The organism is Caballeronia sp. AZ7_KS35, from assembly GCF_023631045.1.
GTDB lineage: Bacteria > Pseudomonadota > Gammaproteobacteria > Burkholderiales > Burkholderiaceae > Caballeronia > Caballeronia zhejiangensis.
The window spans coordinates 56,701-113,340 of record NZ_JALQDV010000040.1 but is presented as its reverse complement, the minus strand read 5'-3'; the positions used below and the strand labels follow the sequence as shown (position 1 = coordinate 113,340).

General features: G+C 64.0%; 53 protein-coding genes. 22 read left to right on the top strand and 31 right to left on the bottom strand.

The genetic code is table 11. From position 1 onward, the window contains the following. The first annotated feature begins 328 nt into the window (after positions 1-328). Positions 329-1,312 (top strand): glycosyltransferase family 2 protein, encoded by a 984-nt coding sequence (locus NCT05_RS25660; RefSeq protein ID WP_250503491.1) that lies wholly within the window; start codon positions 329-331, stop codon positions 1,310-1,312. A gap of 45 nt (positions 1,313-1,357) precedes the next feature. On the opposite strand, the gene NCT05_RS25655 is transcribed toward NCT05_RS25660, so the two are convergent. Beyond that, on the bottom strand, positions 1,358-2,518 hold the full coding sequence (locus tag NCT05_RS25655; RefSeq protein WP_250503490.1) for a CaiB/BaiF CoA transferase family protein: 1,161 nt from the start codon (positions 2,516-2,518) through the stop codon (positions 1,358-1,360). Between the two features lie 124 nt (positions 2,519-2,642). On the opposite strand from NCT05_RS25655, the gene NCT05_RS25650 reads away from it, so the two are divergent. Beyond that, on the top strand, positions 2,643-3,896 hold the full coding sequence (locus tag NCT05_RS25650) for an aconitase X (RefSeq protein WP_250503489.1): 1,254 nt from the start codon (positions 2,643-2,645) through the stop codon (positions 3,894-3,896). Beyond that, complete coding sequence (locus NCT05_RS25645) at positions 3,883-4,323, top strand: aconitase X swivel domain-containing protein (protein ID WP_250503487.1); 441 nt, start codon at positions 3,883-3,885, stop codon at positions 4,321-4,323. The genes NCT05_RS25650 and NCT05_RS25645 overlap by 14 nt, the downstream gene beginning before the upstream one ends. On the opposite strand, the gene NCT05_RS25640 is transcribed toward NCT05_RS25645, so the two are convergent. From NCT05_RS25640 to NCT05_RS25595, 10 genes are all read right to left on the bottom strand, one after another. Continuing rightward, on the bottom strand, positions 4,304-5,005 hold the full coding sequence (locus NCT05_RS25640) for a GntR family transcriptional regulator (RefSeq protein WP_250503483.1): 702 nt from the start codon (positions 5,003-5,005) through the stop codon (positions 4,304-4,306). The two genes, NCT05_RS25645 and NCT05_RS25640, sit on opposite strands and share 20 nt — an antisense overlap. 46 nt (positions 5,006-5,051) lie before the next feature. Then, a complete protein-coding gene (locus NCT05_RS25635; protein WP_250503481.1) occupies positions 5,052-6,287 on the bottom strand; it encodes a metal-dependent hydrolase family protein in 1,236 nt (411 codons plus the stop codon). Between the two features lie 12 nt (positions 6,288-6,299). Beyond that, positions 6,300-7,298: a 4-hydroxyproline epimerase gene (locus tag NCT05_RS25630; RefSeq protein ID WP_008347309.1), complete on the bottom strand. Its 999-nt coding sequence runs from the start codon at positions 7,296-7,298 to the stop codon at positions 6,300-6,302. Continuing rightward, entirely contained in the window at positions 7,295-8,197 is a 903-nt protein-coding gene (locus tag NCT05_RS25625) for a dihydrodipicolinate synthase family protein (protein WP_008347307.1), read from the bottom strand. Before NCT05_RS25625 ends, NCT05_RS25630 begins: the two co-directional genes overlap by 4 nt. Positions 8,198-8,212: 15 nt before the next feature. Continuing rightward, entirely contained in the window at positions 8,213-9,439 is a 1,227-nt protein-coding gene (locus tag NCT05_RS25620) for an NAD(P)/FAD-dependent oxidoreductase (RefSeq protein ID WP_175982044.1), read from the bottom strand. A gap of 4 nt (positions 9,440-9,443) precedes the next feature. Then, positions 9,444-10,523, bottom strand: a complete 1,080-nt coding sequence (locus tag NCT05_RS25615; RefSeq protein WP_250441160.1) for a proline racemase family protein — start codon at positions 10,521-10,523, stop codon at positions 9,444-9,446. 2 nt (positions 10,524-10,525) lie between these two features. After that, positions 10,526-11,836, bottom strand: a complete 1,311-nt coding sequence (locus NCT05_RS25610) for an MFS transporter (RefSeq protein ID WP_008347300.1) — start codon at positions 11,834-11,836, stop codon at positions 10,526-10,528. A 129-nt stretch (positions 11,837-11,965) separates the two neighbouring features. Continuing rightward, entirely contained in the window at positions 11,966-12,601 is a 636-nt protein-coding gene (locus NCT05_RS25605; protein WP_250503476.1) for a M12 family metallopeptidase, read from the bottom strand. Positions 12,602-12,801: 200 nt separating this feature from the next. Continuing rightward, positions 12,802-14,178 carry a sensor histidine kinase gene (locus NCT05_RS25600; protein WP_250503475.1) on the bottom strand — a complete coding sequence of 459 codons (1,377 nt, stop codon included), beginning with the start codon at positions 14,176-14,178 and terminating at the stop codon, positions 12,802-12,804. After that, positions 14,168-14,845: a response regulator transcription factor gene (locus tag NCT05_RS25595; protein ID WP_008347294.1), complete on the bottom strand. Its 678-nt coding sequence runs from the start codon at positions 14,843-14,845 to the stop codon at positions 14,168-14,170. The genes NCT05_RS25600 and NCT05_RS25595 overlap by 11 nt, the downstream gene beginning before the upstream one ends. A 167-nt stretch (positions 14,846-15,012) precedes the next feature. Here NCT05_RS25595 and NCT05_RS25590 point away from each other — a divergent pair, with 167 nt between their 5' ends. Genes NCT05_RS25590 through NCT05_RS25580 form a run of 3 tightly spaced genes read left to right on the top strand, consistent with a single transcriptional unit; the run spans position 15,013 to position 17,712 of the window. Then, on the top strand, positions 15,013-16,029 hold the full coding sequence (locus NCT05_RS25590; RefSeq protein ID WP_008347292.1) for an ABC transporter substrate-binding protein: 1,017 nt from the start codon (positions 15,013-15,015) through the stop codon (positions 16,027-16,029). A gap of 10 nt (positions 16,030-16,039) precedes the next feature. Continuing rightward, positions 16,040-16,828 (top strand): ABC transporter ATP-binding protein, encoded by a 789-nt coding sequence (locus NCT05_RS25585; RefSeq protein ID WP_008347290.1) that lies wholly within the window; start codon positions 16,040-16,042, stop codon positions 16,826-16,828. Between the two features lie 23 nt (positions 16,829-16,851). Beyond that, complete coding sequence (locus tag NCT05_RS25580) at positions 16,852-17,712, top strand: ABC transporter permease (RefSeq protein WP_008347288.1); 861 nt, start codon at positions 16,852-16,854, stop codon at positions 17,710-17,712. Between the two features lie 66 nt (positions 17,713-17,778). Here the strand turns inward: NCT05_RS25580 and NCT05_RS25575 are convergent, their stop codons facing one another. From NCT05_RS25575 to NCT05_RS25565, 3 genes are all read right to left on the bottom strand, one after another. Then, positions 17,779-18,102 (bottom strand): outer membrane protein assembly factor BamE, encoded by a 324-nt coding sequence (locus tag NCT05_RS25575; protein ID WP_250503473.1) that lies wholly within the window; start codon positions 18,100-18,102, stop codon positions 17,779-17,781. Between the two features lie 64 nt (positions 18,103-18,166). Then, positions 18,167-18,922, bottom strand: coding sequence for a phosphatase PAP2 family protein (locus NCT05_RS25570; RefSeq protein ID WP_008347285.1), 756 nt, complete (start codon positions 18,920-18,922; stop codon positions 18,167-18,169). A gap of 52 nt (positions 18,923-18,974) precedes the next feature. Then, a complete protein-coding gene (locus NCT05_RS25565) occupies positions 18,975-19,652 on the bottom strand; it encodes a 4'-phosphopantetheinyl transferase family protein (protein WP_239294990.1) in 678 nt (225 codons plus the stop codon). 248 nt (positions 19,653-19,900) lie between these two features. Here NCT05_RS25565 and fae point away from each other — a divergent pair, with 248 nt between their 5' ends. From fae to NCT05_RS25535, 6 genes are all read left to right on the top strand, one after another. Next, the gene (gene fae, locus NCT05_RS25560) at positions 19,901-20,410 is read left to right on the top strand and encodes a formaldehyde-activating enzyme (RefSeq protein ID WP_008347281.1); all 510 of its coding nucleotides are present in this window, start codon (positions 19,901-19,903) and stop codon (positions 20,408-20,410) included. A gap of 13 nt (positions 20,411-20,423) precedes the next feature. Further along, positions 20,424-21,461: an aldo/keto reductase gene (locus NCT05_RS25555; protein ID WP_250503471.1), complete on the top strand. Its 1,038-nt coding sequence runs from the start codon at positions 20,424-20,426 to the stop codon at positions 21,459-21,461. Next, positions 21,458-22,897 carry an NAD-dependent succinate-semialdehyde dehydrogenase gene (locus NCT05_RS25550; protein ID WP_250503469.1) on the top strand — a complete coding sequence of 480 codons (1,440 nt, stop codon included), beginning with the start codon at positions 21,458-21,460 and terminating at the stop codon, positions 22,895-22,897. The genes NCT05_RS25555 and NCT05_RS25550 overlap by 4 nt, the downstream gene beginning before the upstream one ends. A gap of 106 nt (positions 22,898-23,003) precedes the next feature. Beyond that, positions 23,004-24,374 (top strand): MFS transporter, encoded by a 1,371-nt coding sequence (locus tag NCT05_RS25545; protein ID WP_008347276.1) that lies wholly within the window; start codon positions 23,004-23,006, stop codon positions 24,372-24,374. 389 nt (positions 24,375-24,763) lie between these two features. After that, complete coding sequence (locus tag NCT05_RS25540; protein ID WP_284507571.1) at positions 24,764-25,021, top strand: BPSL0067 family protein; 258 nt, start codon at positions 24,764-24,766, stop codon at positions 25,019-25,021. After that, entirely contained in the window at positions 25,008-25,358 is a 351-nt protein-coding gene (locus NCT05_RS25535; protein WP_250503464.1) for an STY0301 family protein, read from the top strand. Before NCT05_RS25540 ends, NCT05_RS25535 begins: the two co-directional genes overlap by 14 nt. A gap of 22 nt (positions 25,359-25,380) precedes the next feature. On the opposite strand, the gene NCT05_RS25530 is transcribed toward NCT05_RS25535, so the two are convergent. From NCT05_RS25530 to aldA, 6 genes are all read right to left on the bottom strand, one after another. Continuing rightward, a complete protein-coding gene (locus NCT05_RS25530) occupies positions 25,381-26,262 on the bottom strand; it encodes a LysR substrate-binding domain-containing protein (protein WP_175982054.1) in 882 nt (293 codons plus the stop codon). 11 nt (positions 26,263-26,273) lie between these two features. Next, positions 26,274-27,194: a LysR substrate-binding domain-containing protein gene (locus tag NCT05_RS25525; RefSeq protein ID WP_033535896.1), complete on the bottom strand. Its 921-nt coding sequence runs from the start codon at positions 27,192-27,194 to the stop codon at positions 26,274-26,276. Between the two features lie 158 nt (positions 27,195-27,352). After that, complete coding sequence (locus NCT05_RS25520; RefSeq protein WP_250503462.1) at positions 27,353-29,011, bottom strand: GMC family oxidoreductase; 1,659 nt, start codon at positions 29,009-29,011, stop codon at positions 27,353-27,355. A 17-nt stretch (positions 29,012-29,028) separates the two neighbouring features. Beyond that, positions 29,029-30,246 (bottom strand): mandelate racemase/muconate lactonizing enzyme family protein, encoded by a 1,218-nt coding sequence (locus NCT05_RS25515; RefSeq protein WP_008347267.1) that lies wholly within the window; start codon positions 30,244-30,246, stop codon positions 29,029-29,031. Further along, the gene (locus NCT05_RS25510; protein ID WP_250503461.1) at positions 30,243-31,547 is read right to left on the bottom strand and encodes an MFS transporter; all 1,305 of its coding nucleotides are present in this window, start codon (positions 31,545-31,547) and stop codon (positions 30,243-30,245) included. Before NCT05_RS25510 ends, NCT05_RS25515 begins: the two co-directional genes overlap by 4 nt. A gap of 115 nt (positions 31,548-31,662) precedes the next feature. Continuing rightward, positions 31,663-33,087 carry an aldehyde dehydrogenase gene (gene aldA / locus NCT05_RS25505; RefSeq protein ID WP_250503460.1) on the bottom strand — a complete coding sequence of 475 codons (1,425 nt, stop codon included), beginning with the start codon at positions 33,085-33,087 and terminating at the stop codon, positions 31,663-31,665. Between the two features lie 280 nt (positions 33,088-33,367). Here aldA and NCT05_RS25500 point away from each other — a divergent pair, with 280 nt between their 5' ends. From NCT05_RS25500 to NCT05_RS25480, 5 genes are all read left to right on the top strand, one after another. After that, complete coding sequence (locus NCT05_RS25500; protein ID WP_175982058.1) at positions 33,368-34,513, top strand: porin; 1,146 nt, start codon at positions 33,368-33,370, stop codon at positions 34,511-34,513. A gap of 185 nt (positions 34,514-34,698) precedes the next feature. Next, a complete protein-coding gene (locus NCT05_RS25495) occupies positions 34,699-35,361 on the top strand; it encodes a response regulator transcription factor (protein WP_250458076.1) in 663 nt (220 codons plus the stop codon). Next, entirely contained in the window at positions 35,358-36,641 is a 1,284-nt protein-coding gene (locus tag NCT05_RS25490) for an ATP-binding protein (RefSeq protein WP_250503458.1), read from the top strand. The genes NCT05_RS25495 and NCT05_RS25490 overlap by 4 nt, the downstream gene beginning before the upstream one ends. A gap of 125 nt (positions 36,642-36,766) precedes the next feature. Further along, entirely contained in the window at positions 36,767-37,135 is a 369-nt protein-coding gene (locus tag NCT05_RS25485; RefSeq protein ID WP_250503457.1) for a hypothetical protein, read from the top strand. Positions 37,136-37,395: 260 nt separating this feature from the next. Beyond that, entirely contained in the window at positions 37,396-39,759 is a 2,364-nt protein-coding gene (locus tag NCT05_RS25480; RefSeq protein ID WP_250441173.1) for a beta strand repeat-containing protein, read from the top strand. Between the two features lie 20 nt (positions 39,760-39,779). On the opposite strand, the gene NCT05_RS25475 is transcribed toward NCT05_RS25480, so the two are convergent. Then, positions 39,780-41,555: a ShlB/FhaC/HecB family hemolysin secretion/activation protein gene (locus NCT05_RS25475; protein ID WP_250503456.1), complete on the bottom strand. Its 1,776-nt coding sequence runs from the start codon at positions 41,553-41,555 to the stop codon at positions 39,780-39,782. Positions 41,556-41,836: 281 nt separating this feature from the next. Here NCT05_RS25475 and NCT05_RS25470 point away from each other — a divergent pair, with 281 nt between their 5' ends. After that, a complete protein-coding gene (locus NCT05_RS25470; RefSeq protein WP_008347252.1) occupies positions 41,837-44,227 on the top strand; it encodes an ATP-binding protein in 2,391 nt (796 codons plus the stop codon). A 64-nt stretch (positions 44,228-44,291) separates the two neighbouring features. On the opposite strand, the gene NCT05_RS25465 is transcribed toward NCT05_RS25470, so the two are convergent. Further along, a complete protein-coding gene (locus tag NCT05_RS25465) occupies positions 44,292-45,449 on the bottom strand; it encodes a porin (RefSeq protein ID WP_008347250.1) in 1,158 nt (385 codons plus the stop codon). 839 nt (positions 45,450-46,288) lie between these two features. Here NCT05_RS25465 and NCT05_RS25460 point away from each other — a divergent pair. Further along, complete coding sequence (locus tag NCT05_RS25460) at positions 46,289-46,600, top strand: hypothetical protein (RefSeq protein WP_075583514.1); 312 nt, start codon at positions 46,289-46,291, stop codon at positions 46,598-46,600. A 25-nt stretch (positions 46,601-46,625) separates the two neighbouring features. Here NCT05_RS25460 and NCT05_RS25455 read toward each other — a convergent pair whose 3' ends face one another. From NCT05_RS25455 to NCT05_RS25435, 5 genes are all read right to left on the bottom strand, one after another. Next, the gene (locus NCT05_RS25455; RefSeq protein WP_008347246.1) at positions 46,626-46,886 is read right to left on the bottom strand and encodes a hypothetical protein; all 261 of its coding nucleotides are present in this window, start codon (positions 46,884-46,886) and stop codon (positions 46,626-46,628) included. A gap of 68 nt (positions 46,887-46,954) precedes the next feature. After that, on the bottom strand, positions 46,955-47,344 hold the full coding sequence (locus tag NCT05_RS25450; protein WP_008347245.1) for a hypothetical protein: 390 nt from the start codon (positions 47,342-47,344) through the stop codon (positions 46,955-46,957). A 134-nt stretch (positions 47,345-47,478) separates the two neighbouring features. Next, entirely contained in the window at positions 47,479-48,918 is a 1,440-nt protein-coding gene (locus NCT05_RS25445) for an MFS transporter (RefSeq protein WP_250503454.1), read from the bottom strand. Between the two features lie 59 nt (positions 48,919-48,977). Next, the gene (locus NCT05_RS25440) at positions 48,978-50,126 is read right to left on the bottom strand and encodes a CaiB/BaiF CoA transferase family protein (RefSeq protein WP_008347241.1); all 1,149 of its coding nucleotides are present in this window, start codon (positions 50,124-50,126) and stop codon (positions 48,978-48,980) included. Positions 50,127-50,133: 7 nt separating this feature from the next. Then, positions 50,134-51,075 (bottom strand): hydroxymethylglutaryl-CoA lyase, encoded by a 942-nt coding sequence (locus NCT05_RS25435; protein WP_250503453.1) that lies wholly within the window; start codon positions 51,073-51,075, stop codon positions 50,134-50,136. Between the two features lie 118 nt (positions 51,076-51,193). Between NCT05_RS25435 and NCT05_RS25430 the strand changes: the two genes are divergently transcribed. After that, on the top strand, positions 51,194-52,096 hold the full coding sequence (locus tag NCT05_RS25430; RefSeq protein WP_175982065.1) for a LysR family transcriptional regulator: 903 nt from the start codon (positions 51,194-51,196) through the stop codon (positions 52,094-52,096). Here NCT05_RS25430 and NCT05_RS25425 read toward each other — a convergent pair. Together NCT05_RS25425 and NCT05_RS25420 are read right to left on the bottom strand one after the other, a co-directional pair. Continuing rightward, a complete protein-coding gene (locus NCT05_RS25425; protein ID WP_008347234.1) occupies positions 52,093-52,431 on the bottom strand; it encodes a cupin domain-containing protein in 339 nt (112 codons plus the stop codon). The two genes, NCT05_RS25430 and NCT05_RS25425, sit on opposite strands and share 4 nt — an antisense overlap. A gap of 67 nt (positions 52,432-52,498) precedes the next feature. Next, the gene (locus NCT05_RS25420) at positions 52,499-52,774 is read right to left on the bottom strand and encodes a hypothetical protein (protein WP_250503452.1); all 276 of its coding nucleotides are present in this window, start codon (positions 52,772-52,774) and stop codon (positions 52,499-52,501) included. Between the two features lie 138 nt (positions 52,775-52,912). On the opposite strand from NCT05_RS25420, the gene NCT05_RS25415 reads away from it, so the two are divergent. After that, complete coding sequence (locus NCT05_RS25415) at positions 52,913-53,968, top strand: DMT family transporter (protein WP_175982066.1); 1,056 nt, start codon at positions 52,913-52,915, stop codon at positions 53,966-53,968. Here NCT05_RS25415 and NCT05_RS25410 read toward each other — a convergent pair. Further along, the gene (locus NCT05_RS25410) at positions 53,965-55,353 is read right to left on the bottom strand and encodes an FAD-binding oxidoreductase (protein ID WP_250436985.1); all 1,389 of its coding nucleotides are present in this window, start codon (positions 55,351-55,353) and stop codon (positions 53,965-53,967) included. The genes NCT05_RS25415 and NCT05_RS25410 overlap by 4 nt on opposite strands. 97 nt (positions 55,354-55,450) lie before the next feature. Here NCT05_RS25410 and NCT05_RS25405 point away from each other — a divergent pair, with 97 nt between their 5' ends. Then, positions 55,451-55,729, top strand: coding sequence for a hypothetical protein (locus tag NCT05_RS25405; RefSeq protein ID WP_250503451.1), 279 nt, complete (start codon positions 55,451-55,453; stop codon positions 55,727-55,729). A gap of 1 nt (position 55,730) precedes the next feature. Here the strand turns inward: NCT05_RS25405 and NCT05_RS25400 are convergent, their stop codons facing one another. Beyond that, positions 55,731-56,603 (bottom strand): LysR family transcriptional regulator, encoded by an 873-nt coding sequence (locus NCT05_RS25400; protein ID WP_250503450.1) that lies wholly within the window; start codon positions 56,601-56,603, stop codon positions 55,731-55,733. Positions 56,604-56,640 lie beyond the last annotated feature (37 nt).

The window sequence follows — 56,640 nt, the reverse complement described above, 5'->3', positions numbered from 1 at the left end:
ATCGATTTTCCTTGGAGTGGCTGCTTCTCTTTGGCACGTTCGGATAGAGCCGAACGTGCCTTTTTGCTTTTTATCGCCATGGGAACGCGATAAGTTTTCGAAGTCCATAATTGACCGCCTTCGCGTCAGCCCGGTCATTAATTCGTGAATAGCAGGAGAACTGAAGTATTAAGTTCTTGTTGAAACAAGATAGCAGGGAAAATCTGCTGAATTGAACCATGCACCGGTTTGGCAATAGTCAATGACCCTGATGCGTGCATGCGATGCACCAAGTAGAATCCCTAAGCCGTTCTACTGAAAAAGGTCTCGAAGCTGGGACTGACAATACATGCAAGCACCGCCAAAAATCAGTGTCCTGCTGCCCGTGTACAAAGTCGAGCCGTACATTGAAGAATGCCTCGACTCGCTATTGTCAGAAACCTCCACCGACTTTGAGATTATTGCCGTCGACGACAGCAGTCCTGATCGATCCGGCGAAATGACTTCACGCATTCTGGAAAAGCAAAACAGAATATCGTGGAAACTCATCAAGAATCTCAAGAACAAAGGACTGGCCGAAACCCGCAAAATCGCCGCAATGGCGGCGCGTGGCGAATACGTTTTGTGCGTCGACAGTGACGATCACATTCATCACGACACCATTCGCCGTGTGATCCAGGAAGCCGACAAGCACAATGCAGACGTCGTGGTCTTCGCCGCCGAGAATCTGACGCCGGATGGCAAGGTCAATTACCGCATCGAGACGGGCGACGCCGTTATCAGCGGCGTGCAGGCGGTCGAGAAAATCCTCGATTTGTCCTTGCAGGCGTATTGCTGCAACAAACTCGTGCGCCGTTCGATTTTTCTCGCCGTGGAACATCCGACCGGACTGATTTACGAGGATATCGTCGTCTCGGTCCAGACGCTCGGGAAGTCGAAAATCGTGCGGCTGATGCCCGATACCTTGTACGCGTATATGTATCGGGAGGCGGGAATTTCGACGCGCTTCAATCCGAAGATCGTGGATCTCTTTGCGATTGTCGATCGCGTGGAGAGACTCACGGCGTCGATGCCTATACCGAATTACCGGCGTCTGCTGTTCCGGTTGAAGTACATCTATGCGTATCGCACAATTGCGTTTCAGGCGGCGATGAAGGCGCCGACTTACGGTTCCGCGAAGCCGATTCTACGCAGCGTGTCAGAAAAGTTGCGCATGGCGCATTTGCTCGGCATGTATTCGGACAGTCGGCCGAAGCTGTCGATCGTCATGGCGATGCTGAAGATTCATCCGTGGATTTTCTATTGCTTCGTCCGGCGATTCGGACAAAGGTAATCCTGCCACAGCGGCCGCGCTCCACGCGGCCGCTCGTCCCGCCGATCAATCTTCCGCGTTGAATCCCAATCCGCTCGCGCGCAAACGCGTCAGTTCCGCGTCGTTCAACCCCCAATCCCGAAGTGCATCGCGCCCGCCTTCGCCGCGTTGCGGCGCGGGGCGCGAGATCGCGGATGGCGTCGCGGAAAAGCGCGGCGCGGGCGCGGGCTGTACGACGCCATCGAACTCGACGAAGCTTCCGCGCGCCCGATGATGCGCGTGCGCCGGCGCTTCCGAGAAGCCGAGCACGGGCGCGACGCACGCATCGCTGCCATCGAACACGCGGCACCATTCGTCGCGCGTGCGCTCGGCAAAAGCCGCCGTGAACCGCGCCTTCAGCACGGGCCATCCGGCGCGATCGTGCTGCGCTGGCAAACCCGCATCGGCGAGCCCGAGCTTCTGCAGCAGTTCCGCATAGAAGCGCGCCTCCACTGCACCGACCGACATGTAATGCCCGTCGCGGGTGCGATAGCTGTCGTACCACGGCGTGCCGCCATCGAGCAGATTGCTTTCGCGCGTCTCGCGCCAGTTGCCCGATGCGATCAAGCCCCAGACGGTCGTGCCGAGTTGCGCGGCGCCTTCGATCATCGCGGCATCGACGACCTGACCCGCGCCGCCGCGCTGCACGTTGAGAAGCGCCGCCACGACGCCGAGCGCGAGCAGCATGCCGCCGCCGCCATAATCGCCGACGAGGTTGAGCGGCGGCACCGGCGCTTCGCCCGCGCGGCCGATTCCCGACAGCACGCCCGACAACGCGACGTAGTTCAGATCGTGCCCGGCGCTTTGCGCGAGCGGCCCCGTCTGTCCCCAACCGGTCATGCGTCCGTAGACGAGCTTCGAATTGCGCGCGAGCGCGGCGTCCGGGCCGAGGCCGAGACGCTCCATCGTGCCCGGACGGAATCCTTCGATGACGACATCCGCCTTCGACATCAGTTCGAGCGCGGCCTCGGCCGATTCGCGCTTTTTCAGATCGAGCGTGACCGAGCGCCGGCCGCGCCCTGTCAGATTCTTGTGCTTGCCGCTGACCTTCGGACCGAGATCGCCGGGCGCGACGGCCCGATCGATACGCAGCACGTCCGCGCCCATATCGGCGAGCAACATGCAGCCGAACGGCGCAGGACCGATCGCCTCGAATTCCAGAACCTTTATCCCGCTCAATACGCCCATGACTGCCCGCCTCCGCGTTTAGAAGTTTTGCAATCTTGCCAGTAGGCCAGACGCGCGAACGCGCCGCGCCACCCGCTTCGGGTAGACTGCGCTGACATCCCTCCGCGCTGCGTCAGCGAATCCGATGCTCACACTTTCCCCACGCGACACCGCCATGCTCAACGGCGATTTCGGCGATGGCCTCGCGCTCGCGATGCGTATCGTCGCGGCGACGGCGCGCGTCATGGATGCCGATGCGCTCATCGATATCTCGGGCGCGCATATCGACGGCTGTCTGTATCACGGCGCGGCGAGTCTCGATTTCGTCGAGCGCTTCGTCGCGAGCGGCGCGAAGGTCGCCGTGCCGACCACGCTCAATGTCGGCTCGCTCGATCTCATTCACCCGGAACTCTTTCGCGGCGACGCCGGTATCGCGAGCGCTGGCAAGCGGCTCATGCAGGCGCATCTAGAACTCGGATGCGAAGCCAGCTTCACCTGCGCGCCGTATCAATTGAAGCATCGTCCGAAGCTGGGCGATCAGATCGCGTGGGCCGAATCGAATGCGATCGTTTTCGCGAACTCCGTGCTCGGCGCGCGCACGAGCCGTTACGGCGATTTCCTCGATCTCGCCGCCGCCATCACCGCGCGCGTGCCGGATGCGGGCCTGCATGTGACGGCGAATCGCGCGGCGCGCATCGTGATCGCCGCGCCCGATCTGCGCGCGTCGCCGCATCGCGATGCCGATTTCGCCGCGCTCGGCTTTCTGCTCGGCGGCATTGCCGGCGCGACGGTCGCCGCGATCACCGGCCTGCCCGGCGACACCACCGAAGACGAACTCAAAGCGCTCGGCGCGGCGGCGGCATCGAGCGGATCGGTGGGGCTGTTCCATGCGGTCGGCATCACGCCGGAAGCCGCGACGCTCGATGCCGCGCTTCAGGGCCGCGCGCCCGAACGCACGATTGCCGTCAGCGCAGCCGATCTTCACGACGTGCGCGCGGGTTGGTCGCACGCGAAACCCGGCGATGCGCTCGCCGCGGTGAGCCTCGGCACGCCGCACTTTTCCGTCGATGAATTTCGCACGCTTGCCGCGCTCATGGGGCGTCACGACGGCGCGCCGCGCTGCGATATCTACGTGAACACGAGCCGCTTCGTGCTGTGGCAACTCGAGGAAGAAGGCATTGCGCAGAAGCTCGCGGCACGCGGCGTGCAGATCGTCGTCGATACCTGCACGTACATCACGCCGGTGATGAAGCAGGTGAGCGGCCTCGTGATGACCAACTCGGGCAAATGGGCGCATTACGCGCCGGCGAATATCGGCGTGACGGTCGCGTTCGGGAGCATGAGCGAATGCGTGCGATCGGCGTTCGAAGGAAAGGTGTGCATCGATGAACACGTTTGAGGCCGTCACGCTCGTTCCGGGCCACGCGCGCGCGTCGGGAATCGCGTTGCCGCCGCTCAGCTTCTGGGGCGGTTACGACGCTGAGCGCGGCCTGATCGTCGATGCGACGCATCCCGGTCACGGCCAAAGTCTCGCGTCGCGCATTCTCGTGATGCCGCGTGCGCGCGGATCGAGTTCGAGCAGCAGCGTGCTCGCCGAAGCGTTGCGCAACGGCACCGGGCCCGCGGGCATCGTGCTCGCGGAGCGCGATCTGATTCTGTCGATCGGCGCGATCGTCGCGAACGAACTCTATGCGTCGAACGTGCCCGTCGTGATGGTCGATGAAACCGCGTTCGCGCACATCGCCGCCGCCGGCGATGCTCACATCGAAGTCGATGCGCGCGATGCGGCGAGCGTGCGGCTCGTCCTCAACCCTGACGCGACATGATCGTCTCCACGACCGAGATGATCTGCTGCGCCGCCGTCTTGACGTGCTGTTCCAGCAGCTTCGCGCCGAGCTTCGCATCGCGCTTCTTGCATGCGTCTATCAGGTTCATGTGTTCTTCGTGCGACTGCTCGCGGATCGGCACCTGCACCACCTGAAAGCGGAAATAGCGGTCGCTGCGATCGTGCAGCACGCGCAGCATCTGCAATGTGATGTCGCGCCGCGCCGGCAGATAAAGCGTCTCGTGCAGACGCCAGTTCAACTGGCCCCAGACGCCCGAATCGGCGGTATCCATTTCGGCGACGAGCTTTTCGGCTTTCGCGATCTCGGCATCGGTGATATGCGGGATCGCCTGCGAAAACAGCCACGGCTCCAGCCGAATGCGGATTTCGAACGTCTCCTGCACTTCTTCGATCGACAGCTCCGCGACATACGCGCCCTTGTGCGGCACCTTCGTCAGCAACCCTTCTCCGGTAAGCCGCGTGATCGCTTCGCGGATCGGCACGCGGCTCACGCCGAGTTCATCGGCGAGCGCTTCCTGGCGCAGCACTTCGCCCGGCGCGAGATCGCCCGACAGAATGCGTTGCCGGATCGCGGTCGTGACGAGTTCGACCGTCGTCGTGCGCACGATCCTGTGCGTGAAGTCGCTCTCTTTTCGAAGGGATTTGGCGGCGACCGGAGACATGTTTTATCGGCTTAGGCGTGAAGGTGCGGCATCGTAACACGCGTGTTCACAGCAACTTCTCGCGTACCCACGCACCGTTTTTCATCACGCCCGCGATGCGCTCGCCCTGCCCTGTCAGCACGCGAATATCCTTCAGCGGATCGCCATCGACGACGAGCAAATCCGCGTACGCGCCCGCCGCGACGACGCCGAGCTTGCCCTTCATGTTGACGATCTCCGCGCCGATGGCCGTCGCCTGACGAATCGCCTCGAAGGCGCCGACGATATTCGCGCGTATCGACAACTCATCGCTTTGATACTGATGCATGTCGCCGAGCAGATCGCTCCCGAGGCCGATCTTCACGCCGCGTTCGTGCAGCATCGCGAGCGCTTCGAGACCGCGCTTGCGCACCGATTCATTCTTGTCGAGCGTGTCTTGCGCGAGGCCCATTTGCGCGCCGACCTTTGACATCGCGTCATAGGTGACGAGCGTCGGCACCGCGTAGGCGCCGTGTTCGGCCATCACGCGCGCGGCATCTTCATCGATCAGATTGCCGTGCTCGATCGTGCGCACGCCGAGCTTCACGACACGCGCAATCGCCTTCGCGGTGTACGCATGCGCCATCACATACGTCTGATGCGATTCCGCTTCTTCGACGGCGGCCTTCACTTCGTCGACGGAGAATTGCAGATTGCCGATGGGATCGGTCGGCGAAGCCACGCCGCCCGACGCCATGATCTTGATGTGATTCGCACCCGCGCGCATCTCCTCGCGCACGGCCTTGCGCATTTCGTCGACGCCGTCGACCACGCGCCCGATCGCGCCCATGTTGCGATTGCAGCCGCACGGGTCCGGATCGGCGTTGTCGAAGCGCTCGCGAAAATCGCCGTGGCCGCCCGTCTGCGAAAGCGCCTTGCCCGCGACGAACAAGCGCGGCCCCGCGATTACGCCGTCTTCGATCGCGCGCGACAGCGCATAGTCCGCCCCGCCCGCATCGCGCACGGTCGTGAAGCCGCGATCGAGCATGCCCGCGAGGATCGGCACGGCGCGCAGCACGGCGAACGTGTTCGGCAGACGGCTGTTGTTGCCGAGATGCGCGGCCGATGCAATGACATGCACATGGCAATCGATCATGCCGGGCATCACCGTCTTGCCGCCGACATCGATCACTTGCGCGCCGCTCGCCTCGACCGGTTCGCGCGTGACTTCGCGGATCGCATCGCCGTCGATGACGATGGAATAGCGGCCGTCGTCGCGTTCGTGGTCGGCGTCGAGCACGCGGGCGTTCTTCAGAATCAGCATGCGTTTTCTCCGTTATTTCAGCAGGAATCCGTGCGCGAGCGGATCGCGGTCATCGACGAAAATCGTGTTGTGGCCCGTCACGCGCGCCCATCCTTCGATGGCCGGCACGATCGCATCGTATTCGCCGACGCGCGCCGCTTCCATCGGCACGCCTTCGAACAAGGTGCCGATGATGCTTTCATGCACGAAGCGCTCGCCGATCTTCAACTGCCCTTTCGCGACACGCTGCGCCATGCGCGCCGACGTGCCCGTGCCGCACGGCGAGCGGTCGATGGCTTTGTCGCCGTAGAACACCGCGTTGCGCGCGCTCGCGCCTTCCACCGTCGGCTCGCCCGTCCACATGACGTGACTGAGGCCGCGTATCGCATCGTTTTCCGGATGCACGAACGCGTACTTTTCGTTCGCCTTCTGACGCAGGATCGGACTCAGACGCTGAATGTCCGATGGCTTCAGCGCGTGCAGCCCTTCGTAGTCGCGCTGCGGCTCGACGATCGCGTAGAAGTTGCCGCCATACGCGACATCGAAACGAATCTCGCCCAGGCCCTCGACGTCGACGGACAAGTCTTGCGAATGCAGAAACGAAGGCACGTTGACGAGCTGCACCGAATCGACATGCTCGCCGTTCATCCTGTAACGCGCGATCACGAGACCGGCGGGCGTGTCGAGCCGCAGCACGCCCGGCTCGCGCGGCCGCACGAGTCCGTTTTCGATGGCCGTCGTCACCGTGCCGATGGTGCCGTGCCCGCACATCGGCAGGCATCCGCTCACTTCGATGAAGAGAATCGCGAGATCGCAGTCGGCGCGCGTCGGCGGATAGAGAATGCTGCCGGACATCACTTCGTGGCCGCGCGGCTCGAACATGAGCGCGGTGCGTATCCAGTCGAACTCGCGCAGGAAGTGCGCGCGCCGTTCGATCATGTTCGCGCCTTCGAGCGGCGGCGCGCCGCCCGCGACGACGCGCACCGGATTGCCGCATGTGTGTCCGTCGATGCAGAAGAACGTCGATTTCATTGCGCGAGCGCCCGCACGTTGGCGATCGCCTTCTCGACGATCTCGATGGTCCGTTGCCGTTCCGCGCCTTCGAGCAAGAGGCGCGGCGCTTTCACGTACTCCGGATAACCCGCCGTGATGTTCTCCGCGAGCTTGATGTACTGCACGAGCTTGACGTGCGTGTCGAGATGGAACAAGTCGATCAACGCGCGATAGAGCGCGCGCGCCTTGTCGTATTCGCCGTTGACCGCGTAATTCAGCAGATCGACGGATTCCTTCGGCATCGCGTTGGCCATGCCGGAAACCCAGCCCTTCACGCCGAGCGCGACGGATTCCACGATCAGATCGTCGACGCCGCAGAACACGACGAAGCGGTCGCCGAAGCGCGCGTAGAGATCGGTGACGCGCGTCGTGTCGTAGGTCTCTTCCTTGATCGCGACGACGTTGGGTTCATCCGCGAGTTGCGCGAGCAAGTCCGGCCGCATGTCGACGCCATAGCCGCGCGGATTGTTGTAGATCATGAGCCCGAGCTTCGTCGAGCGCGCAATCGACCGATAGTATTCGACGGTCTCGCGATCGTCCGATCGATACGTGAGGCCCGGAAACACCATCAGCCCTTGCACGCCGATGGCTTCCGCGTCTTTCGCGAACTGCATCGCGTTGGCCGTGTTCAGTTCCGCCAGTCCCGAGATCACAGGCACGCGCCCGTTCACGGTTTCGACCGCGATCTTCAGCACCGTGCGCTTTTCCTCGGGCGTGAGCTGCGCGTTCTCGCCGACCATGCCCATCATCACGACGCCGCCGACACCGTTGTCGATCAGACGGTTCAGGCCGTTCACGATAGCGTCACGATCGAGCGAGCCGTCCTGCTTGAGCTTCGTCGTCACGGCGGGGAATACGCCTTTCCAGTTCACTTGCATGTTTGCTCCTCCAATTTAGAAACGTGCGATCGAGTAAGGCGTGAGCGGCACGCGCGGCGTGCGTCCCGCGAGTACATCGGCGACGAGCGCGGCGGTCGTCGCCGATTGCGTGAGGCCGAGATGACCGTGCCCGAATGCATGGACGACCGATGGCATGCGCGGCGATGCGCCGATCACCGGCAGCGAGTCGGGCGTCGCGGGGCGATGGCCCATCCATTTCACGGCGTCCGTATCGTCGATGCCTTCGATGAAGCGCTTGCCCAGTTCGAGCAACGCGTCGCTGCGACGATAGTTCGGCGGCGCGTCGATGCCCGCGAACTCCGCCGCGCCGCCGATGCGCAAGCCAATATCGAGCGGCGTCGCCACGAACTTGCGCTCCGCGAAGATCACTTCGCGCGTCAGTGCGACGCCGTGCTTTGGCAGCGTCGCGTTGTAGCCGCGTTCGCTTTCGAGCAACACGCTATCGCCGATCGACCTCGCGAGCGCCGCCGACCATGCGCCCGCCGCGATCACGATGCGTCGTCCGTTGACGCGCGTGCCGTCGTCTAGCACGACGGATTCCGGCGCGTCGATGGCGCGCGCGATGCCCGTCACGAAGCGCGCGCCGAGCGCACGCACGCGCTCGCGCAATAGCGTGACGATGCGGCGCGGATCGCCGATATGCGACCAGTCGTCGAGGAACACGCCATGCCTGAAGACCGGCGCGAGCGACGGCTCGCATTCGCGCACTTGCTGCGCGCTCAACGCGTGCCAGCGCGCGCCGAGTTCGCGCTTGAAGGACCATTCGGGCTGATCGGCGGCGAAGGCTGCATCGGTTTCATAGACCGTGAGCGCGCCCCGCCGATACAGCATCGCGCTTGCGCCGATATCGTCGAACATCGGCAGGATGTCGTCGTAGACGCGGTTGTTGAGCAGCGAAAGCGCATGCGAGATCGCCCGAAAGCGCGCCGGCTCGCTCGCGCGGCGAAACGCCATGAACCACGGCAGCGCCTTCGGCACATGCTTCCAGTCGAGCGCGAGCGGCCCGAGCGGGTCCATCAGCCATTTCGCGGCCTTCGTGAACATGCCGTGCACGGCGATCGGCGTGCTCTCCGTCACCGCGATGCCGCCCGCATTGCCGTGCGATGCGCGATCGCCTTCGAAATCGCGATCGACGAGCGTCACGCGCGCGCCCTCGCGCAACGCGGCCCACGCGCACGCGAGTCCTACGATGCCCGCGCCGATCACGATGACGTCCGTCATGTCTTCACTCGCCACGTTGCGAACTCACGCGCGATTTGATGAGCTTGTCGTCGACGGCTTCGCACCATGTGTCGGCGAGCGTGAAGCCGGTCTGGAAGCGATCGGTCGGATCGACGCCGACCTGCGAGATCGCCGTGATCCACGCCTGTCCCGCGACGACGGGCACGACGGCGGGAACATCGCCCAGACGCGTCGTGGACTCGATGCGGCTTTCGAACACCGATCCGATAATCGACTCGTGCAGAAACGTCTCGCCGACATCGATCAGCCCTTTCGCGTGCATGACCGCGAGCCGCGCGGACGTGCCCGTGCCGCACGGCGAACGATCGCAGCGTCCCGGCGACACGATCACCGTGTTGCGCGATTTCAGCACGCCGTTCTCGCGCGAAATCGGGCCGACGAACTCGGTCATCGTGATGCCCTTGATGAGCGGATTGAGCGGATGCGGCGAAGGCAACTGCGCCGCCGCCGCGGCCTTGATGACTTGCCCCAGCTCGCACAGTTCGCGCGCTTCATCGGGCGTGATGCGAAAGCCGAGTTTCTCCGCATCGACGATCACATACGTCATGCCGCCATAGCCGACATCGACGGTCAAACTGCCGATGCCTTCGACCTCGATCGTCTTGTCGAGATGATTCGCGAACGCGGGCTGGTTCGTGAACTCGACCTTCGTGACCTTGCCGTTCGCGCACGAGCAGCGCAGATGGATGAGGCCCGCGGGCGCTTCGAGCACGAGTTCGGTGACGGGCTCGGTCATCGCCAAGATGCCGGTTTCGAGCAGCACGGTCGCGACGCACATCGTGTTCGAGCCGGACATCGCCGGATATTCGGTCGATTCCGCGATCACGTAGCCCATCTGCGCGCGCGGATCGGTCGCGGGCAAGATGAAGTTGACGGTCTGATTCGCCGAGCCGCGCGGCTCGAATATGCAGATGCGCCGCAAGTCGTCGCGCGCTTCTTCGAGGTGCATCATCTTGTCGAACATCGTGGCGCCGGGCACGTCGAAGACGCCGCCGGTCACGACATTGCCGACTTCACCTTCGGCGTGGCAGTTCACTACGGTGAGCGTGCGATTCCAGCGCATGTTTATTGCAGCGGCGCGTGCGCCGTCTCCTTGATGGTGGCGACCGTGATCGTCGAAAGCAACGCCGCGAGCATCACGAAATACGCGGGCGAAAGCGGCGAGCCGGTTGCCTTGATGAGCGCGATGGAGATCATCGGCGCGAAACCGCCGAACACCGCGTTGGCGATGCCGTAGCCGATCGACATCCACGTCGTGCGGATTTTCGTCGGGAAAAGTTCGGAGAGCACGGCCGGCCCCACACCCGAAAATATGCCGATGACGACGCCGCCCAGCACCTGCACCGCGCCGACGATCGCCGCCGACTTGTACGTGAGCATCAAGTGAAAGATCGGATACGGCAGCACGAGAAACGCGATGCAGCCGATCGCATAGATCGGCTTGCGGCCGAAGCGATCCGACGCCGCGCCCCAGAACGGAATCGACGCGGTCATCGCGATGAGGCCCGCCGTGTTGAGCCACAGCGCCGTCGACGGATGCATGCCGACGTATTTCGTCGTGAACGACGGCAGATAGTTGAGCAGCACGTAGAGCGAGACCGTCCACACGATCACGAGCCCGCACGCCTGCAGACCGAGCAGCGCGGGCGCGCGGCCTTTAGTCTTCGGCGCTTCGTCGCTTGCGCTTTGGTAGGCGGGCGTCTCCTCGCTGCGCTTTCTGATGATCCAGCCGATCGGCCCGATCACGATCGCACCGATGATGAACGGCACGCGCCAGCCCCAATCGAGCATCGCTTGAGGCGAGAGCAGCGTCGTCATGAGCGCGGCCGCGCCCGAGCCGAGCAGCATGCCGCCGAGGGTGCTGCATTGCTGGAAGCTGCCGTAGAAGCCGCGCTTGTTCGGCGGCGCCCATTCGACGAGAAACGCGACCGCGTTGCCCAGCTCGCCGCCGACGGAAATGCCTTGCAGCATGCGCGCCGCGACGAGCAGGATCGGCGCCCATATGCCGATGGCCGCATACGACGGCAGCAGCGCCATGAAGAGCGTCGCGGCGGCCATGAGCGGCATGACGAAGGTGAGCGTCCACTTGCGGCCTTTCTTGTCGCCGAGCCAGCCGAAGATGATCGCGCCGAGCGGACGCGCCGCGAAGCCCAGGCCGAATGCGCCGAATGTGCCGAGCATGGCGGCGAAGTCGTCGCCGGTGGGGAACATCACTTTGGCGATGACGGTCGCGAGGAACGCGTACGTGCCGAAATCGAACCATTCGAGGATATTGCCGACGACGGCGGCGGTGACTGCACGGCTGGTTTTCGATGAGACCCGCGGGCTGTCGCTCGCGGCATAGGGGTTCGCAACGGCATTGGCTCGGTCGGTCATGGGGGCTCCGTCGGCAGCGTTGGGTGCGGCGTGGGGGTGATTGTGCGCCCATGTCAAAATTGAATCAAGGATTTTGGATCCAAAATCAAAGCCCGCAAACCGCCGGATTTTCTGACGACCCGTCGGCTTTCAGCGCGCCGTCTGCGCCGCGACGGTCTGCGTGACGGCCGGCGCCCCATAAAACATCTGCGCCATCGCGATATCCGTCGCGCTCAACTGTCCGTTACCGTTCCATTGCGGATTGCAGTAATTCATGATCGACGCCAGATCCCACGCGCCGATCATCGTGTCGCCGTAAGTGCCTTGCGCGGGCTCCTTGCATGTCGTCGATGGCGTGTCCGGCCGATTCTGCTCATGCGCGAATCCCAGCGCATGACCGAACTCGTGCGCGGCGATGGCGCGAACACAATACTCCTCGCGTCCGATGCAACTCGTACTCCAGTTTCTGAACGTGAAGTTGAAGACCATGCCGCCGGCGACATTGTTGATCTGCGTTCCCAGACCTTGCGTATGCGGTCCCGTCTTGGCGCTGTCCTCGACCGATATCCGAATGCCGTAATAGTTCGGCGCGTTGGTGCATTGCTGCCATCCCGCGAATACGACGCCCGAATGCGCCTCCCAGCTTTGATGAACCGCGAGCTGACTCCAACTGCGTTGATTGGCGTACATGGCGAAATCGGCGTTGCTCAGATCCCAGCACACGTTGATCGGAAACTGCTTCCAGATGACCGTCGATAATGCGAAACCCTTGTTCGTCCCATTCATCTGGGAATCTTTCGCGGATGAATTCACGGCATCCGATGCGCCGTCGCCTCCGCCGCATGCGCCAAGCAGCATTGCTAACAATAATGCGAATAGGCACGCGCCGATTCGTCTCATCTTCTTCTCCGCTGCGATAGTTTCGCTGCAAACGAGAAGTATATTTTCAAAGCAGCGGTGAAATTCGTTTGGTCATTCCATAGCATTTACGAAAGATGCGCGAAGCGCACCGTCACGACCACCCCACGATCCGGATGCTCGCGCTGCGCCAGCACGATCTGCCCGCGATGCGCCTGCACGATCTCCTTCGCAATCGCGAGTCCGAGGCCGGTTCCTTCCGTATCCGCCGATGCGCGATAAAACGGCTCGAACACGCGACTGCGCGCTTCGGCGGGAATACCGGGGCCATCGTCGATGACGGTGAGCGTCACGCGTTGCGCATCGCGCATGACGGCAACGGTCACGTGCCCGCCCGGCTGCGTATAGCGAATCGCATTCTCGACGACGTTGTACACGAGCGCCGACAACAATCCTTCATGGCCGATGATCCACGCCAATTCAACCAGCTCCGCGCCGAGATCGATCTCGCGCTTCTGCGCGAACATCGCCAGATCCTCGATCACGTCCTGCGCGATGGCGGCAAGATCCACCTTCTGCCGCGCGAGTTGCGCGTAGTCCGCGGCTTCGGCCTGCGCGAGCAGCAACAGCTTGTTGGTGAGACCGACCATCGAACGATTGCTTCGCTGCATCGCCGCGAGCGTTTCATTCAGCGACGGCTCCATCGCGCGATGCTGCCGCGCGAACTGCAATTGCGTCTCCAGCAGCGTGAGCGGCGTGCGCAACTGATGCGCCGCATCCGCGATGAAACGCCGCTGCGCCGCGACCTGAAGCCCGAGCCGCGCGATGCACTGATTGATCGCATCGACGATCGGCCGCAACTCCGTATGCAAGCGCTCCACGCGCAGCGGCTCGAGCTGCATCGGATCGCGGTCCATCACTTCTTTCTTCACCTTCAGAAGCGGCCGCAGCTCGAACGTCAGTCCGATGCAGGCGAGCGCCACGGCCAGCAACACCATCTCGATCTGCCGCACGAGCTGCGGACGCCATAGCTCGCGCACCATCGCATCGCGCGAAGCCTGCGTCTTGCCGACCGAAACGAGCACGCGGCGAATCGCGCCGTTGTCGTACATCTGGCGCACGAAGCCGACGGCGCGTATCGGCTTGCCGTGGAGATCGGCGTCGTAGTAATCGGGCGCGTCGTGGCCGGCGGCGTCGCGCGTCGGGAAATCGGGCACGCCAGCGAGCAGACGGCCATCGTCGACGCTCACGTTGTAGAACACCTGATCGCCCTGCGGCGACGCGAACACTTCGAGCGCGGCCGGCGGAATATCGACGAGCAAGCGTCCGTCCGACCATTCGACCTCGCCCGCGATCATCCGCGCCGATGCAAGCAGCGTGTTCTCCTGCACGAGATCGGCGGTGTGGCGCGCGTTGTCGTAGGCGGCTTTGCCTGTCACGAACACGTAGATCGCGAGCGGCACGAGCAGCCACCATAGAAGACGGACGCGCAGGCTATTGGTCATCGTCCTTTTTGCGCAGCAGATAGCCGAGACCACGCAGCGTGACGATCGCCGCCGAACTGCCATCGAGCTTCTTGCGCAGCCGCGACACGTAGATTTCGAGCGCGTCTTCGCTCGGGCTGTCTTCGTGCGTGAAGATCGTATCGAGCAGCGACGCCTTCGACACCGTCTTGCCGAGACGCAGGATCAGCGCTTCGAGCACGCTGCGTTCGCGCGGCGTCACGTTGAGCGGCGCGCCTTTGAGCGTGAACTGGCGCGTGTCGATATCGAACACGAGATCGCCGCACGACACCTCGTTCGCCGTCGATGAACTGCGCCGCCGGATCATCACCTTCACGCGCGCGACGAGCTCTCGCACTTCGAAAGGCTTCACCAGGTAATCGTCCGCGCCCGCGCCGAGCAACTCCACCTTCTCGTCGATGGAACCGCTCGCCGTGAGGATCATCACCGGCGTTGCGTCGCCGCGTTGACGCATGCGGCGCAGCACGTTCTTGCCGGAAAGACGCGGAAGGTTCAGGTCGAGCAGCACGACGTCGTAAAGATTTGCGCGCAGGAGCTGATCGGCGGATTCGCCATCCTGCACGGTTTCGAGCGTGAACGACTCCTGTTCCAGCATCTTCGCGAGCCAGAGCGAAAGCGTCGGATTGTCTTCGATCAACAGCAGTTTCATGGTGGCGCGATTGTATTGGCTTCGACGAACGATGAAGCATCGGGTTAACACCCATGATTTCGCATCGGCGCAGAAAGCTGGCAGAAGGTTTCGCGTTCCTATAATCGCCGCACAACTGAAAAAGCGGGCCATTCCCAACTTCACGGCCCACATTAAGGAGACTCCTGATGCGTACTCTGCGCCAGATCGCTGCTGTGTCCGGTATCGCTTTCGCCCTCGCCGCCGCTTCCGTATCCGCTCACGCCGAAAAGATTTCGATCATGGTCGGCGGCGCAACCAAGATCATCTATCTGCCCGCGAAGCTCACCGAGCAACTCGGCTATTTCAAGGACGAAGGGCTCGACGTCGAGATCCTGTCGCAACCCGCGGGCGTCGATGCCGAGAACGAATTGCTGGCCGGCGCGGTGCAAGGCGTCGTCGGCTTCTACGATCACACCATCGATCTGCAAAGCAAGGGCAAGGAAGTCCAGGCGCTCGTGATCTTCGGTCAGGTGCCGGGCGAAGTCGAATTGGTCTCGACGAAGCAGGCCGACAAGATCAAGAGCATGGCCGACGTGAAAGGCAAGACGCTCGGCGTGACCGGCCTCGGCTCGTCGACGAGCTTTCTGACGCAATATCTCGCGCAGCGCGCGGGCGTCACGTCGAAGGAATACACGCTGCTGCCGGTGGGCGCGGACGCGAGCTTCATCGCAGCGATCAAGCAGGAGCGCATCGATGCGGGCATGACGACCGAGCCGACCGTCTCGCAGTTGCTCAAGACCGGCGAGGCGAAGGTGCTCGTCGACATGCGCACGCTCGAAGGCACGCGCGCCGCGCTCGGCGGCACGTATCCGGCGTCGAGCTTCTACGTGCAGCGCGCGTGGGCCGAGGCGCACAAGCCCGAAGCCGCGAAGCTCGCGCGCGCGTTTGCGAAGACGCTGAATTTCATCGCGACGCATAGCGCCGAAGAAATCACCGAGAAGATGCCGAAGGACTATTACGCGAAGAACAAGGACCTGTACGTGGGCGCGCTGAAAGCCTCGCTGCCGATGTTCACGAAGGACGGCAAGATGCCCGCCGACGGTCCCGAAACCGTTCTGAAGGTGCTCGCCGCGTTCAATCCGTCGGTGAAGGGCAAGCATATCGATCTCGCGCGCACGTATTCGAACGAGTACGTGTCGGGCACGGCGACCGCGTCGAAGTGAGGCTTTCACGATGAATCAATCGAATCAACCCGCGATCGAACTGCGCCACGTATCGTGCCGCTTCATCTCGCCGGACGGCAAGGCGACGGTCGCGCTGCGCGATTTCAGCATGTCGGTCGCGAAAGGCGAATTCGTCGCGATCGTCGGGCCGACCGGCTGCGGCAAATCCACGACGCTCAGCATGATTACCGGTCTGCTCAAGCCGACGACGGGCGAAGTGCGCGTGATGGGCCAGCCGGTCGATGGAATCGATCCCCGCATCGGCTTCGTCTTTCAGGCCGATGCCGTGTTTCCTTGGCGCTCGGTGCTCGACAACGTCGCAGCCGGCCCGCTGTATCGCGGCCGCTCGAAGTCCGCCGCTTACGACGAAGCGCAGTCGTGGCTGCGCCGCGTCGGTCTCGACAAGTTCGGCAAGCACTATCCGCATCAGTTGTCGGGCGGCATGCGAAAGCGCGTCGCGCTCGCGCAGACGTTCATCAACAAGCCCGAAATCCTGTTGATGGACGAGCCGTTCTCCGCGCTCGACATGCAGACGCGCACGCTGATGCAGGACGAATTGCTGCAGCTCTGGTCGGCGAATGCGGGCTCGGTCGTGTTCGTCACGCACGATCTCGAAGAAGCGATCGCGCTCGCGGACCGCGTGTTCGTGCTGACGGCGCGCCCCGCGACGCTCAAGAAGGTCTACGAGATCGACCTGCCGCGTCCGCGCATCACGTCGGAGATTCGCTATCACCCGCGCTTCATCGAAATTTCGCGCGATATCTGGCACGACCTGCGCGAAGAAGTGCAGATCGGTTGAACCCGCCTCAAAGGAACATCACTATGTCCACGCCTCAACAAACGATGCCCTCGGGCATCGATCCCGGCACGCTCGCGCAAGTCGAACGCGAAGCGCAAAAGCGCATCAGGCAGCGCAATGCGCTCGTCATCGGGCTGCGTATCGCGGTGCTCGTGTTCGTGCTCGGCGGCTGGGAACTCTCGGCGCGCCTGCACTGGATCGATCCGTTCTTCTTCTCGATGCCGTCCGCGATCTTCGATCAGATCGTCGAATGGTTCGTCGACGGCACGTCGCAAGGACCGCTGCTCACGCAAGTCTGGGTGACGCTCGAAGAGACGATTCTCGGCTTTCTGATCGGTTCGGCCGGCGGCATTTTCTGCGGCATCGTGTTGGGCCGCAACAAGCTGCTGTCGGATGTGTTCAGCATCTACATCAAGATCGCCAATTCGATTCCACGCGTCGTGCTCGGCTCGGTGTTCGTGATAGCGCTGGGTCTCGGCATGGCGTCGAAGGTCGCGCTCGCCGTCGTGATGGTGTTTTTCGTCGTGTTCGCGAACGCGTTCCAGGGCGTGCGCGAAGCCGACCGTTACATGATCGCGAACGCGCAGATTCTCGGCGCATCGCGACGCCAGGTGACGACCTCGGTCGTGATTCCGTCGGCGCTTTCGTGGATTCTCGCGAGCCTGCACGTCAGCTTCGGCTTCGCGCTGGTCGGCGCGGTCGTCGGCGAGTTTCTCGGATCGAAGCAGGGCATCGGCTTGCTGATCTCGACCGCGCAGGGCGCGTTCAACGCGAGCGGCGTGTTCGCGGCGATGATCGTGCTCGCGGTCGTCGCGCTCGCGGCGGATTATCTGCTGACGGCGGTCGAGCAGCGTCTGTTGAAGTGGCGGCCGACGGCGAACTGACGCGTCGAATTTCAGGCTCATAAAACGACAAACCCCACGGCGCGTGGGGTTTGTCTTTTCTGGCGTTCAGCGCAGGCCGACTTCCTTCGCCCGCTTGACGGTGCAGCCCGCGTGCTCCGTATAGACCACGCGATTCTGATTGTTGTAATACACGGACCAGCGGTCGGTGCCGTGCTTCTTGAACGCGTATTCGGTGCACAGCGAATGCCACGGTCCCCAGTTTCCGTCAGGCGGGCCGAGGCTGTCCTCGACTTCCGCGCGCGTCATGCCGACCTTCACGCGGCTCATGTATTCCTGCGGATCGGGATCCTTGACGAAGGCCGAACATCCGTTCAGACCGATCAGCACCAGGGCCATGGCCACCGCGCCATACGCTTTCGATTCGAGCATCGTTTCAGCCTCGCAAAAGGTCTGAAACTAACGTCTACGGATGCGCGGAACAATCGAACTAATCCTAAAGCGTCCGGCTACGTCGCCGCACGAATTCCGCCGCGCCGATGCACGCCGCGAGCCACGCGCCGCCCGACGCGAAACCGCCGACCACATCGCCGGGAAAATGCACGCCCATCACCACGCGGCTCACGCCGATCGTCAGCACGATGAAGCACGCGAGCGCGACGATGAGCGGATCGCGGCGCGTCGGCGCGAGGCGCAGCAGCACATAGGCGCACATGCCGTAGCAGACGATCGAGCCGAACGTATGTCCGCTCGGGAACGCGAAGCTTTCGGGCAACGGCACGGTCGCGCCGGTGGGACGGTCGCGGCGCATCATCGACTTGAGCGCCTGATTGAGCAGGCCGCCCGCGCTCGTGACCGCGGCGAAATAGACAGCGAGACCGAAGCGCCGCGTCAGCAGCAGCCACGCGCACATGAGCGCCGACAGCAGCGTGAGGAACCAGGGATCGCCGAGATGCGTGAGCGCGGCGAATCCTCGCGCGGCGAATGCGGGCGTGCCGTCGCGCAGAGCGTCGACCATGCGCTGATCCGCCGATGAAAACGCCGTGCCATGCGCGATGCGCGTCGCGATGGCGATGAACACCGCCGCGCCCGTCGCGCTGACGATGCCCGCCGTAACCGCGACGGCCGCGCCGGAAGCGCGCCGTCCGCGCGCGGCGAAGGCCCACGCGACCGCTGCGAGCGCCGGGCCGGCGAAGAGCGCGATCGCGATGATCGCGGCCGCGTGGCGTTGTGCGAGCGCCGTGTATTCCATGATGTCCTGTTTTCTCCCGATCCCGATCCGTGATTACACGGCGCTCGCGGGCTCAGGACGCGGCTGCGTTGCCCTCCGCTTCGAGCGGCCGTTCCCAGCCGAACGCCTGCACGCGCGCGACGGGCTTGTCCAGGACGAGCACGCCGCAGATGCCGCCGGGCATCGGCAAGGTGAGTCCGTGCCAGTCGGCGTCTGTGTCGCCGCGCTGCGCACGCGACTTGCCGATGCGCGCCGCTTCGTCCCACATCGATTGTCTGGCGGCAGCGTCATGCGCGCCCGTCGATTCGACCGTCAAGCCAAGCCCTATTCTCGCCGATGCCACCGCGACCACGATCCAGATGCCCGAATACGCGACATCGACGTGAACCGGGCCGTCGTCATGCGGATGCGTCACGACGATGCGATCGTCCGGTTCGTCCTCGACGCCCACTTCGTGTGGCTCGCAATGGAACATGTGCGAAAGCACGAGCCGCAGCGTCGCGCGCGCGACGGAAAAGCGCCGCCCGAGCGCGGAATTCGGATGCAGCCGCGTGCGTTTTCGTTCGGCGGGACTGAGCCAGTTCCCGATATTCGATGCCGATGCGAAGCGGAATTCGCTCGGCACCAGCCACAGAAAGACTTCGCCGGGCGCGGGCGGTTCGTGGATCTGCACGCGCGATTTGGCGAGATCGTAGTAGCGCCACGCGACATCGGTGACGGGAAGCGGGGAGATGCGATCGATGGAAGACATGTGCGTCAGCGGACCCGGCGGCGCGCTCACGCCGGAATAATCCGCATTCAGAACAAACTCACATTTTGGGCGCTGGAAGCTTATGGGACGCTTATCCCGCCTACGGGTGATTCCCGAGTTGAGCTTTCATCAATCCGGTCCTCAAAAATCGTCGATTCCTCCCCGCGCGACGCCCGCCGCAGAATGCCTCACATCCACCGCAACGGTGGTTGAACTGCACACATCACGCGGACACAAGGAAGGAGTCAATGGAAAAGAATCTGTTCATCGGCGAAGGCTTCGAAGGGCCGGGCGTCAATCTCGCGCACATCAACGTGCTGGTCGGCCCGCGCAACGGCCCGGCCGGTCAGGCTTTCGCGACCGCGCTCGCGACGCCGTCCGCCGGGCACGCGCCGTTCGTCGTGATCGCGCAGCCGGGCGTGCCGACCAAGCCGCTCACGCTCTATGTCAACAAGGCGCAGATCGACGGCGATTTCCACGGCAACGCGACGTGGGGCGCATCGCAGGCGGGCATCGCGAAGGCGGTCGCCGAATCGCTCGAAAACGGCACGCTGCCGCCGGAAGCGGAGAACGACTGGGTCGTCGTGTCGGCGAACTGGGTCAATCCGAAAACCGACGATCTCGACGCCGTATTCGAGAACAACTATCGCGCGTGCCGTAACGCGATCATCGCCGCGATGGAAGGCCTGCCGCGCAAGGAAGCCGTGTTCAAGGCCGCGCGCGATGTGTCGAATCCGTTCTACACGCCGAAGAAGTAAGGAGTTTTCGACAATGGAATATGTGCGTCTCGGCCAGTCCGGCCTGAAGGTTTCGCGCCTGTGCCTCGGCACGATGAACATGGGCACGCCGCAATGGAAGCCGTGGATTTTCGATGAAGCGCAAAGCGAGCCGATCGTGAAGCACGCGCTCGACTACGGCGTGAACTTCATCGACCTGGCGGATTTCTATTCGACGGGCGTCGGCGAGGAAGTCGTCGGCCGCATTCTGAAGCGGCTCGTTGCGCGCGAGGAAGTCGTCGTGACGACGAAGGTCGGCTACGACATGGCGAGCCATCCGAACGCGGGCGGCCACTCGCGCAAGCACATCATGGACGGCATCGACGGCTCCCTGAAGCGTCTCGGCATGGACTACGTCGATATCTACATGCTGCATTACTTCGACGTGAACACGCCCGTCGAAGAAACGATGCACGCGCTCGACGACATCGTGCGCGCGGGCAAGGCGCGTTACATCGGCGTATCGACGATGTATACGTGGCAGTTCGCCAAGATCGTGCAGGCGTGCGAGCGCCACGGCTGGCACAAGCCGATCAACATGCAGTTGCAGTTGAACGTCGCGTATCGCGAGGAAGAGCGCGAGATGATTCCGTACTGCATCGATCAGGGCGTCGGCGTGTCCGTGTTCAGTCCGCTCGCGCGCGGCCTGCTCACATCCGACGCAAAATCCACGCGCAACCAGACCGATTTCTTCACCGCGCAAATGTATGGCGATCGCGCGTCGCAGGACATCGCGGCATCGGTCGCGCGCGTCGCGGCGCGGCGCGGCGTGCCGGCCGCGCAGATCGCGCAGGCGTGGGTGTTGAGCCGTCCCGGGATTGCGTCCATGCTCGTCGGCGCGGATTCGCCGGCGCAATTCGACAGCGCCTTCGCCGCGCTGGACACGAAGCTCGACGACGACGAACTGCACGAGCTGGAGCGCAACTACACGCCGTGCGATCTCATCAACGACTACACGGCGGGGCGGCGCATCGCGCGCGAGGCGCGTGCGGCGCAAGGCGTGTTCGAACAAGCGATGGAGCGCGCGGCATGATCGATCTGATGCGGACGAATCACTACATCGACGGCACATGGCGCGAAAGCGCGGGCACGTATCCCGTGCGCAATCCGGCGACGGGCGAGTCCATCGCGAACGTCGCGCGCGGCGGTCGTGCCGAAGCGCAGCAGGCGATCGATGCCGCGAAGCGCGCCTTCCCCGCATGGCGCGCGCTGACCGCGAAGGAACGCAGCGCGCGCGTGAAGCGTTGGGGCGAACTGATGCTCGCCAATCGCAACACCCTCGCCGAACTGCTGACTCGCGAACAAGGCAAGCCGCTTGCCGAAGCGCTCGGTGAAGTCGCGTACGCGGCGAGTTTCTTCGAATGGTTCGCGGAAGAAGCGAAGCGCAGCTACGGCGACATCATCCCGAGTCCGAAGCCGAACGCGAAGATCGTCGTGACGCGCGAGCCGGTCGGCGTCGTCGCCGCCATCACGCCGTGGAATTTCCCGCTCGCGATGATCACGCGCAAAGCCGGTCCCGCGCTGGCCGCGGGCTGCACGATGGTGCTGAAGCCGTCCGAGGAAACGCCGCTGTCCGCGCTCGCGCTGGCGGTGCTCGCGGAGCAAGCAGGCATTCCGGCAGGCGTGTTCAACGTCGTGTCGGGCGATGCGGTCGCCATCGGCGAGACGCTGACCGCATCGCCCGATGTGCGCAAGCTCTCGTTCACCGGCTCGACGCGCGTCGGCAAGCTGCTCGCGAAGCAATCGGCGGATACCTTGAAGAAGCTGTCGCTCGAACTCGGCGGCAACGCGCCCTTCATCGTGTTCGACGACGCCGATATCGACGCCGCCGTGCAAGGCGCGATCGCGTCGAAGTTCCGCAATACCGGGCAGACGTGCGTGTGCGTGAACCGCTTCTACGTGCAGGACCGCGTCTACGATGCCTTCACGCAAACGCTGACGCGCGCGGTGCACAAGCTGCGCGTCGGCAACGGGCTCGAAGGCGAGTTCGATCAGGGGCCGCTCATCAACGAAGCCGCGCTGATGAAGGTGCAAGCCCATGTCGCCGATGCCGTGAGCAAAGGCGCGAAGGTGCTGACGGGTGGCAAGCCGCACGCGCTCGGCGGCACGTTCTACGAGCCGACGGTGCTCGCGGACGCCACGCCTTCGATGCTCGTCGCCGATGAGGAAACCTTCGGTCCGGTCGCCGCGTGCTTCCGCTTCGCGACGGAAGAAGACGTCATCGCCGCCGCGAACGACACGCCGTACGGCCTTTCCGCGTACTTCTACACGCGCGATCTGGGCCGCGCGTGGCGTGTCGCGGAGGCGCTGGAGAGCGGCATGGTCGGCATCAACGAAGGCATCATCTCGACGGAAGTCGCGCCGTTCGGCGGCGTGAAGCAGTCGGGACTGGGCCGCGAAGGTTCCAAGTACGGACTCGATGAATACACGGAACTCAAGTACATGATGATGGCCGGACTCGGCCGCTGAATCATCGCCATACCGCGCATGCACGAAACATAACGCTATCGCGTGCGCGGTTTTCTTGCGGCGTCGATGCGCCGCTCCACTCGAGGTGGAGGAGATACTCTTGGACATGCAAAGCCTGAGCGCGCAGCCGCTCGCCCCGGGCGCCGCCGCGCCCTTCGATACGACGCGCAATCGCGTCGCGCTCGACGATGTGCCGCTGAACCGTTTCCACATCAAGATCGCGGGCCTCACGTTCGGCGCGCACTTCACCGAAGGTTATGCGCTCGGCACGATCGGTTATGCGCTGTCGTCGCTCAACAAACAGATTCCGCTCGACGCGTTCTGGATGGGCCTGCTCGGTTCATCCGCGCTGATCGGCATTTTTCTCGGCAGTCTCGTGTTCGGCTGGCTTTCGGACAAGCTCGGACGTCAGAAGATTTTCCTGTTGAGCTTCATCATCATCACGGCGGCCGCGTTCGCGCAGTTCTATGCGACGACGCCCGCGATGCTCGTCGGCTTGCGCGTGCTGATCGGCTTCGGCATGGGCGGCGATTTCGCGGTCGGTCATGCGATTCTCGCGGAGTTCTCGCCGCGCAAGCATCGCGGCGTGCTGCTCGGCTCGTTCAGCGTGATCTGGACGATCGGCTATGTGATCGCGAACGTGCTCGGCATGCATTACGCCGACGCGACGCCCGATGCGTGGCGCTGGCTGCTGGCCTCCGCCGGCGTGCCGGCGTTTCTGGTGCTCATCATGCGCGTGGGCACGCCGGAATCGCCGCGCTGGCTGCTCGGCAAAGGCCGCGTCGATGAAGCGATGCGCATCGTGCGCAAGCACTTCGGCCCGAACGTCACGCTCGAAGCCGATACGGGCGAGCATTTCGCGGGCAAGGGCGGCTTCGCGCGGCTCTTCAAGCCGGATCTGATTCGCCGCACGATCTTCAATTGCGCGTTTTTCGTGTGCCTCGTGATTCCGTACTTTGCGATCTACACGTTCCTGCCGAGCATTCTCACGGCGATCCGTCTGCCCGAAGGATCGGGCGCCGATCTGCTGCTCAATGGCTTTCTCGTGCTCGGCGCGCTGATCGGCATCTGGCTGACCATCAAGCTGTCGCGGCGCTCGTTCCTGATCGGGTCGTTCGCGGTGTGCTGCCTGTCGCTGTTTGCGTTGAGCGTGCTGCCGTCGTCGGCGAATGTGGGGATGATCGTCGCGTTCGGCGTCTTCACGCTGACGATGTCGGCATTCTCGAATCTCGTCGGCGTGTTTCCGCCGGAGTGCTTTCCGACCGAGGCGCGGGCGTGCGGTGTGGGACTGTCGATCGCGTGCAGCAGGTTGGGATCGGCGGTGGGGACGTTTCTTTTGCCTATCGGGATCGCGCAGGCCGGCGTGCAGATGACGATGCTCGCGCTCGCGGCGGTGTTGCTCGTCGGGATGATCGTGTCGATCGCGTGGGCGCCGGAGACGAAGCATCTGACGTTGAGTGAGGCGAGTGGGGGGTGAGGCCAGGTGCAGTAACGCGCGGCAACGGAAACGTTGCCGCGTTTCATGGCAGATTCGGAATAAACGCGTCGAGGCCGTCCGACATAGTTGTTACCGTTGAGGTGAGCGCCGAGAGGACAAGGCGCGAAGCGGGACGTTGACTCGCGTCATTGCCGACAGAGATTTTCCTGTCATTTGACAGTCTCGTCATTCTGAACATCTCGATCGTTTTCGCCATGAGCTATATCAGTTCAAACTACAAGAACTCACCCTCGGCGCGGCTGAACACTTGGGTATGCGCCCCATGATCCGCACACGGTCCTTACGACGATGCGCCACCCGATGGTCGCACTGGCCACCCGGACTATTGCGGCGGATGCGTCTCCTATGTCAAGCAAGTATGTCCGTCGCTGCCGGCCACGATTGCATGGAAAAAAGGAGCTGCTGTTAAAAACAACCCGCACATCGTTGAGCGGACCGTCATCGCCACATTCGACAATCACCGACACTTCCACGGGCACGCTGCAATCTATGTCAGTCAGAGTCCCGTCGGCGTAACGGTATATGACCAATACGCGCATCCGCCCAAGCCCATTGGACCGCGCATCTTGCGCTGGGGCCAAGGCTCCGACGTCAACAACGGAGACAAATTCTATGTCGTCGAGTAAGACGCTCGCCTGTCTGACGACATTGCTCCTCGCCGCAAGCGTCAGCGGACTCGCGAAGGCGGAAGCGATCGCGTGTCCCGCGTTGCCGGGCACGCATCTCCAATACGTCGCGGCCTTCGACGGAAAGCCGGAAGAACACGTCCGGCTCATTGCGGATCATGGCGATGCCAAGCGGGGCTATTGGAAACTCGGCTACGTCTACGATCACGGCCGCTCAGTGACCGTTCAGTGCGTCTACGCCAACAAGGAAACGCGGGACTTCACCCTTGAGAAGCGAGTCGATGAGTGCCGATATCGGATCGACGAGCCAGGATCCGCCGAACTCGATTGCAAGTAACGCAAAGGCGAAGGCCGCGCACTCAATCCCGCGCCGCCTTCGCTCCCTCCCCGCGCAGCCATTCCGCGAACGCCTGCACGGAATCCGCCCCGGCGAACGAAGGCGCGATATCCAGCCAATATCCGTAAGGCCCTGTCGACTCCACCGGCGACAGCAGAACCAGCGACCCGTCATGCAGTTCATCCGCGATCATGTTGCGATCGACGACCGCCAGCCCCGATCCCGCGCGCGCCGCGTGAATCGCCTGATCGAGTGTCGAGAACTCGATGCCGTTCTCGCCGAACGCGCGCGGCAAACCGGCGGCATCGAGCCAGTTGGGCCAGAGCGTGAGCCGCGCATCGTTGTGCAGCACATGCAGCGCGGGCAGCCGCTTCAGCAGCGCTTCGACCGGCTGCCCCGCCAACTTCATCGCGCCGACGAGCACATGCCGCTCGATGAACAGCAGCTCCGACCGATGATCCGCCCGCGCCTCGTATCCGAAGCGAATGCTGCACTGACGGTCTTCGACGGCATCGGTGCGAACGGAGAGATCGATGTCGGGCACGGCGTCCATTAGCGAACCCAGTCGCGGCGAGAGCCAGCGCGTCGCGAAAGTCGGCGGCGCGATCACGGTCAGACGCTTGCGCTCGCTGCGTTGCACGTTGGAAAGCGAACGCGTGACGCGCTCGATCGAATCGAACGCCTCCGACAGGCAAGCAAGCAATTCCGCGCCCTGCTTCGTGAGCCGGATGCCCTTGTGATCGCGATCGAAAAGCTTCGTGCCGAGCGCATCTTCGAGCAGGCGAATTTGACGGCTGACCGCGCCCGGCGTCACGCACAACGCCGCCGCCGACTTGTTGAAGCTCATATGGCGCGCGCTTTCCTCGAAAAAGCGCAACGCGGTCAGAGATGGCAAGCGCCGCACGGTCGGCTCCTTCAGACGAACGCGCTACGCTTGCCGCCGAGCGCCTGCGTCTGTTTCCCGATCTCGCCGCGCAGCCATTCACGAAACAGCGCGACTTGCGGCGCGTCGTCCTGGCCGGTGCGCGTCACAAGCCAGTAAGACTGATGCCCGTCCACTTCGACATCGACGATCGGCACGAGCGTCCCCTGCCGCAACTCGTGCCCGATCATGTGGCGATCGGCGATGGTGACGCCGAGGCCGTCGGTGGCCGCGCGAATCGCGTTGTCGAGCAGATCGAATTCGTAGCCGCCGCGCGTATCGACATTGTCGATGTTCGCCGCCTTGAGCCAGTGCTGCCACGTCAGATAGCGCTGATCGCTCGCCGCGAGCACATGCAGCAGCGTGAACGCGTTCAGATCGATGCCGGTCGTATCGCACTCGGCGAGCAGCGCGGGCGAGCACACGGCGATATGCCGCTCGTTCATCAGCAACTCATTGTCGAGGCCGTCCCATTCGCCATTGCCGAAGCGGATGGCGCAGTCGAGTGCGCCCGATTCGACGAGATCGTCCTTCAGGCGCGTAGTCAGCGTGATTTCGAGTTCCGGCGCGGCGGCGCGCAGCGATTGCAGCCGCGGCATCAGCCAGCGGCGCGCGAAGGTAGGCGGCGCATTGACGCGCAAGCGCGTCAGATGAGTCTTTTCCTGAATGCTGCGCACCGTGAGTTCGATGCGATCGAACGACATTCTGAGCGCCTGCAGCAAGAGCCGCCCCGTCGCCGACAACTCCAGATAATGATGGCGGCGCAACAGCAGCGGTTCGCCGAGCTGCGTTTCGAGCTGACGCACCTGCCGGCTCACCGCGCTTTGCGTCACATGCAGCATTTCCGCCGCGCGCGTGAAGCTGCCGGTGTGCCCGGCGACTTCGAAAGCCCTGAGCGCATTCAGGGCAGGCATTTTTCGCTTCAATTCCGTCTCCTCTTCCTGGCGTTCGACGGGCGCATTGAACACGTATCCGCGCCGGAACGTATCGCTCTTGGGCGACATTTTACGAATCGAGGCAAATTATGCCGCTTCGGGGCGCGAAGACGTTTCATGTCTCGCGCCCGCGTGCATCACGCGATCGCGGCAGGCTCCGCAGGCGCCGACACCTGTTCGATGACCGTGCGGGCATCGTCGAGAATCATGTCCGCGCCTTTCTCCGCGACCATCATCACCGGCGCGTTGAGATTGCCCGACGTGATGTTCGGAAAGATCGACGCATCGACGATGCGCAGGCCTTGCATGCCATGCACGCGCAGGCGCTCGTCGACGACCGCGGTGCGCGCGTCCGGTCCCATCGCGCAGGAACCGCACAGGTGATAGATCGAGCCCGACTGCTCGCGGAAATACTCGAGCATGTCGGCATCGCTTTCGACTTGCGGTCCCGGCGAAATCTCTTCTGCCGTAATCGCCTGCAGCGCGGCCGAACTCATGATCTTGCGCACGAGCTTGCTGCCCTGCACCGCTTCGCGGATGTCCTTCGGCGTCGTCAGCGCGTTGATGCTGATCTTCGCGGCATCTTCCACGCGGTTCGACGCGATTTCGATCGATCCGCGGCTCGTCGGACGGCACGGATTGAAGCACAGCAGGAAGCCCGAATACGGCTCGGGTTCGAGCTGCGCCTTGCTGCTCTTCGGAATCCGATAGGAAAGCGGATTGAAATAGAGCTGCAGGTTCGGCTCTTTCTCGTCGTCATCGCCTTTGAAGAAGCCGCCCGACTGGTTCACGCTCATCGAGAGCGGGCCCTTGCGCGATGTCAGATACCGCATCGCCGCCTTGACCTTGCCGAAGAGCGAGGAGAGTTCGTCGTTCAGCGTCGGCACCGTCGCGCGATAGTAGAAGCTCACGCACAAGTGATCCTGCAGATTCTTGCCGACCGCCGGCAACTCGTGCACGACCGGAATGCCGTGGTTCGCGAGCAGCGCCGCGTCGCCGAGACCGGAAAGCTGCATGAGCTTCGGCGTATCGACCGCGCCCGCCGACAGAATCACCTCGCGCTTCGCACGGAACTGCAGCGATTCGCCGTTGCGCGTGGCGATGACGCCGGTCGCGCGCTTGCCGTCGAACGTCACGCGGCTCACGCTGACATTGCGCTCCACGCGCAGATTCTTGCGCCCGAGCACCGGATGCAGATACTCGAAGCTGCTCGACGAACGCTCGCCATTGCGCGCGTTGATGTCATACACGGTCGCGCCTTCGTAATCGGGGCCGTTGATGTCGCCGGTCACGGGAAAGCCCGCTTGCCGCGCGCCTTCGAGGAACGTGCCGCAGATCGCGTGCGCGCCCTCTTTCATCGACGAAATGCTGATCTTGCCGTTCGCGCCGTGATACGGCGTGTCGCCGGCCCAGTGCGATTCGAGGCGGCGGAAATACGGCAGCACGTCCCGATAGCCCCAGCCCGCGTTGCCGGCGCGCGCCCAGTCGTCGAAATCGTGCGGCTGGCCGCGCACGTAGATCATCGCGTTGATCGAGCCGGAGCCGCCCTGCACCTTGCCGCGCGGGCAATACAGCGAGCGGTCCTTCAGTTGCGCTTCCGGCTCGCTGTAGTACATCCAGTTGTATTGCGGGTTGTAGTAGGTCTTCGTGAAGCCGACCGGCGCCTTGAACCAGAACGAATCGTCCTTGCCGCCCGCTTCGAGCAGCAGCACCGAATGCTCGCCGGACTCGGTGAGACGATTGGCGAGCACGCAGCCCGCCGATCCCGCACCTACGATGATGTAATCGAATTCCATGTTTTCTGCTTTTCCGTTCAGCCCTTGGCGGGCGCGAGATCTTTCACGTCGGCGGGCTTCGCGGCCATCTGCAGATGCAGACGCTCGCCCGTGTACGGCGTATGCGCGCGCACGACGTCCATGTTCAGTTCGACGCCCAGGCCCGGCTCAGTCGACGGAATGATGTAGCCGTCTTCCCAGCGAATCTTCGTCTTGAGCACTTCCGCGTGGAATCCGCCCCACGTCTCGATGCTTTCCTGAATCAGGAAGTTCGGCGAGCACGCGGCGATCTGAATGCTCGCCGCCGCGCCGACCGGACCGTTGTAAAGATGCGGCGCGATCTGCGCGTAGTACACCTCGGCGAGACTCGCGATCTTCTTCGCTTCGAGCAGACCGCCGACGCGTCCCACGTTGAATTGCAGGATCGACGCGGCTTTCGCTTCGAGCAGCTTGAAGAACTCGTACTTCGTCGTGAGGCGCTCGCCGGCCGCGATCGGAATGCTGGTTTTCGCGGCGACTTGCGCCATCGCGTCTTCCTGTCCCGGCGGCACCGGTTCCTCGAACCACAGCGGATCGAACTTCTCGAGGCGCTGCGCAAGACGGATCGCCGACGACGGCACCATCTGACCATGCGTGCCGAACAGCAGATCGGCCTTGCTGCCGACCGCCTCGCGCACCTTGCGGCAGAACGTCTCGCAGCGGTCCATCACTTCGAGCGAAATCTGATGCCCCGAATACGCGGTGTACGGGCCGGCCGGATCGAACTTGACGGCCGTGAAGCCGAGCGCGACGTTGTGCGCGGCGCATTCGGCGGCGAGATCGGGATCGTCGTAGTCGTATTCGCCGCGCGCGTTCTTCGGATAGAGATACGTGTACGAACGCAGACGTTCATGCACGCGTCCGCCGAGCAGTTCGTAGACGGGCTTGCCCGCCGCCTTGCCGATGATGTCCCAGCACGCCATTTCGAGGCCGCTGACGACGCCCATCATCGTGAGATCGGGGCGCTGCGTGAAGCCGCTCGAATACGCCTCGCGATAGAAGCGCTCGACATGATGCGGATCGTGACCGAGCAGATAGCGCTCGAACACGTCTTCGATGATCGGCGCCATCGCTTTCGGATGGAACGTCGCCGAATAAATCTCGCCGACGCCCTCGATGCCGCAGTCCGTGCGCAGCTTCACGAAAATCCAGTACATGCCGCCGATATGCGGCGGCGGCACGGCGACGATATGTGTTTCCAGTGCGGCGATCTTCACTGTTGCGCTCCCAGCTTCCTGAGTCGAAGTTTGAACATGATGGCCGCCACGCCGCCGAGCGCGGACATGAAGGCGATATAACCGAAGTACAGCTGATATCCGTACACGCCCGGATAGTTCTGCGTCAGATAGCCGTTGATGAGCGGCAGGACCGCATCGGGCGAATAGCCGACGACGGACACGAGGCCGATCGCGAGGCCCATCGTTTCGGCGGGCACCTTGCATTGATCGAGCAGCGACCAGTAAAGCCCGCGAATCGCGTACGTCATCACGCCGATGAACAGCACGAGCACCGCGACGAGCACATGGCTCGAAATGCCGGGCGCGGCCATCAGCACGATGAGCGCGGCGGATGCGGAGAAGAGCGCGACGATGAGCACGGTCGTCTTCGAGAAGCGATCGCCGAGAAAGCCGCCGCCGATGCCGCCGATCGGGCGCATCCAGAGTTTCAGCGTCGTGATGAAGCCGGCCAGAACCACCGACAGCCCGATCTCCTTCTCATGCAGATAAGCGGAGAAACTGTAAGTCGACCAGAAGACCTGATAGCCGCAGAAGACGATCGCGGAAAGCAGCGCGAGTTGCGGATTCTTCATCAGCGAGATGAGATCGCGCAGCACATTGCGCTTTTCGCGCTTCGCCGCAGCCGCCGCCTGCGCGCCTTGCGGATCGCGCACGAGGCCGAGCACGACGCCGAGCCCGATGCACAGGAACGCGTACATGTAGACGACGAGCCGGAAGCCCGCGACCGTCGAATCGCCGCGCGTCTGCGTGACCCAGGCGAACAGCCCGATCGCGATGGTCGCGAGCAGCGCTTCGATCAGGCCGCGCCCGCCGTCGAGAAAGCCGAAGAAGCGGCCTTGCTCGTCGGCGGCGGCGATCGTCTGCACGCGCTTGATGATCGCGGCCCAGAACGTGAGGCCGGTCGTCAGGCCCCATCCGCCGAAGATCACGATCAGCGAGGCGAACGACGGCGCGGTGGAATACCACAGCCCGAGCGCGCCCGTCGCGATCAGCGAGAAGCTGATGAGCAGGCGCGGCGCGACGCGATCCGCGAGCCAGCCGCTCGGCAAATAGCACACGAGGAAGATCGTGCCGAGCGCGGAGTAGAGATAGCCGAGTTGCGCTTCGGTGATATGGAAGACTTCGAGCATCGTCGGCTGATACACCTGCCGCAGATACAGAATCGGATAGATGGCGCCGGCGGCGATGACGAGCAGCGCGAGCTGGATATAGCGGTCGGCGCGCTTGCCTTCGCGCGGCGTCGCCACGCTTTGGCCGGATTGAGCGGGATTCGATGACACAGGCGTGCTCCTCGAAGGGCAGCGGCGCGCGGCGTGCGGACGCCGCGCGGCTGGGCCTTCACTATGTTTTTGTAGAGTGTGAGAAAAGGAATGCGGCCGGAAACGGCCGCGAGAATCAGTACTTCATGACGACGAGACGCGTCTGCGTGAACTCGAGCATGCCGTGCTTGCCGTCGTCGCCGCCGATGCCGGAGCGCTTCCAGCCGGCGTGAAAACCTTGATACGGATCGGCGGGCGTGCGGTTGATGTACAACTCGCCCGCTTCGATCGAATTCGCGACCTTCATCGCCGTGCGGTAGTTCTCGGTGTAGAGCACCGACGAAAGGCCGAACTGATGATCGTTCGCCATCGCGATCGCTTCGTCGATCGTCGCGTACTTCAGCACCGCGAGCACCGGGCCGAACGTCTCTTCCTGCACGATTTCCATGTCCTGACGGCAGTTCGACAGCAGCGTCGGCGGATAGAAAAAGCCCTTGCGATCCGGCACTTCGCCGCCGGTTTCCAGCGTGGCGCCCGCTTCGATCGCGCGGCGGACCATCGCGTGAATGCCGTCGCGCGATGCCTTGTTCACGAGCGGACCCATGTGGCTCGCGTCCTCGTAGCGATCGCCGATCGCCTTCGCCTTCATCTGCTCGCGCAGCAGGCCGACGAATTCGTCGTGGATGCGCTCGTGCACATAGACGCGTTCGATCGCCGTGCAAAGCTGACCGCTGTGCGTGAGCTTCGATGCGACGAGTTCGCGCGCGGCCTTCTGCAGATCGGCGTCCGGCTCGACGATCGCGGGCGTCTTGCCGCCCAGTTCCAGCGAAGGTTTAGCGATGTTCGCCTTGCAGTATTCGAGCACCTTGCGGCCCGCGTTGACGCTGCCCGTCAAGGTAATCATGCCGACCTTCGGATGCGTGCAGACGACCCCGGCGGTCGCGTGATCCATCGCGAGCACATTGATGACGCCGGCGGGCAAGGCCGCACGCTCGACGGCGCGCGCCAGTTCGAACGCCGACAGCGGCGTGTTGTTGCTCGGACGCACGACGACCGTGTTGCCCGCGATCAGCGCCGGCGCGACCTTGCGCATCAGCGTGTAGATGGGGAAGTTGAACGGAATCAGGCACGCGACAACGCCGATCGGCTCGCGATGCAGCACGAGATTTTCGTTCGGCGTATCGCTCGGAATGACTTCGCCTTCGATGCGGCGCGCCCATTCCGCGTGATAGCGCGTGATCTGCGCGGCGTAGACGGCTTCGTTGGTCGCGTCGAGCAGGCTCTTGCCGGACTCGGCCGCGAGCGCCGCGCCGATATCGGCGGAGGCTTCGACGATGGCATCCGCGAGGCGCTGCATATGCGCGCCGCGCTCCGCGGCAGGCATCGCGCGCCACAGACGTTGCGCGTCGGCGGCCTGATCGACGGCGAGCAGCGCCTGCTCGCGCGACGCATTGTGAACGTGGCCCAGCACCTCTTCGGTCGCGGGATTCAGGACGGCGGTTACGTCATCGCTCACGGGCTCGACGAAACGTCCGTTCACAAAATTGCGTTCTGGCTTCATGTGGCGGTTTCCTTGATCGCTGCGCGCCACGACGCCCGGCCGCCGGGAAATCGGACGACCGCTGCGACAAGGCAACGCATTTGCGGGCCATTCTTTCGTGCCTCGCGCTGCAACGACAAGCGAAGAATTCGCTGGAAAAACATTCAAAAAACTCGCGCTCGCTGTTCGACTAAATCCTTTTGCGGCGTCCCTTTAATCGCGCACAATCCGTCGCTCGCCGTCCTCGCCGAGCCTCATGGCTAGGACTTCTTGACGAATAAGTAAAAGACTTGAGACTTTCATGAGAATCAAAGTAATCGCCCTCGCCTCGCTCGCCTGTATCGTGACTTCAGCTCATGCTCAAAGCAGTGTCACGCTGTTTGGCGTCCTCGATGAAGGCTTCGACTACACGAGCAATGTCGGCGGGAATCGTGTCTATGAGCTGACGAGCGGCTATGCGTCGGGAAGCCGCTGGGGCCTGCGCGGCGTCGAAGATCTCGGCGGCGGCACGAAGGCCGTGTTCCAGCTCGAAAGCGGCATCAATTTGAGCAACGGCGCGGCGGGCCAGGGCGGACGCATGTTCGGGCGGCAGGCCTACGTCGGCGTCACCGATAACCGTCTCGGCTCCGTCACGCTCGGCCGTCAGTACGATTCGGTGGTCGACTATCTCGCGCCGACGACGGCCAACGGCAACTTCGCCGGCTATCTCTTCGCGCATCCGTTCGACAACGACAACACCGACAACTCGTTCCGCGTGAACAACACGGTCAAGTACGCGAGCCCGTCGTTCGGCGGCTTCAGGTTCGGCGGCACGTACAGCTTCAGCAACGACACGAACTTCGCGAACAACCGGCAGTACAGCATCGGCGCGTCGTATGCGAACAGCGGCCTTCTGATCGGCGCGGCTTACTTGCGCGCGGATGGCGTCGGCATGAACGCGAACGGCGCAATCGCCACAAACGACGCGAGCTTCATCGCGCAGCGCATGCAGATTTTCGGCGCGGGCGTGAACTACACGTTCGGCAAGGCGACGGCGGGCTTCGCGTACACGAACTCCAGCTATCGCGATCCGGTGACGAACGGCTATATCGGCGGGTCGCTGGCATCGGCGGGCAACACGCTCAACAACCTGCGCTATCAGAACTTCGAAGTGAACGGGAAGTATCAGTTCACGCCGGCGTTCTTCGTCGGCGGTCAGTACGTCTATTCGATGGAAACGTACGACTCGACCGCCGGCACCGTGAAGCCGCACATCCATTCGGCCGGTCTGATGGCGGATTACTTCCTCTCCAAGCGCACCGATGTCTACGTGCAGGGCGTCTATCAGAAGATCGCGGGCAGTTCGACCGGTTCGGTGATGGATCAGGCGTTCATTCCCGGCACGCAGGGTGTGTCGTCGAATTCGGAGCAGTTCGTCGCGCGCGTCGCGTTGCGGCACGCGTTCTGACGGTCGAATCGATGAAATCGCTGTCCGCGTATTAAACGCGGACAGAAAATTCCTAAGCATTTCCTAAGCTTTCGTCTTCTAATCTTGCGGCTTTCCCGAACGCCAAGACGCCGCAAGATGAATCACACGCTCGCCCCAGCCCCCGCGCGCCGCCGTCGGACGCCATGACTGCCCGGAGACACGCCATGAGGGTATTGCTCGTCGAAGACGATCGCATGATCGGCGAATCGGTTCAGAACGAACTGCGCGACGGCGGCTACGCGGTCGACTGGGTGCGCGACGGCAAGCTCGCGCTCACGACGCTCACCACGCACGTCTACGACGCGATCCTGCTCGATCTCGGCTTGCCCGGCGCCGATGGCTTCGCGGTGCTGCGCGCCGTGCGCAGCGGGGCGAATCACGTGCCGCTCATCATCGTCACCGCGCGCGATTCCGTCGATGAACGCATTCGCGGACTCGACGAAGGCGCCGACGATTACCTCATCAAGCCCTTCGACATCTCCGAGCTCAAAGCGCGCATGCGCGCGGTGATCCGCCGCCGCGGCGGGCAGGCCGCGCCGATCATGTCGAACGGCGTGCTCACGCTCGATCCGGCCACGCGCGAAGCCACCTCCGGCGACATCGCGATCCGACTTTCCAGCCGCGAATTCGCGCTGCTGCAAGCGCTGATGATCCGCCCCGGCGCGATTCTCTCGCGCGCGGAAATCGAAGACCGCATCTACGGCTGGAACGAGGAAGTGGAAAGCAACGCCGTCGAATTCCTGATCCATTCGCTGCGCAAGAAGCTCGGCGCGACGGCCATCAAGAACGTGCGCGGCGTCGGCTGGATGGTCTCTAAGCAGCCATGACGCGTTCGCTTCAGTTCAGGCTGTCGGCCTGGCTGTCGGCGCTGATCGTCGCGATCGCGGCGGCGGGCGGCGTCATCGCGTTCCAGACGGCTTTCCACGAGGCCAACGAATTGCAGGACGGCCAGTTGAAGCAGGTCGCCGCGCTCGTCACGCCGCGCACGCTCGCGACGATGCAGCGTGAAGCGCTCGGCCGCGTCGACGGCGCGGATCCTGAGTCGAAGCTCGTCATCCAGACGATCGGCGAGCGAGCGCCGCTGCCGGTCGCGTCCGATCTGCGCGACGGCCTGCAGAACGCGATCGTCAAAGGCACGCGCTGGCGTCTCGTCGTGAAGACGCTCGATGACGGCACGCGCGTCGTGATCGGCCAGCAGACGGCGGGCCGCGACGAGATCGCCCGCAACGGCGCGCTCGCCACCGTGATGCCCTTCGCCGCGCTCGCGCTCGTGCTGCTCGCGGCGCTGCATCTGATCGTGCGCCGCATGTTCCGGCCGCTGAGCGCGCTGTCGGCGAGCCTCGACACACGGCCCGAACACGATCTCTCCGCGCTTTCCCGCGACGCGCTGCCGAGCGAGATCGCGCCCTTCGTCGTCGCGATCAACCGGCTGCTCGCGCGCGTGGAGGCGTCGGTGGCGCTGCAGCGCCGCTTCGTCGCCGATGCCGCGCATGAACTGCGCTCGCCGCTGACCGCGCTGTCGCTGCAGGCCGAGCGCCTCGACGCCGCCGAGTTGCCCGACAGCGCGCGCGAACGGCTCGACGCGCTGCGGCGCGGCCTTGCGCGCACGCGCTCGCTGCTGCATCAACTGTTGACGCTCGCGCGCCTGCAGCAACGCACCGACGCCGATACCGCGCGTTTGCGCGTGCAGGACGTCTTCCGCAATGTTCTCGAAGATCTGATGCCGCTCGCGGAGACGAAGGACATCGACATCGGCGTATCGAGTAGCGACGACGTGTTCATCCACGCGCCGCAAGCCGATCTCACCATCATGGTGAAAAATCTCGTCGACAACGCGATTCGCTATACGCCGGCGGCCGGCCGCGTCGATCTCGCGGCGGGCGTTTCGAATGCGCGGCCGTGGATTCGCGTGGCGGACAGCGGGCCGGGCATCGCGCCCGAGGAACGCGCGCGCGTCTTCGATCCGTTCTATCGCGTGCTCGGCGGCGACGCGGACGGCTCGGGCCTCGGGCTCTCGATCGTCGGCACGATCGCGGCGCGCATCGGCGCGACGATCGAACTCGCGGATGCCGCGCCGCGCGGGCTCGTCGTGACCGTCACGATCTGAAGGCGTCGGCTGCCTGAAGCGACATGCACGACGCGCCGGACCATACGCGCCCGCGCGTGTCCGGCGCACGCGCGGCGTGCTATCGTCGATGCGTCATTCCGACGTGGCATTCCGATGCCGCCATCATGAGTCAAGTGCGCTATCCCCTCGGCCCCGATGACCGCGTGCATCTGCTCTGCTGGCTCACGTGCGGATTGCTCGGCGCGTACTACATCGAAGGCGAATGGCCCGATACGTCGTTTCAGGTGCGCGCCGCGCATCGCTGGCTCGACCGGCATCATCGCGCGGCCGACTGGATCGAGACCGCGCGGCTTTCGGTGGCGGCGCACGCGCTCGCCGCGCGCTTCTCGACGATGCTTGACGCCGACGCCTCGCGCAGCGACATCGAACGCATTCTCGAAGGCGAGGATCTCGACTACGAAAGCGTCCTCGTGCAGCGCATCTATCACGAGTGCTGGATCGAGTTGTCGAGCGGACGAAAGCCGTCGCAGTAACGCGTTCCTCCGATCAATTTCCGTGCCGCGCCGCGCGCGTGCCTTGGCGCGTCTCGCGCGCGGGCACGGACATTTTTTTGCGCTGGCGGAATGTGCGGAACCCCACATTGGCGCTCAGGGCGCGGCGATACCATCGGCGCGCCTGCTCGCACGTCGATGTTCGCGCCTCCCGCCGATGTCCCCAATCGCCGGGCTGAAAAGCGGCTACACCGTCAGCGGCCAAAAACGATGACAACAATCGACACCGACTGGAGGTCGCCATGCAGCGCAGCATTCGTCCGCTTGTTTCTCAAACCGCGATTCGTCGTGCGCGCCTGCGCCCGCTCGCGATCCTCGTGCCGATCGTCGCGGGCCTGACTTGCGCGAGCATCGCCGATGCCGCGCCGCCGCTGCCCGCCGGCGGCCAGTTCGTCGCGGGCAGCGGCGCGATCAGCGGCGGCGGCACCGGTTCGACGCTCACCATCAATCAGACGACGACGCGCGGTGTCATCGACTGGAACAGCTTTTCCATCGGCAGCGGAAGGCAGGTCACGTTCAACAACGGCAGCGGCGCGACGCTCAATCGCGTGACCGGCGGCAATGCTTCGGTCATTCTCGGCCAGCTCAACGCGACGGGCAGCGTGTATCTCGTCAATCCGCAGGGCGTGCTGGTCGGGCCGGGCGGCGTCGTCGCGACGGGCGGGCGCTTCGTTGCGTCGGCGCTCGACATCGGCAACGATGCGTTCATGCAGGGCGGCCCGCTCACGCTTTCGGGCGGCGGCAACGGCATGGTCATCAATCTGGGCACGATCGGATCGAGCGGCGGCGACGTGTTCCTCGTGTCGCGCACGGCGGCGGTGAATGGCGGCAGCATCAACGCGCCGCAGGGCACGGTCGAAATCGCGAGCGGCAATCAGGTGCTTCTGCAGGATTCATCCGGTGGACAGCAGGTTTTCGTGCAGGCGGGCAGCGGCGGCACGGCGATGAACGGCGGCGTGATTCGGGCGGCGCAGGCGAGCCTCCAAGCCGCCGATGGCAACGTGTACGCGCTCGCCGGCAACAGCAGCGCGATCCGCGCGACCGGCACCGCGACGCGCGATGGCCACGTCTGGCTCGTCGCCGATCAGGGCGCGGTCCACGCGAACGGCACGCTCGCCGCGACGAACGCAGACGGCAGCGGCGGCACGGTCGAAACGCGCGCGAATACGCTCGATGTCGCGGGCGCGAACGTGACGGCGCGTACATGGAAACTCGGCGCGCCGTCGTTCACCGTCGATCAGGCGAACGCGGATTCCCTCGCGCGCGGCCTTGCCAACGGCACATCGGTGGATGTCGAAGCGAGCACCGGCGATCTGAACGTCGGCGGCAACGTCCAGTGGAACGGCAACGCGTCGCTGACGCTCGGCGCGGCGCACAGCGTGGCCATCGGCGCGGGCGCGACCATCGGCAACACGGGCAACGGCAATCTCACGCTGCGCGCGGATTCGGGCGGCATCGACAACGGCGGCGGCGTGGCGAACGGCGGCACGATCGACTGGTCGAAGAGCGGCGGCATCGTCAGCGCGCTTTACGACATGAACGGCAGCTATGCGCCGGGCACGCTGCTCACGAACAGCGGATGGACCGCCGCGCCGTACAGCGGCGTGCGCACGCAGGCGACCGCGTACCGGCTCGTGAACAATCTCGCGGATCTCTCGAACGTGACGCAGGATCTCGCGGGCAACTACGCGCTCGGCAAGGATATCGACGCGAGCGCGACGTCGTATCCGAACTATTTCACGGCGATCGGCTCCAAGACGACGCCGTTCACCGGACAGTTCGACGGCTTCGGCCACACGATCGACAGGCTCGCGTCGACGCCCAATCTCAACGACGACCGTCAGGGCCTGTTCGGCGTGATCGGCGCGAACGGCGTCGTGCGCGATCTGAATCTCACGAACTCGAGCACGGGCGGCTACGCGTCGGGCGCGTACGGTTTGCTCGCGGGCCAGAACGACGGCCTCGTCACGTACGTCAACACGACGGGCGGCGTCGGACAGAACGGCTTCGGCGGCGCGGGCGCGGGCGGGCTCGTCGGCGTGAACAACGGGATCATCGAGCGCTCGTCGAGCACGGCGGATGTCGGCTATCAGATTCCTGCGGGCGGGCTCGTCGGCGTGAATAACGGCACCATCGTGCAGTCGTATGCGACCGGCACGACGTACGCCGGAAATCACGGCCAGACCGCCGGGCTCGTCGCGTACAACAACGGACTGATCACGCAGTCGTATGCGACGGGCGGCGTGGGCGGCTTCGGCGGCGGCGGGCTCGTGTTCGACAACGGCGCGACGGGTGTCATCAACGAGTCCTTCGCCGTGGGGCAAGTCGGCGGCGGCGGGCCTCCGGGCGACGCATACGGCGGTATCGCGGCGTACAACGAGGGCGCGATTCACAACAACGTCTACTGGAACAAGGAGACGACGATCCGCACGAGCGCGGCCGGTTCGAACTCGGGCACGACGCCGCCGGACTCGAACGGACTCACGACCGCGCAGATGAGCAATGCGTCGAATTTCCTCGATTGGGGCATTCCGTCGGGCGGCGTCTGGGCGATGCCTACCGGCGCGACGCATCCCGTTTTGCAGTGGCAGCAGGCGCAGCCTTGAGGGGCGTGCCGAGCGGATCGTCAGCTTCCGATCACGAGGAATATCTCCCCCACCGGCGCCTTCGATCCGTTCGGCACGACCGCCTTCAACGGAAACCCATACGTTCCGCGAAAGCTGACGAACCTTCCGACCTGCACACGCACGCCCACACCGACGCTCGCCAGCGAAGCATTGTTCACTTCGCCGAATTCCGCGATGCGATTCCACACGTGACCCGCATCGAAGAACACGAACGGCTGCATCGCCGCCAATCCCGCGCGTCCCGCGCTTCCCGCCGATATCGCCGGCGCACGCAATTCGGTTTGCAGGTTCCATCCGCGATCGCCCTGCGCGGAATACGGCTCGTAGCCGCGCACGGTGGCATCGCCGCCGAGTCCGAGTTCCTCGCTCGGCAATAGCGTGCTGCCCGTCCACTGCAACAATCCGCGCGCCGATATCGAGAATCCCGACTTGCCGAGCGGCATGTCACGCTGCGCCGACAACTGCATGTACTGATAGCGCGGCTTCGCGCCGAGACGAGCGGCATCGTAGGCTTCGTCGTTGCTGTTGCTGTCGAAGTAACCGGGACTCGCGAAGAGCGCTGCGTTCAGATGCGTATCGCCCGATGCATCGCTATTCGAAAGATCGTAGGCGATCACGAACTGATGGATATGCGTGTTCGCATTGAACACCTGAAAGCCGCCGAACTCGAGATCGTTGTTCGAGCGCTTGAAGTCGTAGCCGAGCTGCACCTGCTGTTGCCACGCGCCCGCGTTGTCGAGCGGCGGCAGACGCCAGTCATAACGAAAACTGAGCTGCGCGCTGAGACCCGTTTGTCCGTAACTGTCGGGCAAACGCGGCGTGCTTTGCGCGAACACGCCGAACAACTCGATGCGATCGAGCCACGGCAACGGCGCAACGGCATTGAACGCGTGCGCGATGTAGCGCGGACGATCGGGCCGCCCTTCGATATCCGGATTGCCGCTCAACAGATCGTTACTCGCGGTCATCTGATAGCCGATGCGCGCATCGATGCCGAACAGATTGCCGTAATCGAATCCCGCGAGAATGCGATCGCGGCCGAGGTCGCGCACGCCGTCGTTGTTATAGCCGCCGTAAATGCGGAACGGAAAGCGGTCTTCGGTTTGCAGCACGACGTCGGTCGTATCGGGCGCGGTGCCGGGCGCATAAATCACGTCCACGCGCCGATACGGATTCGCGTTGAGCAACGCGAGTCCCGCGGCGACATCGGCTTCGCGGATCGGCTCGCCGCGCGCGAGCGGCATCTCGCGGGCGAGCAGCGCATCGGAGAAATGGCGGTTGCCCTTCGGCATCACGCGCCCCGCGCGAAACTCCGCGATGGCGACCTTCACGACGCCATTGCTCACGTCCTGCTCGGGCACGTACACATCGACGAGCGGCTGGCCCGCCGCGCGATAACGTTGCACGACGGCGCGCCGGATTTCCGCGAGACGCGCGAAGGTCAGCGGCTTGTGGAGATCGGCGGAGAAGCTGTCGAGAAAATCGGGCGTGAGAAAAGGCGCGCCCGCCGATGTTATCGCGCCGTTCGCGCCCGATTGCGTCGCATCTGATGTAGCATCCGCACGCACGAACGCGATGCCGCGCAGATCCTGAAGCGCGATTCTGTGCGAGTCGTCGCTCGGCTCGGGCGGCGACGGCGACGCGCGCGGACGCTGCTCGGCGGGCGGCGCAATCGGCGCGACATCGCGATACGACTGCGCGGCGGCGTCGCGTTCGGCAACGATGCAGGCGATCGCGGTCGATAGCACGGTCACGGCGACGCGTGTGCGGTTCAAATCATGTCTCCTCGGCGCCGGCCGCGTAGGTTGGCCCCGCATGTTATCAGCGCACGGAGCGGAACGTTTCATGCGTCGGGCGCGCATGACCGGTCGCAAGAGAAAGATGCTCGCACCGTACCTGTTAGCGTCGCGAACGCGCGTAGAAATGACTCGACGCGAACGGCCGAGCCAGTAGAAAACACCGCAGCGACATTGGCCTTTCTTCCGACCGCGCAACGCATCTATGATTCGGAGATGATCGGCGCGATGAGCAGCCGAACCGCATTGTCAGGACGAGGATGGACAAAACCTCCAACGCAGAAATCACCGATTCCGCTTCGCTCGATGCATCGGTCTACGCGCAATGCGCGCGCGAGCCGATCCACATTCCCGGCGGCATTCAGCCTCACGGCGTGCTCTTCAGCGTCGACGCGCATTGCCACATCCTGCAGGCGAGCGCCAACGTCGCGCAGCTCGCGCACATCGCGCCCGAAGCGTGTCTCGGCCGCGCGCTCTCGACGGTGCTCGGCCAGCACGCGGCCGAACGTGCGAGCGCGGGACTGAAGCAACTCACGCGCGACGGCGCGGCGATCCACGTCGGCAACGTCGTGCTCGACGGATGGACGCCGGACGGTCCCGTCGCGATCGTCGTGCATCGGCATGACGGGCTGTTGTTCGTCGAAGTGGAGCCGGCGCGCGACACCGCCGACGTCTTCTCGACGATGTATCCGCTCGTGCGCTCCTTCGTGAGCGATGTCCAATCGATGCACACCGTCGAGCAGATTTGCCAGTTCGCCGCGAACGAGATCGCGCGCATCACGGGTTTCGGCCGCACGCTCGTCTATCAGTTCGACGAGGAAGGCAACGGCAACGTGCTCGCGGAAAGCGTCGAGCCGGGCTATCCGTCGTATCTGAAGCAGCACTTTCCGGCATCGGACATTCCCGCGCAGGCGCGCGAGCTGTATCGCAAGAATCGCATTCGGCTCATATCGAACGCGAACTACGAAGCCGCGCCGCTCGTGCCCGCGCTGCATCCGGCGACGGGCCGCCCGACCGACCTCACGTACGCGTCCTTGCGCAGCGTGTCGCCCGTGCATCTGCAATACATGCGCAACATGGGCACGCTCGCGTCGATGTCCATGTCGATTCTCGTCGACGACAAGCTCTGGGGCCTCATTTCCTGTCATCACGCGACGCCGCGTCTGCCGCCGTTCGAAGTCCGCACCGCGTGCGAGCACGTCGCGCAGATCGTCTCGCTGCAGATCGAAGCGCGCGAGACGCAGGCCGAAGCGCATTACCGGCTCGAATTGCGCCGCATGCTTTCGAAGCTGCTGTCGTCGATGGCGAACACGGACAGCTTCGTCGAAGCGCTCGTCAGCGACGCCTCCGATCTGCTCGGCTTCACGCGCTCGTCGGGCGCGGCCGTGATCTTCGAAGGACGCACGTCGCTCATCGGCGTGACGCCGAGCGCGCACAGCGTCACGGCGCTCGTCGACTGGCTCGACAATCAGAGCGAGGACGTCGTGATGTCCGACCGCGCTTCGCAGGATTGCCCCGCGCTCGCGGATTCGCCCGAAGTCGCGGGCTTTCTCGCGGTGTCGATCTCGAAGATCTACCGCAATTACGTGATCTGGTTTCGCCGCGAAGTCGTGCAGACGATCGAATGGGCGGGCGATCCGCGCGCGAAGCTGACGGGCCTCGCCGCGTCGCTTTCGCCGCGCGTGAGCTTCGATACCTGGACCGATGTCGTGCGCGGCCGCTCGCTGCCGTGGCGACCCGCCGAGCGCGAGATCGCGCTGGAATTTCGCGCCGCCGTGCTCGGCATCGTGTTGCGGCGCGCGGAGGAAATTGCGCAGCTCGCGACGGAACTCGGGCGCGCGAATCACGAACTCGAAGGATTTTCATACACGGTGTCGCACGATCTGCGCGCGCCGCTGCGGCATATCGTGAGTTTCGCGGACCTGCTAAAGCAGATGGACGGCGAAAAGCTGTCGGAGCGCGGGCGCGGCTATCTGGAGCGCATCGTGACGTCGGCGCGTTTCGGCGGGCGTCTCGTCGACGATCTGCTGTCGTTCGCGCAACTCGGCCGCGCGGCGCTGCGTCCGCACACGGTCGACGTCCACGCGCTGGTGCATACGGTGATTCAGAACGATATCGACGAACAATCGTCCGCACGCGTGCATTGGAAGGTGGACGCGTTGCCGCGCGTCGAAGCGGATCACGTGTTTCTGCATGTCGCGTTCGCGAACGTGATGTCGAACGCGGTGAAGTTCAGCGCGCAACGCGAAGAGCCGACGATCGAGGTCGGCGCGCACGATGGCGTCGGCGAGCTGATCGGGCATGTCGTCTATTTCGTGCGCGACAACGGCATCGGTTTCGATATGCGTTATGTCGACAAGCTCTTCGGCGTGTTCCAGCGTCTGCACGTCAACGAGAAGTTCGACGGCACCGGCATCGGGCTCGCGAACGTGCGGCGCATCATCGAGCGGCATGGCGGCAAGGCATGGGCGGAAGGCGCGCCCGATGGCGGGGCGACCTTCTATATGGCGCTGCCGAAGCAGTTCCGCCCCGAAAGCGGCGTGCGGCGCGATACGGCCGCGACCGCGCTGGCGCGGCTCGCCGCGGGCACGGGCGGCGCGGGGCACGACATCGGCCAGCTCATCAAACGTTCGGAGCAGGACAAGAAGTGACGCGCAATGCAAAACGGCCGCGATCTTGTGGATCGCGGCCGTTCTTTTTCCTACGACGCTGCGCTTAGAAGCGGTGACGCAGGCCCACGGTCGCCGCGACCTGATTCTGCGTCGACGACGGCGACAGCGTGTTGATCATCGCGACGTTGGCGCCCGCATTGCCCAGCTCGCCCGACGCATGCTGGTACACGCCTTCGACGTACACATCCGTGCGCTTCGAGAGCGAGTAGTCAGCCTGCAGCGAAACGGTGTGCCACTTCGGATCGCCCGAGCCGTTCGCGCCCGTCACCTTGCCGTCCGTGTACGTGTACGCGGCGTCGAGGCTCAATGCCGGCGTCACGAGATAGCGGCCGTTCAGCTCGAAGTTGTTCATGTGCAGGTTCGAGTTGCCCGGCAGCGCGAACGTCGTGCCGCCTTGCGATGCGGCGAGCAGGTTGTCGTAGTGCGTGTTGGTCCACACGAAGCCGACCGTCGCCGGGCCGTACGTGTAGTTCACGCCCGCGCCGAACGTGCGCTGCAGTTCAGCCGTCAGATTCGCGTTGTTGCCCTGACCCGCCGACACCGCGCCGCCCGTGTTCGCGTTGTTGCGCGAGTTGTTCGTCTGCAAGTAGGCCGCGGCGAAGTTCAGCGGGCCGTTGCCGTACGACGCGCCGGCGCTCCATGCGCGGTTGTTCGCGAACTGGCCTGCGTCGTTCGAGAAGCCATACAGGCCGCCGAACTTGAAGCCCGCGTAATTCGCGCTCTGATACTTCACCGAATTGCGGATCGAGAACGAGTGATCGAGATTGTCGTTGTCGAACGGATGCGCCGTCAGGTTATTGCCATAGCCCGCGCCTGCTTCGGCGAGCGGCGACAGATAATCGACCATCGAATCATATTGACGGCCGAGCGTGATCGTACCGAATTGATCGTGCTGAAGGCCGACATATGCCTGACGGTTGAACATCGTGCTGTTTTCGGTATAGCGGCCGTTATTGAGGTTGAAGCCGCTCTCCAGCTTGAAGAGCGCGTGCAACCCGCCGCCGAGATCTTCACTGCCTTTCAGGCCGAAGTAAGTATCCGAAACCGCCCCGCTGCCTTGCTGCCAATTGTTATGGCCACCGGCGTTGTTCGTATAGACGAGACCGGCATCCAGCGTGCCGTACAACGTGACGCTGCTCTGAGCGTGGGCTGCTGCTGCGAAGGTGCCGAGAATGCCCGCGATGAGAAGGGTTTTTTTCATGGTTCTCTGTGTCCTGTTTAATGCGAAAGCTTCCAGGGACTGAAAGAGCCCGGGAAACTGGGACACACTGTATGCGACGGGCGCTTGAATGTGACCGCGTATCCGGCGCAATAATCATTTGCTGATTCTGCGAACCGGCGTGCAGATCCCTTCATAATCTTTTAAGGTCAAGTGCTTAGCGGCGATTCGGAGCTCAGATAATCCAAATGGCTGTTGCACATCGACGACGTTATTACTGCGCATTCTGGAGAAGTCCATTGCGTCGCATGCGGTTTATAGCGGCCGAGGCGTTTTGCTAAGCTTCTCGGGTCTGAAGATCTCCACGCAGATATCTCGAGGACACGGAGCGGTTTCGCGAGAGGGAGCCGCTCCGTTTTTATTCCCGACGCGGCGATTAATCCGAGCGCTTTAGACGGTCTCAGAACAGCGGCCGTCGAAATCACTCAGTTACCCGAAGTACCCGAACGATTTTCCCGATTCTTGATGCCGACCGTAAAGGTTACGCGCCCACCGCGAACGGAACGAATCGCATTTAGATGAATCGAATCAACGAGTAACGCGATATGTTTCTCTAAATATCTCGACGTTTTGAAAATTTTGCGCGAGATAGACGGGCAAATCAGGCGACGAAATTACGTCCTGTGACGGCAAATTTCGGAAATTCGCGAACAAGTTCTTCACTAAATGTAACCGTCGCGCAAACGTTTGCTACCGCACAGAACGGGACCGGGCGTTCTGCTCGTTTCATTTCGAAACAATCTGAAGGAGCTTGAATCGCCTCTGCGGAACGCTGCTTGCTTTAATAGAGGCCTCTGTAAAATCTAGCCGGATATAGCCACATGAAAAGAAGCGCCAATGCCACGACCGTCCCAGCATTTCGACAGCGGCGGCCCGCTCAGCTCGCTGAACGCGAGCTTCTGCATCTGGAAATGATTCTCTCGAGTGTCGTCGAAGGGAACTCGGCTTCCGATCGCCTTCCCGCCAGCTATTGGGATATGCGGATTTCGCAACTGGACGCGGAGTACGACCTCGTCCCGTCGCAAAGTCAGCGTGTAGCATCGCTTCAACGCAAACTCGCGTTACTCGACAACGCGCTCGCCACCGCTGCCGACGCGCAGGAAGGGCAACAGAACCGGCGCGTCGCTGCCTGATCCGGGTTCGTCGCGCGGCGCTAATTTATAGTGCCGCCCGCACCCATTCGTCGACCAGCGTGCGCGCCTGCGTGTGCGCGCTCATCAGCGCGTCCTCGGCGGATGCGAAATTCGAATAGCGTGTGTTCTCGATCAGGAGTGGCGAGAACGCAGTGACCGGCCTTCCCGAACGGCTGATCGTCACGATCGCCAGATAGCGCAATTCGCCCGGCGGCGGCACGAGCCGGCTGCTCGTTTCGATCGCGACTTCGAGCACGAAGCCCTTGTGGTTGTACGACCGTATCATCCGGACACCCCGTACGCGCCGTGGATATGGCGTGCTTCCAGCATGAGATATACCCGTTCGAAGCGCTGCTACTTCGCGCGTCGAAGCGCCGTGCGCGCGATGTCAGCGGCGAGATCGGCGCGCAGTTCGGCCCATTTGCCGAGCAGCGTGGCGTCGTCGGTGAAGAAGTAAGGCGCGTGCGTCCAATGGGCGACCTTTCCGCCCGCGACGGCCAACTCGAAGATACGCATGTCCTGGTCATCGCTGACGCCTGCGCTCACGAGTTCGCGAAACGATCGAATATCGTGCAGCGAGACGTTCTGTATGCCGACGCCGTGCACCACCGCCATCACCGTCTTGCCGATGCGCCAAGCGGCCTCGCGGCTATCGGCGAGCACGAAAGCGACGCTTTCCAGAGGCGTCTCGAACTTCAGCCGATACAGCCGCGCCCTGCATTGTTCACTGAGTTGCGTGTTCATTTGACTGAAGCCCGCGTCGCTCGCCTGGAGCGACGCGCAGCAGGAATCGATCCCGCTTCAGCATAGGATGCCGCGACCCCGAACGTATGTCCGATTGCACTGCGTTTCGAACGCACGCGCGCGCGTCACCTGATTCACCGGCTCAGCTCCTCGAGCCGCAGCCCGTTGGTCTTCGGACCGAACAAGCCGATTGCCAGCGCCACGAGCAGCATGCAAACCGTAATGCCGATGAACACGCCCGGCACGCCGAAATCCTTCAGCAGCGACGCGATGATGAAGCCCGACATCATCGCGCCCGCGCGGCTCGCCGAGTAGACGATTCCGCTCGCCCGGCAGCGCACGGCCGTGGGAAAAAGCTCGGTCTGATACGCGTGATAGCAGACCGAGATCGTCTGGCCGGCGAGCGAGATCAGCACGCCGAGCGCGATGAGCGCAACGGGCGATTTCATCTGCCCGAACGCGAGACCGCTCGCGATCACGACGAGCGCACCGCCGACGATCAGATACTTCCGCTGCACGCGGTCGGCGTAGAACATCGCGAAGAGCGGTCCGAGCGGCAGCGCGAACGCGATGATGAACGAATACAGCAGGCTCTTCGTCACGGTGATGCCCTGCCCGATCAAGAGCGTCGGCACCCAGTTCGCGAAGCCGTAGTACCCGATCGCCTGACAGAAGTTGAAGACGATGAGCATCACGAGACGCGAGCGATACGGCGCGACGAACAGCTCGCCGAGCGACGCCCGCCGATGCGCCGGCTGCTCGACGACAGGCGCGGGCGGCGGCAATGCGGCGCCCGATTCGCGCTCGACCACGCGCTCAATGTCGCCGACGACGCGTTCGCTCTCCTCGAGCCGGCCATGCATCGCGAGCCAGCGCGGGCTTTCCGGCACCGCGCGCCGGATGAACCACACGATCACCGCGCCGACCGAACCGGCGAGCACGACGACGCGCCATCCATCGAGACCGAACACGGTTTCCGGCACGAGCCAGTATGAAAGCAGCGCGGCGACGGGCGCCGCCGCGAACATCACCATCTGATTGAAGGCCATCGCGCGGCCGCGCATGTGCTGCGGCACGAGTTCCGTCACGTAACTGTCGATCGTAATGATTTCGATGCCCACCCCGATGCCCGTCACGAAGCGCCAGAAGATCACGCCTTCGGGGCTCGTCTGGAACGCCATGATCGCGGAGCCGATCGAGTACCACAGCAGCGAGAACGTGAACACGCTGCGCCGTCCGTAGCGGTCCGGCAGCCAGCCGAAGAAGAACGTGCCGATGAACAAGCCCGCGAACGTCGCCGCGATGAATCCCGCAATGCCGGTGAAGCCGAAGAACGCATGCGTCGTCGTCTGCAAAAGTCCGCTCTTCGCCATGCCCGGCGCGATATAGCCGGTGAAGATCAGATCGTAGATTTCGAAAAAGCCGCCGAGCGAGATGAGCAACACGAGCATCCAGAGATGCCGCGTGATCGGCAGTCGATCCATGCGCGCGGAGATTTGCGCGCCGGGCGTCGTGGCGACGCGAACGTCGGGCGTTGCGAGCGGCTCGGCGACCGCGCTGAAAGTGGGCTGCATTGTCCTGTCTCCTGTGTTGGCGACGGCGCGTGTTTTTTATATGCGCCTGTCGCAATGCCTCATGCCGTGACGCGTTTCGTCAGTTGCCCGAGCACTTCGTCCGTGTGCTCGCCGACGCGCGCGAGCGGCTGCCGCACGCCGGGGCGGCGTCCGCCCATCGTGAGCGGGAGCAAAACCACGTCGGTCGTGCCGCCGTCGTCGGTCTGCATCGGCACGAGTCCGCCGCTCGCTTTCAGATGCGGATCGTCGAGCAACTGTTCGGGGCGCATGATCGGCGCGTAGGGAATGCCGGCCGCTTCGAGCTTCGGCGCGAGCTCGTGGGCGCGGTGATCCGCGAGAATCTCGCCGAGCCGCGCGAGCAATTGCGGCCGCACCGCGACGCGCATCGCATTGGTCGCGAACTCGGGCGCCTGCGCGAGATCGGGACGTTCGAGCACATCGCAAAGCGTAACGAATTGCTTGTCGCTCACCGCGCCGATGAACAACTGCTCGCCTTCGGCCAGCGTGAATACGTCGTACACGCTCCATGCCGATACGCGCGACGGCATCGGCGGCGGCGCTTCGCGCGTCATCGCGTATTGCTGCATGTGTTGCGCGGAGAGAAACACGCAGTTCTCGAAGAGCGCGCTCTGCACTTCCTGGCCGCGTCCGGTGAGATCGCGTTCGCGCAGCGCGGCGAGCACGCCGATCGCGCCGAACATGCCGCCCATGATGTCGTTCACCGACGTTCCCGCGCGCAGCGGCCTGCCCGCCGGACCGGTCATGTAGGCGAGGCCGCCCATCATCTGCACGACTTCATCGAGCGCGAGACGCTTCTCGTACGGCCCCGGCAAAAAGCCCTTGTGCGACACGTAGATCAGTTTCGGATGCGCCTTCGACAAGGTTTCGTAGTCGAGACCGAGCTTCGTCATGAGGCCGGGGCGGAAATTTTCGAGCAGCACATCGCATGCGCCGATCAGTTCGAGCGCGCTGTCACGCCCTTCTTCCGTGTTGATGTCGATGACGACGCTCTTCTTGTTCCGATTGAACGAGCGAAAGAAGCCGATGCCGAGACCCGGCAGATTGCGCGTCTTGTCGCCGCCGGGCGGCTCGATCTTGATGACTTCCGCGCCGAGATCCGCGAGGATCATGCCGCAGGTCGGGCCCATCACCATATGCGTGAACTCGATCACGCGCACGCCTTCGAGCGGCAGGGTTGAATGACTCATGACGTCCTCAGGCTTCGATTGCAGTTTTCGATTCGTGATTGACCGGCAAGCCCGCGAGCGCGAGCGCGCCGTGCAGCGTTTCGCCGTCGAGCCAGCGCGCGAGTTTCGCGCCCACGTCCAGCAACGCTGAAATATCGATGCCGGTCTCGATGCCCATATCGGCGAGCATGAACGCGAGGTCTTCGCTCGACGCGTTGCCGCTCGCGCCCGGCGCATGCGGACAGCCGCCGATGCCCGCGAGCGTCGCATCGAAACGCGCGACGCCGGTTTCGAGCGCGGCGTAGACATTGGCGAGCGCGAGGCCGCGCGTGTCGTGAAAGTGGCCGCACCAGAAGCGCTCGCCGGCGATGTCGCGCGCCTTCTCGAAGAGCTCGCGCACCGCACGCGGACCGGCGTATCCAACCGTATCGGCGATGCTCACGCGGTCCGCGCCCGCATCGAGCAGCGCCTGCATGTAGCGCAGCACATCGGCGTGATCGACGCGGCCCTGAATCGTGCAGCCGAACGCCGTGCCGATGCCGCCCTCGATCAGCGTCTTCGCGCCCGACGCATCGCGCGCCGCACGCATGCGCGCGACTTCATCGACGACTTCCTCGGGCGTCTTGCGCAGATTGGCGAGACTGTGCGCGCGGCTCGCGGAAAGCGGCACGAGCATCAGATCGGCGTGCGCTTCGATGGCGCGCTCCGCGCCTTTCAGATTCGGGACGAGCACCGAAACCAGCAGGCCCGGCAGCGTCGTTGCGTAGGCGACGAGTTCGGCGGTATCGGCGAGTTGCGGCAGAAGGCGCGCGGGCACGAACGAACCGACTTCGATTTCGCGCTGACCGGCGGCGTAGGCATCGCCGATCCATTCGATCTTGCGTTCGGTCGGCACGACCGTGCGAATGCTCTGCAGGCCGTCGCGCAGGCCGACTTCGCGGATTACGGCGTTCTGCGGGAACGCGGGCATGGCTTTGTCTCCGGTCTTATGTGTATGGTCTCGACTTTAGAGATTCCGCAAATGGCCTAAAAGCGGTAATTTGGAAGGCTCATGCTTCCCGTTCGGAACGTCAGAGGAATCCGGTCACATGCGCGATATCGATTTGAAAACGCTGCGTCTCTTCGTGACGGTCTGCGAGCACCAGAACATCGCGCGCGCGGCGCACGAGGCGCATATCGAACCATCCGCGATCAGCAAGCGCATCGCGCAACTGGAAACATCGCTCGGCGTGCCGTTGTTGTCGCGCTCGCGGCGCGGCGTCGAACCGACGCCCGCGGGCATCGCGCTGCTCGAACACGCGCGCAGCGTGCTGTTCACGATGGAACGCATCGCCAACGACGTCGCCGCGTTCGGCGGCGGTCTCATGGGGCGCGTGAGCATTTGCGCGTCGGCATCGGCGATTGCGGAAGCGTTGCTCGACGATATCGCGTCGTTCATGCGCGAGCCGTCCAACAAGAACATCAAGGTCGATGTCGAAGAACGGCTATCGAACGATCTCGTGCGGCAGTTGCGCGAAGGCGTGGCGTCGGTGGGCGTGTGCTGGGACAGCGTCGATCTGCACGGGCTGCAACATCGCGCTTATCGGCACGACCGGCTCGCGCTCGCGGTGCCGGCGGATCATCCGTTCGCGAAGCGGCGTTCGGTGAGCTTCGAGGAATCGCTGGAATTCGAGCACGTCGGTCTGCCGCCCGCGACCGCCGTGCATACGATGCTCCAGCGCGCGGCGGCGCAAGCGGGCAAGTCGATGTCGTATCGCGTGATCGTGTCGAGTTTCGATGCGGCGTTTCGCGTCGTCGCGGCGGGGCTCGGCATCAGCGTCGTGCCGATGGAAGTCGCCGGAACGTATCGGCAGGCGCTCGGCATCGAAGCCGTGCCGCTCTCCGATGCGTTCGCGAAGCGCCGCTTCGTCGTATGTTTTCGCGACTTCGAGGCGTTGCAGCCGGCCGCGAGGCGGCTCGTCGAGCATCTCGAAACGCGTGCGGCGCGTTAGGCGGGCGCGTCGCAGAACACGGTTTGCGTGTCCTTTTTCTCGATCGTCAGATTCACCGAACGCGCGCCGCCCGGGCGCGTGCAATGCGGCTTGCCCGCGGGCACGGTCAGCAATTGCCCGGCGCGCAATTCGACGGCGCCTTCCTCGAACTCGATGACGAGCGTGCCTTCGACCGCCACGAAAGTCTCGTCGGAGTTCGGATGAAAGTGCCATCGATACGGCGCGTCCATCACGCTGATATGGACGTCGTGATCGTTGACGTTTGCGATGACGCGATTCATGTAGCCATCGCGCGCGGCATCGGCGATGGCTGCGTAGTCGATTGTGCTGTTCATCGTTTCAGGCTAACGCCGCGCGCGAATCGGCACAAACGAATCGTTTTGACTTTCATGTGAGCGCGATTCACACGCCTGCCGCGTTCGCGTGCCCCATGATCGCCGAGATATTGCCGATGGCCGGTCGCGCGTACCGCACCGGCGGCGCATCGGGCGGCAGCGGCGCGGGGCCGGAATCCGTCGCGTGCGCATAGACCGGCAGCGGCGGCGCACTCTGCACGCTCGATGCGACCGGGAACACCGGCCCGCCCACAATGCCCACGCCGATGAACGGATGCGCCTGCGCCACCGTCACGAGGCCAAGGAGTTTCACGCCCACCATCACATGTCGGATCGTCTTCATTTCTCGTCTCCCGCGCTGCGTTGTTCGTCGATGGAGGCATTCTGAGCGGCGAAAATGAGCAAAGAATGAGAGCGCGGCGGGCGTCAGACCATGTGAACTACACTTTCGAGACGTCACGATGCGTTCCACGGTCCCTTCATGCAAAGCCGATTCACCGCGATTCTCGTCGCCCTCACCGCGGCCGCGCTCTTCGGCGCGACCACGCCCATCGCGAAAGCGCTGCTCGGCCCGATGCCGCCGTTCATGGTCGCGGGCCTGTTCTATCTCGGCAGCGGCGTCGGCCTCGGCGCGATTCTGCTCGCGCGCGGAATCTGGCGCGAAAAAACCGAAGGCATGCGCGCTCGGGAAATCGCATGGCTGTGCGGCGCGATCGCGTTCGGCGGCGTCGCCGGGCCGGCCTTGCTGATGCTGGGCCTGACCAGCACGCCCGCCGCGACGAGCTCGCTCTTGCTCAATCTCGAAGGCGTGCTGACGGCGGCGATCGCGTGGATCGTCTTTCGGGAAAACGTCGATGTATCCGTGTTTCTCGGCATGGCCGCGATCGTCGCGGGCGGCGTCGTGCTCGCGTGGGAACCGGGCGCCGCCCATGCGACGACCGGCGCGATCCTGATCGCCCTGGCGTGCCTGTGCTGGGCCATCGACAACAATCTGACGCGCAAGATCTCGACCGCCGACGCAATGGTCATCGCCTGCGCGAAAGGGCTCGTCGCGGGCGCGACGAATCTCGGCATCGCATTCGCGATGGGCGCGCACTTGCCCGCGCCGCCTATCGTCATCGCCGCGATGGCGACGGGCTTCGGCGGCTACGGCGTGAGCCTCGTGCTGTTCGTGATCGCGTTACGGCATCTCGGAACGGCGCGCACCGGCGCGTACTTCTCGGTCGCGCCGGTGTTCGGCGTCGCGCTCTCCCTCGCGATCTGGCCGCAAACGCCGGGCATGCCGTTCTGGATCGCCGCCGCGCTGATGACGCTCGGCGTGTGGCTGCACGTACGCGAACGGCACGAGCACGAGCACACGCACGAGCGCCTGGAACATACGCATCGGCATGTGCATGACGAGCATCATCGGCATACGCACGACTTTCCGTATTCCGGCGACGAACCGCACACGCATCCGCACGCGCATCTGCCGATCACGCACTCGCACGCGCACTTCCCCGACATTCACCACCGGCATTCGCACAAGCGCGGCTAGAACACCTTGCCGGGATTGAGCAGGCCGTGCGGATCGAGCGATGCCTTGATCGCGCGCATCGCCGCGATATCGGCTGCGCGGCGCGCGAGATGAAGATATTCGCGCTTCTTCACGCCGATGCCGTGCTCCGCCGAAATCGATCCTTCGAACTCGCGCGTGACGTCGTAAATGACGGCATCGACATCGTCGTGATCCTGTTTTCCCCGGCCGGGAATATCCACGACGATGTGAATGTTGCCGTCGCCGAGATGGCCGTAGGTCATCACGATGGCGCCCGGCCAGCGCGCGCGCAGACGCGCTTCGCATTGCGCGGCCGCATCGCCGACTTGCGCGATCGAAAAGCTCACGTCGTACGCCGCGTAGTTCGGGATGAAGCGATCGTATTCGCCGGGCGCATCGCGGATCGCCCAGAAATCGCGCGCGTGCGCTTCGTTCGATGCAATGGCCGCGTCCGTCACGATGCCCGCTTCGAGCATGCCGCCGAGAAATTCCTCGAACGCTTCGCCGTGCCGCGCGGGATCGGTGCCGACGCTTTCCAGCAGCACGTAGAACGGATGCGCATCGGCGAGCGGCGCGCGCAGGTTTTTCAGATTCGCGATGACCGTATCGTGATAGCCGGCCCACATCACTTCGAACGCGGACACGCCCGGCGCGAGGCTCGCCTGCGCGCGCGTGAGCAGCGTCGTCACCGCGGCGAAATCGGGCAGGCCGCACCATGCGGTCGCGGTCGCCGTGGGCTTTGGACGCAAGCGCAGCACGACCCGCGTGATGACGGCGAGCGTGCCTTCGCTGCCGATCAGAAGATGGCGCAAGTCGTAACCGCTGTTGTTCTTGATCATCTTGTTGAGCCCGCCGACGATCTCGCCGCTCGCGAGCACCGCTTCGACGCCGAGCACCTGATCGCGCATCATCCCGTACTTGATGACGCGGTTGCCGCCCGCGTTCGTCGCGAGATTGCCGCCGATGGAACAACTGCCGCGCGCGCCGAGATCGAGCGGAAAGTAGAAGCCCGCCGCGCTCGCCGCTTCCTGCACGACTTGCAGCGGCGTGCCGGCTTCGACGGTCATCGTCCCCGAGATTGCGTCGATCTCGACGATGCGGTTCATGCGGTCGAGACTCAGGCTCACTTCGCCGCCGAGCAGATTCGCGCCGCCGACGAGTCCGGTCAATCCGCCTTGCGTGACGACCGGCTGCTTGTGCGCCGAGCAGATGGCGAGCGCCTGCGCGACTTCATTCGTATCGCGCGGACGGATGATCGCGAGCGGCGTCGCGCCGGGCATGCCGCTCCAGTCGGCGACGCGCCGGTCGCCGAATTCGTCGGGCAGCGCCACGACCTGTGCGCCGAGCGCTTCACGCAATGCCATCACTGCTTCGCTTACTGCCATGCGTCGTCTCCTTCGTTGTTTCGGTTCGGTATCGGATGCGATAGTTTGAACCAAAACGCGCGAGAATTATTGGCAACGATTCGGGAGAAACGCGACGATGGAACGGGCAGACTACGAAAGCGCGCTGGCACAACTGGTCGGCGCGGCGCAACTGGTTGCGTCGGGCGCGGATAAAGATCGGCGCGCGCAGGCGTTCGAGATGCTGGCGTTTTATCGGCTGCGTCAGGGACGAATCGGGGAAGCGGACGCGCTCGTCACGTCGAACGACGAGCTTTTCAAGGACACGGCGATCGCCGCGCTCACGATGGCGGGCCGCAAGGAATTTCTCGCCGCCGCCGCGTTGCTCGAACAGGCGCGCGGACTATTGACGAACTGAACTACGCAAGCTCGAGGAAATTGCGCACCACCGCCGATGGATCGTCGCGCCGCGACGCCAGCGCGAGCCGCGCGCGCAAGCCTCGCGCGACGATCGGACGGTAGACGACGCCCGCGACGCGCACCTGCGTGATCGCCTTCGGCACGATCGATATGCCGAGCCCCGCCGCCACGAGCGTCACCGCCGACGCCATCTGCGGCGCGGGTTGCGCGAGACGCGGCTCGAAACCCGCCGCGGCGCATGCGGCAACGATGTCGTCGAACAGCGTGCCGCCCGCCGCGCGCGGCACTTGCACGAAGGGCTCGTCGATCAGTTCCGCCAACTCGATGCGCCGGCGCGAAGCCAGCCGATGACCGACAGGCAAGGCGACGAACATCGGCTCGTCGTCCCAGTCATGCTGCTGCACTACGTCCGCGACGCGACGCTCCGGACGAACGATGGCGACATCGAGCTGCCCCGCTTCGATCTCGTCCAGCAGCACGCCGGAAGCGGCTTCGTGCAGCGTCAGTTCCGCATCGGGATACGCTTCGCGAAATTTGCGGATCAGCGCCGACACGCGCTCGTTGAACGCCGCCGTGCCCGTGAACCCGACGCGCAAATGTCCGGTTTCACCCCGCGCCGCGCGTTGGGCCGCTCGCGCTGCGCGTTGCGCGTCGTCGAGCACGCGGCGCGCTTCGTCGGCGAACACGCGTCCGGCCAGCGTCAGTTCCGCGCCGCGCGCGGTGCGCTTGAACAACACGACATCGAGTTCCTGCTCCAGCGCTTTCACTTGCTGGGAAAGAGGCGGCTGGCCGATGCCGAGCATCTCGGCGGCCTTCGTGAAATTCGCGGTTTCGGCCACAGCCAGGAAATAACGCAGATGCCGAAGCTCCATTTTCTTGTTCCTTTTGCATGAACACGATCGAGCCAGT

Coding starts and splice junctions, on each gene's coding strand:
- NCT05_RS25660 (WP_250503491.1), top strand. CDS start 329: ATGCAAGCACCGCCAAAAATCAGTGTCCTGCTGCCCGTGTACAAAGTC.
- NCT05_RS25655 (WP_250503490.1), bottom strand. CDS start 2,518: ATGGGCGTATTGAGCGGGATAAAGGTTCTGGAATTCGAGGCGATCGGT.
- NCT05_RS25650 (WP_250503489.1), top strand. CDS start 2,643: ATGCTCACACTTTCCCCACGCGACACCGCCATGCTCAACGGCGATTTC.
- NCT05_RS25645 (WP_250503487.1), top strand. CDS start 3,883: ATGAACACGTTTGAGGCCGTCACGCTCGTTCCGGGCCACGCGCGCGCG.
- NCT05_RS25640 (WP_250503483.1), bottom strand. CDS start 5,005: ATGTCTCCGGTCGCCGCCAAATCCCTTCGAAAAGAGAGCGACTTCACG.
- NCT05_RS25635 (WP_250503481.1), bottom strand. CDS start 6,287: ATGCTGATTCTGAAGAACGCCCGCGTGCTCGACGCCGACCACGAACGC.
- NCT05_RS25630 (WP_008347309.1), bottom strand. CDS start 7,298: ATGAAATCGACGTTCTTCTGCATCGACGGACACACATGCGGCAATCCG.
- NCT05_RS25625 (WP_008347307.1), bottom strand. CDS start 8,197: ATGCAAGTGAACTGGAAAGGCGTATTCCCCGCCGTGACGACGAAGCTC.
- NCT05_RS25620 (WP_175982044.1), bottom strand. CDS start 9,439: ATGACGGACGTCATCGTGATCGGCGCGGGCATCGTAGGACTCGCGTGC.
- NCT05_RS25615 (WP_250441160.1), bottom strand. CDS start 10,523: ATGCGCTGGAATCGCACGCTCACCGTAGTGAACTGCCACGCCGAAGGT.
- NCT05_RS25610 (WP_008347300.1), bottom strand. CDS start 11,836: ATGACCGACCGAGCCAATGCCGTTGCGAACCCCTATGCCGCGAGCGAC.
- NCT05_RS25605 (WP_250503476.1), bottom strand. CDS start 12,601: ATGAATGGGACGAACAAGGGTTTCGCATTATCGACGGTCATCTGGAAG.
- NCT05_RS25600 (WP_250503475.1), bottom strand. CDS start 14,178: ATGACCAATAGCCTGCGCGTCCGTCTTCTATGGTGGCTGCTCGTGCCG.
- NCT05_RS25595 (WP_008347294.1), bottom strand. CDS start 14,845: ATGAAACTGCTGTTGATCGAAGACAATCCGACGCTTTCGCTCTGGCTC.
- NCT05_RS25590 (WP_008347292.1), top strand. CDS start 15,013: ATGCGTACTCTGCGCCAGATCGCTGCTGTGTCCGGTATCGCTTTCGCC.
- NCT05_RS25585 (WP_008347290.1), top strand. CDS start 16,040: ATGAATCAATCGAATCAACCCGCGATCGAACTGCGCCACGTATCGTGC.
- NCT05_RS25580 (WP_008347288.1), top strand. CDS start 16,852: ATGTCCACGCCTCAACAAACGATGCCCTCGGGCATCGATCCCGGCACG.
- NCT05_RS25575 (WP_250503473.1), bottom strand. CDS start 18,102: ATGCTCGAATCGAAAGCGTATGGCGCGGTGGCCATGGCCCTGGTGCTG.
- NCT05_RS25570 (WP_008347285.1), bottom strand. CDS start 18,922: ATGGAATACACGGCGCTCGCACAACGCCACGCGGCCGCGATCATCGCG.
- NCT05_RS25565 (WP_239294990.1), bottom strand. CDS start 19,652: ATGTCTTCCATCGATCGCATCTCCCCGCTTCCCGTCACCGATGTCGCG.
- fae (WP_008347281.1), top strand. CDS start 19,901: ATGGAAAAGAATCTGTTCATCGGCGAAGGCTTCGAAGGGCCGGGCGTC.
- NCT05_RS25555 (WP_250503471.1), top strand. CDS start 20,424: ATGGAATATGTGCGTCTCGGCCAGTCCGGCCTGAAGGTTTCGCGCCTG.
- NCT05_RS25550 (WP_250503469.1), top strand. CDS start 21,458: ATGATCGATCTGATGCGGACGAATCACTACATCGACGGCACATGGCGC.
- NCT05_RS25545 (WP_008347276.1), top strand. CDS start 23,004: ATGCAAAGCCTGAGCGCGCAGCCGCTCGCCCCGGGCGCCGCCGCGCCC.
- NCT05_RS25535 (WP_250503464.1), top strand. CDS start 25,008: ATGTCGTCGAGTAAGACGCTCGCCTGTCTGACGACATTGCTCCTCGCC.
- NCT05_RS25525 (WP_033535896.1), bottom strand. CDS start 27,194: ATGCCTGCCCTGAATGCGCTCAGGGCTTTCGAAGTCGCCGGGCACACC.
- NCT05_RS25520 (WP_250503462.1), bottom strand. CDS start 29,011: ATGGAATTCGATTACATCATCGTAGGTGCGGGATCGGCGGGCTGCGTG.
- aldA (WP_250503460.1), bottom strand. CDS start 33,087: ATGAAGCCAGAACGCAATTTTGTGAACGGACGTTTCGTCGAGCCCGTG.
- NCT05_RS25500 (WP_175982058.1), top strand. CDS start 33,368: ATGAGAATCAAAGTAATCGCCCTCGCCTCGCTCGCCTGTATCGTGACT.
- NCT05_RS25495 (WP_250458076.1), top strand. CDS start 34,699: ATGAGGGTATTGCTCGTCGAAGACGATCGCATGATCGGCGAATCGGTT.
- NCT05_RS25490 (WP_250503458.1), top strand. CDS start 35,358: ATGACGCGTTCGCTTCAGTTCAGGCTGTCGGCCTGGCTGTCGGCGCTG.
- NCT05_RS25485 (WP_250503457.1), top strand. CDS start 36,767: ATGAGTCAAGTGCGCTATCCCCTCGGCCCCGATGACCGCGTGCATCTG.
- NCT05_RS25480 (WP_250441173.1), top strand. CDS start 37,396: ATGCAGCGCAGCATTCGTCCGCTTGTTTCTCAAACCGCGATTCGTCGT.
- NCT05_RS25470 (WP_008347252.1), top strand. CDS start 41,837: ATGGACAAAACCTCCAACGCAGAAATCACCGATTCCGCTTCGCTCGAT.
- NCT05_RS25465 (WP_008347250.1), bottom strand. CDS start 45,449: ATGAAAAAAACCCTTCTCATCGCGGGCATTCTCGGCACCTTCGCAGCA.
- NCT05_RS25460 (WP_075583514.1), top strand. CDS start 46,289: ATGAAAAGAAGCGCCAATGCCACGACCGTCCCAGCATTTCGACAGCGG.
- NCT05_RS25455 (WP_008347246.1), bottom strand. CDS start 46,886: ATGATACGGTCGTACAACCACAAGGGCTTCGTGCTCGAAGTCGCGATC.
- NCT05_RS25450 (WP_008347245.1), bottom strand. CDS start 47,344: ATGAACACGCAACTCAGTGAACAATGCAGGGCGCGGCTGTATCGGCTG.
- NCT05_RS25445 (WP_250503454.1), bottom strand. CDS start 48,918: ATGCAGCCCACTTTCAGCGCGGTCGCCGAGCCGCTCGCAACGCCCGAC.
- NCT05_RS25440 (WP_008347241.1), bottom strand. CDS start 50,126: ATGAGTCATTCAACCCTGCCGCTCGAAGGCGTGCGCGTGATCGAGTTC.
- NCT05_RS25435 (WP_250503453.1), bottom strand. CDS start 51,075: ATGCCCGCGTTCCCGCAGAACGCCGTAATCCGCGAAGTCGGCCTGCGC.
- NCT05_RS25430 (WP_175982065.1), top strand. CDS start 51,194: ATGCGCGATATCGATTTGAAAACGCTGCGTCTCTTCGTGACGGTCTGC.
- NCT05_RS25425 (WP_008347234.1), bottom strand. CDS start 52,431: ATGAACAGCACAATCGACTACGCAGCCATCGCCGATGCCGCGCGCGAT.
- NCT05_RS25420 (WP_250503452.1), bottom strand. CDS start 52,774: ATGAAGACGATCCGACATGTGATGGTGGGCGTGAAACTCCTTGGCCTC.
- NCT05_RS25415 (WP_175982066.1), top strand. CDS start 52,913: ATGCAAAGCCGATTCACCGCGATTCTCGTCGCCCTCACCGCGGCCGCG.
- NCT05_RS25410 (WP_250436985.1), bottom strand. CDS start 55,353: ATGGCAGTAAGCGAAGCAGTGATGGCATTGCGTGAAGCGCTCGGCGCA.
- NCT05_RS25405 (WP_250503451.1), top strand. CDS start 55,451: ATGGAACGGGCAGACTACGAAAGCGCGCTGGCACAACTGGTCGGCGCG.
- NCT05_RS25400 (WP_250503450.1), bottom strand. CDS start 56,603: ATGGAGCTTCGGCATCTGCGTTATTTCCTGGCTGTGGCCGAAACCGCG.